Genomic DNA, 56,066 nt, shown 5'->3' on the forward strand with positions numbered 1-56,066 from the left:
ATCAGCCAGGGCTCTTCCGAATACGACTACGAACTGGAGACAGAATTTCTGGGGCAGTCCTTCCGTATTATCCGGCTGGGCGCGGACAGTGATCTGTCCCGCGCCGAATCATTGCTGGAATCGATTCACGAACAGGCGGACGCTATCGGCTTGAGTATGGTTCATGACCACTACCAGGTCGGCAGGGAACAGCTACAGCACCCGGATACTGCCCGACTTGAAGCCTGCGTACCGGACAAACCGGTCACCACGGGGGCGGGACTCAGAGGCATTCTTCAGGAATGGGCGGTTCGCCACACACAATCCGAACTGGGCCATTTCTTTGATAATGCCCGGGTATTGTTCATGAATGGTCAGGCCAGTTACCGAATCGCCAAGTCCCTCTCGGAGCATACAGAAAACCTGTTTTTTGCCGATCCCTACACCGATTTTGGTGTTCCCCGAATGCTGACCTCGCTCCAGCAGCTTGAAACCTATACGTCCATCACGGCACCGCTGATGTTTCGGCCTGTCGCCGTCAAGGCCGTGGAAACGCTCCTGCGCAATCCACTTTATCGTCTGGGGGAGGGGCTGGTGAAAGGTTCGCTTCACCATGCCGTAGAAAACGCGCACGTTATCGTCGCGGCGATTGGCGATCTCGAACATTTCACCCAGAAACAGCTGGATGGCAAAACCATCATTACATCGAGGGTGACCGAATCGGCCCTCGATTGGATGCGCGCCCGTCGGGTGGCAATGGTCGTCGATTACAGCCCCTGGCTTGAGGGGCGGCCGGTTGGCATGAACGTTATGGAAGCGATGATCAGTGCAGCGTTGGCGCGAACGCCAGAGCAACTAGGACCCGATGACTACCTGGATGTCATCCAGCGCCTGGGGATCGAGCCCAGGATTCTTTACCCCAATGGCTATCGCCGGATAAACCGGTTCGCGTTTGTTATCCACCCTCTGTCGCAGCAGTATCTGACCAAGACTCCGCCGCTGGACTGGATCGCCAACGTGTCGCCACCGGTGGTGATGAATCTGGTGGAAAAAGCCGTAGCCTATACGCCACCGTTCCTTTACTCCAGGGTTTCGGGGATCCAGTCACCGACCGGCGACGAAGTCGAGGGATGGTTGATCACAGTTGGCGGGACGCCTCGGGAGATCATGGCTCATGGTCCCGAGTTTACCTACAGTCGACTGCTCGCCGCGGCCAAGCTTGCGAAAAAGCTGGGGGCCCAGGTGATGGGGCTGGGGGCGTTCACCAAGGTGGTGGGGGATGCCGGCATTACCGTCGCCAAGCGTGCTCCGTTGCCAATAACCACCGGTAACAGTTACAGCGCGTCAGGTGCCCTTTGGGCGGCCCACGATGCGGTCAAACGCATTGGCCGGGTGCACATCGGGTCGAGTGGCAAGATGGAGGGTAAGGCCATGGTGGTGGGCGCAACGGGCGCCATTGGCTCTGTGTGTGCCCGTCTGCTGGCCAAGGCCGTGGATGAGATTTTCCTGGCGGCACCGGAACCGGCCAAGTTGCTTGCGCTGAAAGAAAGCATTGAACAGGAAACCCCGGGGGCAGTGGTGCACGTGGCGGGCTCCGCTGATCGGGATGTGGCGGATATGGACATGATTGTTACCGCCACCTCCGGAGCCGGAAAGCGGATTCTGGACATCACGAAAGTGAAGCCCGGTTGTGTCATTACGGATGTGGCGCGCCCGTTGGACATCCCGGCCGAGGACGTTGCGAAACGTCCGGATGTCCTGGTGATCGAGTCTGGTGAGATCCAGCTCCCGGGCGACGTTCATATGAAAGATATTGGATTACCGAGAGGCATAGCGTACGCCTGTCTGGCGGAAACGATCGTACTCGCCCTGGAAGGACGGTTCGAGAACTTTACTCTGGGCCGGAACATCGAATGGGAAAAGGTGCGGGAAATCTACCAGCTGGGGCTACGCCACGGAATGAAGCTCGCGGCCATCTCCGGGGTGAACGGCGTGTTCAGTGACGAGGATTTCGAGCGGGTGAGGGCTCTTGCGGCCGAAGCCGAAGAGCCCACCAGCAAGTCAGCAACGGCTCAGGATGACAAATCACTGAAGCCGGCGTAGCGGACCCCGCTGAGCAAGGCCATCTCGCGATGCCAGGTCGCCAGGTCCTCCTTGTTGAACTGGTTCAGGTGGCCGTGGCCGCAGGCACGGGCCATCACTTGCATGAGCGACACCGAGGCTTCGAGAAAATTCTTCAGCTGTTGGGCGGATTTGTCCACGTTCAGACGCTGTCGCAAGTCCGCGTTCTGGGTGGCAATGCCGGCTGGGCAGTTGTTGGTATTGCATATCCGGGCTGCGACACAGCCGATGGATTGAATGGCGCTGTTGGCGATGGCCACGCCATCGGCACCCAGCGCCATGGCTTTGACAAAATCGATCGGTACTCTGAGCCCTCCGGTCACGATCAGAGTGACCCGGCCACTGGCACCGTGTTCATCGAGGTATCGCCTGGCTCTGGCGAGCGCAGGGATGGTCGGCACACTGATGTGGTCGCGGAAAATTTCAGGCGCTGCGCCAGTACCACCCCCTCGGCCGTCCAGAATGAGGTAGTCGGTGCCGGCATCCAGTGCGAACTGGATATCCCGCTCGATGTGATTGGCACTCAGCTTGAATCCAATGGGGATGCCGCCGGTAATTTCACGGACCTTATCAGCGAAGTTCCGGAAGTCTTTGACGGTGTGCATGTCTTCAAAGGTTGGCGGTGAGATGGCAGGCTCTCCCTCGGGAATATCCCTGACTTCGGAAATTCTGGCGGTATTCTTGTTTCCGGGGAGGTGCCCTCCGGTCCCGGTTTTGGCGCCCTGGCCACCTTTAAAGTGAAATGCCTGTATTTTTTTCAAAAGCTCTTCCCGATAACCAAACTTGGCGCTGGCCAGCTCATAGAAATACCGCGAGCTTTCCGCCTGCTCTTCCGGCAACATGCCGCCTTCCCCGGAACAGATACCGGTGCCCGCCAGTTCGGCACCACGAGCCAGCGCAACCTTGGCTTCTTCGGAGAGAGCGCCAAAGCTCATGTCCGAGACAAATAACGGCATACTCAGGGTAAGCGGTTTCCTCGCCTCCGGACCAATGACCAGTTCGGTACCCACGTCTGCGTCTTCCATAAGAGGCTGTGTTGCCAGTTGTGCCACCATGAGTTGCAAGTCGTCCCAGTGGGGCAGGGTGTGGCGGGGCACGCCCATGGCGGTGGTTGGGCCATGATGCCCCATTTTCTCAAGCCCATCCCGGGCAAGTTCGTGAATAAAGGCAACTGTCGGCTCTTCCCGTGTGGCTTTGGCTTCAGGCGCGTCGCCTGACTTGTGTTCGCTGGCCCCGGGGCCTTCCTGACCGACCTGCTCGTCATTGAACTGTTTGTGGCTGCCATCGCAATAGGGCGGATTTTGCGTGTGCTTGCACTGGCACAGATAGGCATCTTCGCTTTTTCGCGAGGTGAAGTTTCTGGGGGTGAGGTCCGTATCGGCGCTGGCGTGGGTTCCGTCGCAAAAGGGCTGGTCGTCTGATTGTCCGCAGGCGCAGAAGAGGTATTCTTCCCCCTTTTCCAGTCTGACCCTTTTGGGTTTGTTGTCGGCGATCACTGGCTTGCTCATAGATTGGCTCCATCGGATTGCGACCATGGCATGATATGCAAGTTGTACGGCAACGCACTGGAAATGGGTTTCAGCCGATCCATGACGTGTCAGGCTTCGTCCAGGGCCTGGCTGACAGCGGCACGCGCGTGTATGTCGGTGGTGTCGTACAGCGGCACCGGCGTATCAGGCTGTTGGATTAACAGGCCGATTTCGGTACAGCCAAGGATAATTCCCTGCGCACCCCGCGCCGACAGGGAGTCGACAACAGTGAGGTAGGTATCTTTCGACCTCGGTTGGATATTACCGTGGCAGAGTTCCTCGTAAATCACCCGGTGAATTTCGCGTCGGTCGGTCTGGGTCGGAATGATGACTTGGATTCCGGTCTGCTCCAGGCGGGCGCGGTAGAATTCCTGCTCCATGGTAAACCGTGTTCCCAGCAGGCCCACGGTGGCAATGCCGTCCTGTTGCAACGCACTGGCGGTGGCGTCGGCAATGTGGAGCAGGGGAATGCCGATCGCCTCTTCGATCTGTGGAGCCACCTTGTGCATGGTGTTGGTACCGATCATCAGGAAATCGGCGCCTGCGGTTTCAAGGGTCTGCGCCGCCGAGGCAAGCACCTCGGCGGTCAATTCCCAGTCCCCCTGGTGTTGCAGTTTTTCGATCTCGGCAAAATCGACGCTGTACAGAATGAGGCGGGCAGAGTGGAGGCCGCCAAGGCGGGCTTTGACCCCTTCATTGATCAAGCGGTAGTAACTCTGGGTAGATTCCCAACTCATGCCGCCCAGCAGGCCGATGGTTTTCATCCAGACACCTTTCCCTCTGTCTGTGTTGTTTCGGTGGGACCCGACGCCTGTTCATCGCAGCTGACTGTCTTTGCTGCCTCGCCGGTTAATGCCACCTGACGCCGTTTGCTTTTTTTCCAGCTCAGACTGGCACGTTACGCACAGGCGGACACCGGGGATGGCTTTTCGCCGCGCCTCGGGAATGGGTTGGTCGCATTCCTCGCAGAAAGCGGCGCTTTCACCTATGCCCAACCGACTGCGGGCCTCTGCGACGGCGTCTTCCACGCTTGCATCGATCTGATCCTGAACGGCCCCATCACGGTTCCAGCCACCAGCCATAATGTCGCTCCTGCCAGAAAGGCTTCACGTAGTGCGTTTTCCCAGCATATCAAAGCTTCGTCCCATATTTCTTGCCCTGGAGGGAGGCCCTTTCCGAGAGGCAGTCGTAGCCGCCCAGTTCAAACTCACGACAGATCAGTGGGCGTTTCTCATAGATACTGCAGAGCATCGTAGAGCGATCCAGCGCGGCACACCATCCGTCGTCCAGGCGCGCCATGGTCATTCCGCCCCACTTATCGAAGTCGACATACTTTTCAGGCACCCCCGTATCCGTAATCAGCATGACCTCCAGGCGGCAACAATTTGCTTTGCAGGTGGAGCATGTCACATCACTGTCGGGGAGGTTCTTCGCGTCAATCTTCATCGTGTATCACGCACTGATAATTAAACGGCTAAAAACAAAAAGGCCCGAAGCTTTCACTTCAGGCCTTTTCGTCATTCACCAGCCAGTCACCTTAACCGCACTTGCTGTCGCCGCAAGAAAGGCAGGTGGCACAACCGTCCATCACGATCACCGCCTTGGTGCTGCACTTGCCGCACATGGTGGCGTTCGCCGGGTAGTCGCTGGCCTTGTCGTCGTTTGTTGCCGTGGTGTGGCTGGCTTCGAACTCGGCGCGCTTTTCGGCGAGAATGCGCTTGGTCGTCTCGCTCATTTCTTCACTTTCCAGCAGGCCGATGGCTTTCAGGTGCTTCTCGATCACGGCACCGATTTCGGCCACCAGAGAAGGCATGAACACGCCACCTTTCTTGAAGTAGCCACCATTCGGGTCGTAAACGGAACGCAGCTCTTCCACCAGGAAGGTCACATCACCGCCTTTGCGGAAGACCGCGGAAATAACGCGGGTGAGGGCGATTACCCACTGGAAGTGCTCCATGGACTTGGAGTTGATGAACACTTCGTAGGGCTGCCGGCTCTCGTGGTCCGTGTCCTCGTTGAGCAGGATGTCGTTGATGGTGATGTACATCGCATGCTCACCAATCGGCGGCTTGATCTTGTAGGTCGTTCCCAGCAGGAAGTCCGGCCGTTCGATATGCTCGTTCATCTGCACGGGTTTGGTTTCAGCCTGCACCGGTGCCTGGTGTTCGGCGGCTGCTTCTGGATCGGCTTTCTTAACGCGGTAGCCGACGATTTTGTTGCTGATTTTAACTGTCATGTTCGTTGTCCTGTGTCGGGTTCCCGGATCAGTACTTGCCGTAAGTGCCTTCTTTGAGTGCGTCGAACAGGTTGGCGGCGTTGTGAATTTCGCCGTCGTACTCGACCTGCTCGTTGCCTCTCAGCGTGACCTTGCTGCCATCATCCAGAGTGAACTCGTACAGCGTGTTTTCAAGGTCTTTTTCCTTCACCAGTACGCCCTGGAACGCTTCCGGGTTGAAGCGGAACGTGGTGCACCCCTTCAGGCCCTTGTCGTAGGCGTACAGGTAGATATCTTTGAAATCACGGTAATCAAAGTCTGTCGGAACATTGGCCGTCTTGGAAATCGAGGAATCTACCCATTTCTGAGCCGCCGCCTGGATGTCTACGTGCTGGGCCGGGCTCACATCGTCGGATGTTGTGAAGTAGGCCGGCAGTTTCTTGTCGTCATCTTCGGAGAACGGCATTGCACCCGGATTGACCAGATGGCGGTAGGCCAGCAGTTCGAACGAGAAGACGTCGACTTTTTCCTTGGTCTTCCGGCCTTCACGGATGATGTTCCGGGCATAGTGGTGCGAGAAGCTCGGCTCGATACCATTGCTGGCGTTATTGGCCAGCGACAGGCTGATCGTTCCTGTTGGTGCGATGGAGGTGTGGTGGGTGAAACGCCCACCTTTCTCCGCCAGTTCCTCCACCAGTTTCGGCTCCACGTTGGCAATCTGCTGCATGTACTTGCTGTACTTGGCGTGCAATACCCGCCCTTTGAGCTTGTCGCCCAGCTTGTAGCCGTCTTCGGAGAGCTGGGGGCACTTGCTCAGCATCTTCGGTGTGATCTCGAACTCATCGTCCATGATCGGGGCTACGCCTTTTTCTTCAGCCAGGGTCAGGGACTGACGCCAGCCTTCGACGGCCATTTCCCGGACCACGTCTTCGGTAAACTGCACCGATTCTTCAGAACCGTAGGGCATGCGCAGCATCGCGAGGGTAGAGCCGAGGCCAAGAATGCCCATGCCGTGACGGCGCTTGTAAGTGATTTCGTGGCGCTGTTCTTCCAATGGCAGGCCGTTGATTTCAACCACGTTATCCAGCATGCGGGTGAAGATGCCGACGACCTTGCGGTATTTCTCATAGTTGAAGCTGGCTTTGTCCGTGAACGGATAGTCGACGAACTTGGTCAGGTTCACCGAACCCAGCAGGCAGCTGCCGTAGGGAGGCAGGGGTTGCTCGCCACAGGGGTTGGTGGCGCGGATGTCCTCACAGAACCAGTTGTTGTTCATCTGATTGACCTTGTCGATCAGAATGAAGCCTGGCTCGGCGTAATCGTAGGTTGAGGTCATGATGGTATCCCAGATGAACTGGGCTTTCAGGGTTCGGTAGATGCGGCATGCAACTTTGCCTTCATCGTTGACCACATAGCCATCAAGGATCGGGAAATCACGGTACACGAACTGGCTGGCATCGCTCAGATCCAGCTCTTCGTCTTCAACTTCCTTCTGGGTAACGGGGAAGGACAGGTGCCAGTCGTCACCATTCCGAACGGCTTCGATGAAGTCTTCGGTGATCAGCAGGGACAGGTTGAACTGGCGCAGGCGGCCATCCTCACGCTTGGCCTGGATGAAATCGATCACGTCGGGGTGGTGGACATCGAACGTCGCCATCTGGGCGCCGCGGCGGCCACCGGCGGACGACACGGTGAAGCACATACGGTCGAAGATATCCATGAACGACAGGGGGCCAGAGGTGGTCGCACCGGCGCCGGCCACATAGGCACCTTTGGGGCGCAGAGTGGAGAATTCATACCCAATGCCGCAGCCGGCTTTGAGGGTCAGACCAGCTTCGTGGTTCTTCTCCAGGATGTCGTTCATGGAATCCTGGACGGAGCCGGATACCGTGCAGTTGATGGTGGACGTTGCCGGCTTGTGGGCTTCTGCGCCTGCGTTGGACGTGATGCGTCCGGCGGGAATGGCACCATTCTGCAGTGCCCAGATAAAGTCCTTCATGTGCTTTGTGCGCACGGACTTGTTTTCGACTTCAGACAGGGCCTTGGCTACACGTTCGTACGTAGCGTTGATGTCCTTGTCGACGGGCTCGCCAGTCTTGGTTTTCAGCTGGTATTTGCTGTTCCAGATGTCGAGCGAAGCTTCCTGCATCGGAATTGTAGTAACCACTGCCTGTGCCTTAGCGTTCATTGCCACCCTCGGTATTCTCAGTATGTCTTCTTTTGACAGCGCCATCTCCTGTGACAGCGCTGTACCCCTTGAATTTCCTAAAGTCCGGTCTAGGCCCCCTGCGCGCGAGCAACCACTACATGTGGTGGTTGCTGATTAAGCGTTAACGCGCCGGGACACTCCGGTTTCTGCTTTGGATCGTTGTTGCCGGCTTGGCTGAAGCCGTTTTTGGGGCCGCCTGGCGGCGGGTTACCCCGGAAGTCCTTGCCCCTATATATGGGCTTATTTTTACGAAAGTATAACAGGATATAGTGTTGTGTGAACAAGAACGCAACTATTGATTGGTGTGATGGCGCAAAGAAAATCAATCGACCGATGGTTGCAACGCTGAAAATCTCCGAAAAACGAGAGCTTGGCTTCGAATCTTCATTAACACTACATGTTGTGGTCAAAAAATGTGCGAGTTGGGCATCGTATGGTTGTGAATAGCAACCAATTTGTGACCCCTGCACGTACCCCGGGACAACGTGTCGCTAGAGTATGGGGGTGGCGTCGTACAAAGCAGTGGCCCACAGGAAGTGATAACTACTATAAAAGGAACGAACAATGAAAGGCCTGAAACCTACCTTGCTAGCGCTGTGCGTTGCAGGTGTTCCACCTGCGGCCATGGCGGAGATCCAGATGCTGGATGATTCCGTGATGGGGAATATCACCGGTCAGGCCGGTGTCACCATCGAGCTTGAAACCAAGCTGAACATCGATCGCTTCATCTACACCGATGAAGGCTCGTTGGAAGTGAACGATATCTTCGTGGGCGGTACCAATCGTACCGATCTGTTTTCCGAAATGCGTCTGAATCTGACAGGGCGTGCGGCGAACACCCTGTTAGATAATATCCGCATTGATATTGACGTCCTGTCTGATGGGGATGCAATTATCAACTTCCAGCCACAAGATCTGGCGTTTATTGATCTGGGCGTTAGAACGGGATCCTGGAATCTGATCGGTCAGACGGATAGCACCACCATCATGGACAACTTCAGGATGGATGCGCTTATCGGTTCGGGGACGATTTCGGTGGATACCGCAACTGATGAGCTCAATTTCATCACCGACATTGCTATCGATGATATGGATTTCGACGTGCCATTTCTGGCGCTTGGAATCCGTGACTTTGAGCTTACCGGTTCTGGGTACGATCTGAATGCGCCTCGGGCGTTGGATCTCTTTGCCAGAGTGGATATGGACATCTACAAGGCGCCTAACAGCGCTGGCGTGGACAGTCTTGCGGTCGATCTCAATACCTTCGAGGCGGATATCCGCATTGGTGGTGTGATTGTGGGCGGCACATCGATTGGCTCGCTTGCACTGGATGACCTGGCGATTAGCAACACCGCGATGCGAATCTACGGTCACTGATCGGGCTTCAGTCAAGTGCAATAAAAAGCGGGGCCAGGCCCCGCTTTTTATTGGGTATTGCTGGCTTAGCCTAACAGCAGGCTGTCGTCATCCACTGACAACCCCCGCTGCTTCTCGAACAGGCCAAGAAGGTCTTTCACTTCCAGGCCTTCGCGCTCACTACCGGCTATGTCGAACACCACCTGGCCCTGGTGGAGCATGACTGTTCTGTCGCCCACTTCCAGAGCCTGTTTCATGCTGTGAGTGACCATCAGGGCAGTCAGCTTTTGCTCTTCGATGATCTTTGTGGTGAGTTCCAGCACGAACGCCGCGGTTTTGGGATCCAGAGCCGCAGTGTGTTCGTCCAGCAGCAGGATGCTGGACGGTGTCAGGCTGGCCATCAGAAGGCTGACGGCCTGGCGTTGGCCGCCAGAGAGCAGCCCCATTTTGTCACCGAGCCGATTTTCCAGGCCAAGCTTCAGCGAAGACAGGCTCTCCCGAAACTGCTCAAGGTACTGCCTCTTGACCGCCGCGCTCAGGCCGCGACGTTGGCCACGCTTGATGGCCAATGCGAGGTTTTCCTCAATGGAAAGAGCTTCACAGGTTCCCGCCAGGGGGTCCTGGAAAACCCTGGCAACGCGTCCTGCGCGTTTGTGTGTCGGCAGTTTGGTGACATCGACGTTGTCGACGATGATCTCGCCACTGTCCACGAGAACTTCTCCGGAAAGGGCGTTCAGAAACGTGGATTTACCGGCGCCGTTGCTGCCAATGACGGTCACGAATTCACCCTGGTTGACCGTCAGGCTCATCCCCCGGAGGGCGGGGTTTTCCAGGGGCGTTCCCTTGCCAAAGGTCAGTCGGAGATCGCTTGCACTGATCATGTCGCCTCCTCAGGCCTTGTTACGGGTGAATTTGCCGATCACGGAACTGCGAACGCCGGGCAGAACGATTGCCAGGGTTACCAGGACTGCTGTGATCAGGTTCAGGTCCTGGGCCTGAAGCCCAAGTACGTCGGCGTTCAGTGCGAACGCAATGGCCAGCCGGTAAATGATGGCGCCAAACACGCAGGCGAGCAGGGCGCGCACTACGGTCGAGGGTGTGATCACAGCCTCGCCCCCGATCAGCGAGGCCAGGCCGATCACGATGACGCCAACGCCCATGGTCACGTCTGCGGCACCCTGGCTCTGGGCAAACAGTGCGCCAGCCAGGCCAACGAGGCCGTTGGACAGGGCGACACCCAGTACGATCATAGCCCCCGTCGCAATGCCCTGGGCCCGGGCCATCCGGGGATTGGCGCCGGTGGCGCGCATGGCCAGACCGGTTTCCGACTTCATAAAGCGCCAGAGCAGAATCAGCGCCACGATCACCACAATGATAAACAGCAACACGGGTACCTGATGGTAGGCCAGGTCGAGGTTATACCAGGGAGTGAGGACAGTCTGTTCGGTGAGAAGCGCAACATTTGGCCGGCCCATGATGCGCAGATTCACGGAATAAAGCGCAATCATGGTGAGGATCGAAGCCAGCAAATTCAGAATCTTGAGTTTCACGTTGAGTAATGCTGTGACCGCCCCTGCGGCCATCCCGGCAAGCACAGCCGCGCCTGTGGCGATCCAGGGATTCCAGCCGCCAATGATGAGGACGGCGGCGACAGCCGCACCCAGCGGGAAGCTACCGTCGACGGTGAGGTCCGGGAAGTCCAGTACCCGGAACGAGATGTAAATGCCAAAGGCGACCAGGCCGTAAATGAGGCCGGTCTCAATGGCGCCATAGAATGCGATTTCACTGAGCATGGGTAATATTCACTGTGAAAGAAAACGGGCGGGCCCTTGTGGGGTCCGCCCGTTTTGGTCAGGCGTTACTTGTCGCTTTTGACGACTTCTTTGGCGTCCCGGATCAGGTCCTCAGACAGGGTGATGCCCATACGCTTACCCGCGGCAGGGTTCACAAACAGATCCAGTGTATCCATGGTTTCCACTGGCATATCGCCGGGATTGGCGCCGTTCAGGACTTTGGCGACCATCGCGCCGGTTTGGCGGCCGTGGTTGTAGTAGTCGAAGCCGAGCGCCGCGACGGCCCCGCGAGCGACCGTTGCGGTATCCGCCGCAAACACAGGGATCCCGGCGCGTTCACCGACCGAGATGACGGCCTCTGCGGCACTGATCACCGTATTGTCTGTGGTCAGATAGATAGCGTCGACTTCGCCCACCAGAGAGCGGGAGGCACCAAGTACTTCGGATGTCTTGGTTGCTGCCGCCTTGACCAGTTTCAGATCACGGGCGGCCAGACGTTCCTCAAGAAGTTCTACGAGTGATACGGCATTGGCTTCACCGGGGTTGTAGACCGTACCAATGCGCTTGGCATCGGGCATGACGCGCTGAAGCATGTCCAGGTGTTTGTCGATCGGCAGCATGTCGCTGACGCCCGAAATATTTTTGCCCGGCGCCTCAAGACTGGAGACCAACTTGGCGCCAACCGGGTCGGTCACGGCCGAGAAGATCACTGGAATATTGCGGGCTGCGGCTGCGACCGTCTGGGCAGACGGCGTTGCGATGGCTACGATCACGTCGGGGCTCTCGCCGACAAATTTACGGGCAATCTGAGAGGCAATGGCCGAATTTCCCTGCGCGCTTTCGTGCATGACGGTCAGGTTGTCACCCTCCGTGTAGCCCTGCTCGGCAAGTTCGTCTTTTACGCCCTGGTAAACGGCATCCAGTGCCGGATGCTCGACGATCTGCGTAATGGCAACCGTGCGTACTTCCTGAGCCTGTCCCAGGCTCGCCGCTGCCAGCAGTGTTGCACCAATCAGGGTGCGCAGAGTTCTCTTGGCCATGTGCCTGTCTCCGAGTCAGTGTCTGGTTTTGATGAGTGTTCGACGTTCAGAAATACGAAGGGGCGCAAGTTTACCACAGGCCTGAGGGATTCGGGGGAGCATTGTTGGCCGGAAGGCGGTTGTCACGAGGAAAGTTGAGAAGTGGAATAGTTTTGCTTGTGTCACATTTTGACTGGCGATAGTGTGTTGAAATACCCTACGAAAGTCTAATAACAAGACCGAATAATTCGAATAACGAATGCAAGGAAGATTCATGGACACAACTAACAAACTCCCGCTGGATATGGTTTACCACTGGGAAACCACCAAGGCGAACTCCCTTTACATGACTCAGCCCATCGGTGATGGCAAGGTCGTTGAATACACCTGGGGCAGAGCGGTTGATGAGGCACGGCGCGTGGCGGCCTACCTCAAGTCGCTCAACCTCCCGGAAAAGAGCCGGATTGGCCTGATCTCCAAGAACTGTGCGCAATGGATCATGACCGATTGGGCCATCTGGATGGCTGGTCATATTTCCGTTCCGCTTTATCCAACCCTGAATTCCGATACCGTCAACTACATCCTTAATCACGCCGAGTGCGATGTCCTGTTCGTCGGCAAGCTCGACGATTGGGACATGATGAAAGCAGGCGTGCCGGAATCGGTTCGCTGCATTTCCTATCCGCTGAGTCCACCCAATGATTTTGAAACCTGGGACGACATCGTGGCCAAGTACCCACCGCTGGAAGGCCAGGTTCAGCGAGAGCCGGACGAGCTGGCGACTATCGTGTATACCTCCGGGAGTACCGGTCGTCCCAAGGGTGTGATGCTGAGTTTCCGCAATATGGCGTTTGCCGCCGCTGGTGGGACCCAGGTCCTGGGTGTCGGTTCGGAAGAGCGCATGCTCTCTTACCTGCCGCTGGCCCACGTGTTTGAGCGGACGTTTGTCGAGTTGGGCTCGCTCTACACCGGTTTCGAGCTGTACTTTGCAGAGTCTCTGGATACCTTTGTCCAGGATCTGCAGCGGGCACAGCCGACCCTGTTTCTGTCTGTGCCACGCCTGTGGGTGAAGTTCCAGCATGGGGTGCTTCAGAAGCTGCCGAAGCAGAAGCTGGAACGGCTACTTAAGATTCCCGTGGTCAGCACGCTGATCAAGAAGAAGATCCTGAAAGGTCTGGGCCTAAGCAAGGTCAAGCTGGCTGGCAGTGGCTCTGCGCCGCTCTCAAGTGATGTGCTTGACTGGTATCGCAACCTCGGGCTGGAGCTGCTGGAGGGGTATGGCATGTCGGAAAACTTTGCCTATTCCCACATGAACAAGCCGGGGCGTTCACGTACCGGGTATGTGGGTGAAGCGCTGCCGGGTGTTGAGGTCAGGATCAGCGAGCAGGGTGAAGTGCTGGTCAAGAGCCCGGCCACCATGATGGGCTACTACAAGGATGAAGAGAAAACCCGGGAGGCCTTTACCGACGACGGTTTCCTGAAAACCGGTGACAAGGGCGAAATCGATGAGATGGGACGTCTCAAGCTGACAGGCCGGATCAAGGAGATCTTCAAGACCAGCAAGGGCAAATACATCGCGCCGGCACCGATCGAGAACCGTCTGATGTCCCACGACGCCATCGAAATGGTCTGTGTGTCAGGTGCCAATCAGACCCAGCCCCATGCGTTGGTGATGCTCGGTGAGGAGATTCGCCCGAAGACTGCCGATGAAAGCTTCCGCAAGGAACTTGAAGCCAGCTTCAAGAACCTCATTCAGGAGGTCAACAAGACGGTAGATCCCCACGAACAGCTGGCGTTCATCACGGTGGTAAGCGATGAGTGGTCCATCGAGAACAGCTTCCTGACGCCCACCCTCAAGCTCAAGCGTAATGTGGTGGAGGATGCCTATCAGGAGAAGGTGGACAACTGGTACGCGCAGCGTCAGGCCGTTATCTGGCAGTAACGCGAGTCGGAGATTAACCGAAGCAAAAGAGGCCCGGCAACGCCGGGCCTCTTGCCATCTGGAGCCGACATAAGTCGCATAGGGAATCTCCGGGAAGAGGCATAAACTGGAGCAAGATCAGGAGGATGTTATGACCCAGTTGGCGCTTTTCCAGAAACGCATCAATGAAGAAATTCCGCTGTCCAGAGCGTTGGGAATCCGTTTGATATCCTGGGATGGTCATGCGCTACTTCTCAGCGCTCCCTTGGACCAAAACCGAAATCATCAAGGTACGGGTTTCGGGGGCAGTGTTTACTCTGCGGCCGTTACCGCGGCCTGGGGGCTCACGGAGCTTGCACTGGCGGATCTCGGTCTCAGGGGCGCCGTGGTTGTCCAGAGCGGCAATATCGATTATCTGGAGCCCGTTGACCGGGACTTCTATGTGATCTGCCGCTTGCCGGCCGGCGAAATTCCCGCCAAGTTCCGAAAAAGCCTGGCGCGGCATGGCAAGGGCCGGCTGGATCTCACTGCCGAAGTGTTTTGCGGCGTTCCTACCGCCGAGCCTCAGAATCAACCCGTGGCCGTCTTTGAGGGGCGTTTTGTCGTCAAGGATGCCCACTCACGGGTCACCCTGTAGTCCGCAAGATCGACGTCTGTTCAGCCAATCGTCCGGGTGTTGGAGATGGATCGACTCATCAGAATGATTGGAACGATTCCCGCCAGGACAATGATCAGCGCCGGCAGGGCGCTGTGATAGAGACGCTCGTCCGACGCAAACTGGTAGACATAGGTCGCCAGGGTTTCAAAATTGAAGGGGCGGAGGATCAGGGTTGCCGGAAGTTCCTTCATGCAGTCCACGAACACCACCAGGGCAGCCGTCAGGAGCGTTCCCCTGAGCATCGGAAGGTGGACGCGGACCAGGGTTTTGCCCGGCGTGTGCCCCAGTGAACGCGATGCCATATCCATGCTGGGTGTGATCTTCTGAAGCGCGCTCTCCACGCTGCCCGCGGAAACGGCAAGGAACCGCACCGTGTAGGCAAACACCAGGGCAAAGGCGGAGCCGCTCAGAAGCAGGCCGGTACTGACACCGAAAAATTCTCGCATCAGGCTATCGAGCCAGTTATCAAAACCGGCGAGGGGGACGATTACTCCCACGGCCAACACCGCCCCGGGCATTGCATACCCAAGGCTTGAGAGCCGCATCAGAATCTGCATCCCGCGGGTGTTGTGCAGTCTGCGGCTATAAGCCAGGGTAATCCCGATCAGCAGGGTAGTCAGTGCCGCTGTGCCAGACAGGAAGAGACTGTTGAAGGTGTTGCGGATGAAGTCCGGGTTCCAGCTTTCACCAAAGTATTCCCAGGCATAGAGGCCGAGCGTGAATCCGGGAATGAGGAAGCCGAAGGTCACAGGCACGGCACAAACGGTCACGCAAACCAGCTGCCGAGGAAATGACATGGTGAACCGACGGATCGGATCACGGTTGTCGCGGGCGGCAAACTGTTGTTGCCGGCGCCGGGAATACCGTTCAAGGGTAACCAGGATAACCACGAAGATGAGCATGGTGGTCGCAATCTGTGCAGCCCCGCCCAGGTTGCCCAGGTTCATCCAGGTGTCGAACAGGCCGGCCGTGAGGGTCTGAACCGCAAAGAAGTCGACGGTGCCGAAGTCGTTCAGGGTTTCCATCAGCACCAGCGAGAGGCCAACTGCCACGGCTGGTCGCGCAATGGGTAAGACCACACGAAAGAAGGTGCTCAGGGCGGAGTGGCCCAGGCTGCGGCTAACAGCGAACAACGACGGCGATTGTTCCAGAAAAGCGGCTCTCGCCAGCAGGTAGACGTAAGGGTAGAGCACCAGGCCGATCATCAGCGTGGCACCTTCAAGGCTGCGGATTTCAGGAAACCAGTAATCGCTGGCATTCTCCCAGCCGAACCATTCCCTCAGGGCTCGTTGCACCGGTCCTGCGTAGTCGAGGAGGCTGGTGTAAACGTAGGCAATGACGTAGGCAGGAACCGCGAACGGAAGCAGCATCGCCCACTCGAAAAAACGCCGTCCGGGGAATTCACACATGGTGACCGCCCAGGCCGTCGAGAGGCCGATGACGAGGGTCAGCGCGCCCACGCCGAGCATCAGCTGGAGCGTCGTCGTCAGGTACCGCGGGAGCGTCGTATCGAGCAGGTGCGGCCAGATGTTTTCTTCCGGAAAAAAGGCGAGAAAGATAACGGAGAGCACCGGCAGCACCACAATGGCAGTGGTGAGGGCGGCGGTTACCAGCCACCGGCGTGAGGTTCGTTTCGCCAGCAAGGGCTCGGCAAGCCCTGGATCAATGCTGGTGACGGCCTCAGTCATAGGTTTCCTGTTGTTGAATCGAAATGAGAAAGGCTGTCGATTGTAGACAGCTGACTGGCTGCCTGCAATCACTCGGGTCATCTGCAACAGGCTTTTGTTCAGGAAGAAAGCGGGCCGAAGGTCGCGCAGTGTCGCTTCGGCCCCCTGGTGTTACTCGCCGTCGTAATCGACGCGGTCAACCAGTTTCACTGCCGCATTCCGGTTATCTGCGATTTCCTGGAGGGACAGTTGGTCCGGATTTATTTCGCCCCATTCTGCAACGAGACCGGATGGTGCAACGTTGGGGTTTGCCGGATACTCGGTGTTTGCTTCGGCGTAGATACGCTGAGCTTCTGCCGAGGACAGGAACTCCATCAGTTTGATCGCATTGTCGCGGTTCGGGGCACTCTTGGTCAGGGAGATGCCGCTGATGTTGATGTGAGTGCCACGGCCTTCCGCATTGGGGAATACCAGGCGAACCTGCTCGGCAATGTCGCGCTGGTTTTCGTCCTGGAGCATGTTGCCGTAGTAGTAGCTGTTGCCGATGGAAACGTCACACACGCCCTCGGCAATGGCCTTGATCTGGTCACGGTCACCACCTTGGGGCTTGCGGGCCAGGTTGTCCTTGACGCCTTCAAGCCAATCTTGCGTTTCAGCCTCCCCGTGGTGAGCGATCATGGAAGAGATGAGGGCAATGTTGTAGGGATGTTTGCCGCTGCGTGTGCAGATGCGGTTGTTCCATTTGTCGTCCGCCAGCTCTTCATAAGTCGTGATTTCGCCTTCCTCGACCCGTTCTTTCGACGTGAAGATCAGACGGCCTCGAGTGGTCAGTGCAAACCACTTACCTTCCGGATGGCGGAGGTTTTCCGGAATGTTGTTGTTCAGCGTTTCGCTGTCGACGCCCTGGACCAGATCACGTTCGACCAGTTCGTTGATCCGGGAAATGTCGACGGTCATGACGAGGTCGGCCGGGCTGTTGCGTCCTTCCCGTTCAAGTCGCTCAGCGAGACCTTTCTTGGCAAAAACAACGTTGGTGTCAATGCCGGTTTCTTGCTCAAACGCATTGAGCAGGGGTTCTAGCAAGTAGGCCTGACGGTATGAGTAGATATTGACCTCGCCCTCGGCCGATGCGCTCAGTGGAAGCAGGGTCATTGCAATGGTTGCGGTTGCGGCCAGTTTCAGTCGCATGTCGTTGTCCTTTTCAAAGAATGCTGGAGTCACGTCCCGCGATGTTAGTCGCAGGCATTTAAAAACGCCAACCATTCTCATTTGTATTAATCGGTTAGTCAATATCACCTTTGGCCTTTTTGGGTGAAAATGGTGGTATGCTTCGGAAGACTATAAAAACTATGTAAAAAGTAGTGGAAGCGCGCGATGGCAGGGAACGATCGAAGAGAACATATACGCACCGCAATGAGTGCCAAGGTAAAGGTTAGACACCCGCTTCTCGGGGAGTTTGTCTTCTCAACCCGGGATATATCCGACGGCGGGGTGTTCATTGTTGTCGATACGGAACCCTTTGAGCCGTCGCTTGGCGACAGGGTGACAGTCCAGGTTCAGGGGTTGCCAGTGCCGGCGCCGATTCTTGATATGTTGGTCGTTCGCAAGACCAATGACGGATTCGGGCTTCAATTCGAGCATAACGGCGACTGACATGAAACGCTTTTTTCTCCTTTTTCTGCCCCTGATCTTGCCCGGTTGCGCATCCTATTATTCCCACTACGCCATGTTCCCGGCTGAAAACTCCGCGGGGGAGTCCCGCCAGATACGCGTTTCCTGGCAGACGGCCGAATATCCTGATTGGTGGCTGGCCAATAATAAGGCAACCCCTATTCGTGTGGAGACCCAGTGCAGTGACCGTGTGTGGCGGCTGAGGGACGAAGCCGACGAGGATGCGGCTGGCTGCGGTGTCGGTATCCGGGCTTGTGGTGAGCCGGGAGTGGACGTGCAGGCTCCCGGGGGAAATCCGGTGTTGGATGAGGCTCCCTGCATGGTGGTGGATCCATCGAATCCCGACGCTCGTATTGCCGGGCTCGGTGGAAAACTTGAGCTGCTCGTTTCCTGCAGGCCGGTTTCTCCAACCCGGGGCCAGGGTGACGAAAAACGTAACCTGGATTATTTGAGGGCGTCTCCGGTGCCCTACACGGTATATGCTCGGAAGGCGCCCCGTGGCTCGCTTCGAGCAAAAATGCCGGAATTCGACGAGTCTGCATGTGACGCAGAGTGACACGTTTTGACATTTTCGTGTGATCGCTATCACATTGCTACACTTTGTTTCCTCCTGAACATTAGCGTTACCTTTTGTCGCCTTCAGGTTACTTTGCGCTACCAAACTGTTATGGACTCTGTTGGCCACTCGGTCAGAATGGTAGCCATCGAAAAGTTTATGCATAGAGGTGGCTTGTGGGCGTCCAGCAGAGAAAAATTGCGGTGCACGATCTGGAAGTGGGCATGTTTGTGTCCGATCTGGACCGGCCCTGGCACCAGACTCCGTTTCCCATCCAGGGTTTTCCTATCCGGTCCCAGGACGATCTGCGCGCACTGACATCCCATTGCAAGTGGGTGATGATTGATGTCGCGGAAGTTCGGGTTTCCGGAGAACTGGCTGAAAGCGTTAAGCCGACCTTTGGTCGAACCACCAGTCGGCGCGGAAATGGGCGGGATGTGTTGCAGCTGCCGCCGATCAGCATTCGTGAGCCGGTCACCTATGAAACGGTGACCACGCTCAAAAAGGAAATGAAGGCGTCCCGTCATCTGTTGGACGATGCGGAAATGGCACTTCATCGCCTGTTCGAAACGGTTCGCCACGATGGCGTTACGGATCTGAAGCCCATCGCCGAGATCACCAGCAGAATGGTCAGCAGCGTTATTCGTCAACCAGATGCCTTGCTCTGGCTGAGCCGAACTCGCCAGCACGACGATTACATTTACCGGCATGCCCTGAACACGTCTGTGTGGGCCCTGGTTTGCGGTCGCCATCTTGGGTTGAATGAAGGCCTGATGAATCATCTTGGGCTGGGCTGCCTGCTCTCCCAGGTTGGTAAGTGTGCATTGCCCAGAGAATTGCTGAACCGGGAAGGGCAACTGAATGCCGAGGAATATACCCGTTACCGGGGGTATGTTGGCAAAGGCGTGGAAATGCTGTCTGACAGCGGACTTTCCCGGGCCGTCCTGAGCGTCGTGCAAGGACATCGTGAGCGCCATAATGGCTCCGGTTTTCCGGAGGGAGTCCGGGGTGACCGGATTCCATTGCTGGCCAAGGTCGCGGGTATTGCCGAGTTTTTTGAGTCGCTGATTGGGCCCAGAGACGCGTCATTGCCGATGACTCCTGACAAGGCAGTGGCGTTGCTCTACGACATGAGAAACATCGAGTTTCAGGAAGACCTTGTCGAAAGCTTTATCCAGTCGATCGGAATCTATCCCACCGGCAGTCTGGTCGAGCTGACGGACGGCCAGCGAGGCATGGTTGTATCTCACTCACCCGAGCGTCGGCTGTGGCCGCGAGTCATGGTGATGACCGACAGCAATCGCAAACCACTGAAGTCGGCCAAGGTGATTGATCTCGCCCGATTCAACGAAAGCCGGAGTACGGACGAGGCTGTTTCCATCAGGGAGTGCCTGCCCCACGGCACAGAAGGATTGGATCCTTCGGGCTACGATGTGACCGGGGGGGAATCGCGCTGGAATCTGTCACGGCTGATCAGCGGATAATTACCCGCAATTGTTTGCGGACCCAGCGGTAGGTGTCGTCCGGGCGAATGCTCATGACCAGCTCGGCTTCACCTCCGGTTTCGCCCGCCACAAAATATTCAACTTCGGCTTCCTGCCAACTGGTGGCATTGATTACAACATCGCCCGGACGGGTGCTGATGGCTTCGATGTCGGCCAGCTCCGGGGCGCCTCCTATCCTCCGGATGCTCACTGTTTTTATGCTGGTATCGTTGGCAGGGTGGCTGGCCACGTCCTCATTCAGATAGAACCGGTTCGAAATCGCCGTCGTGATGGCCTTGAGCTCCCGAGTCAGATACGTTTGGGCGTCGTTTGCGTCAATGTCCTCAAGGGAGCGAACCGACCCAAGAATGCGATCTCTATTGGCCTGCAGGTCTTCCCGATACTCGGTGTCCGGGTCCCTGTCAATCTCGTTGTCTGGTCGTGCCGGTGCCGCCGCAATTTCTTCCGGTGTAGGCGGCTCCTTGCATAATTCGTCGTCTTCCGGATAGAAGCAAATGGCCGCGAGGAGCTGGTTGGCGGGCGATGGCGTCGTTCCCAGCGCGGTAAATTCTGCCTCACTGACGGAGAAATCAATGGGGCCCGTGAGGTCGGGTAGGGCTGCATTCAGCTGCTCGACCACCCGGTCCCGAATCTCGATACCTTCTCCTTCCCGGACGTTCTCGGTCCAATTAAGGGCCATCAGGAACCGGGTTATGTTGTTCAGCGACACGTCGTCGATCAGCAGCTGTTCTGTGATGGTATGGGTGCTGAGCCCCTCGTCATCGAACGCGGGGTTGGTCAGTTCCGACCGAATCTCCGGGAAGAATTCCAGGGGCGTCACGTATTTTCTGGCGGGAACGTCCTCGATAATCGCCAGGTCACCCACGCGCAGGCTCAGTGTCTCGCCAGGGTAGTAGCGGAATTCACCCTGTTCGTTGGTGGTCCCGGTCTGACTGGCGGTCTGGTAGGTCAGGCCGCTGAAGCCGTTGTAGTTGAGCCGGCCCACGCTGGTGTCGTTGCCCCCGGAGCTGCTGTCATCCAGGCAGCCGGTAATGGCGATTGTGGATATCAGGGTGAGTGACAGGCGGATCGGTTGAGCGGATCTCATGGTTTGTCGTACGTTCCCTTTTCTTCAGCCGCCCCCTGAACAGGAAGCCGGCTGTTCGTTTGTAAGTTGTTGTAACCGCATTATAGGGGTGGGCACGGCCTGTTATCGGGATACCTGTCGCAGTTTCTGTCTTTGACCGCGGTTTCCAATTCCCCGTTCGCACCTTGAAAAACCGACAGTTGCCACAATCAATAGCATTCTAAATTTCAGCCCTGGCGAGGCTTCCGATCAGGCCAGGCGTGCTCAAGGTATCAGGATCGTTTATGACCCATGCTCTGGAAATCGAAGGTCTGGTTAAAACCTATGGCGATGGCTTCGAGGCGCTCAAGGGGATAGACCTTCACGTTGCGGAAGGGGATTTTTTCGCGCTCTTGGGGCCCAATGGTGCCGGCAAGTCAACGACTCTTGGTATTGTTTGCTCTTTGGTCAATAAGACCTCTGGCAAGGTCAGGGTGTTTGGGAATGACATTGATACCCAGCTCTCTGACGCCAAGCTCAACCTCGGCGTGGTTCCGCAGGAATTCAATTTCAACCAGTTTGAAAAAGTTTTCGACATCGTGACGACGCAGGCCGGCTACTACGGCATTCCCCTGAAACAGGCGTCGGTGTCGGCGGAGAAATACCTCAAGAAGCTGGGGCTGTGGGACAAGCGTGACACGCCGGCAAGAATGCTGTCCGGGGGTATGAAGCGCCGGCTCATGATCGCCCGTGCGCTGGTTCATGAGCCCCGGCTCCTGATTCTCGATGAGCCGACGGCGGGAGTGGATATTGAGCTCCGGCGCTCAATGTGGACCTTTCTTGAGGAAATGAACCGGCAGGGCACGACCATTATCCTGACGACCCATTACCTGGAGGAAGCGGAAGCGCTTTGCCGGAACATCGCCATCATCGACCATGGCAAGATCCTTAAAAACACCAGCAAGCGCGACCTGCTCCAGGAGTTGAGTGTGGAGACGTTTGTGCTGGATACCGAGCTGCCACTATCGACGGCGCCACAGTTGGATGGGTTTTCGACCCGGCTGGACGGGGAGGGCGCCCTGGAAGTAGACGTTGAGAAAGGTCAGGGCCTGAATCAGGTCTTCGTGCAGCTGGAGCAGCGTGGTATCAAAGTCGTCAGTATGAGAACCAAAGCCAACCGCCTCGAGGAGCTGTTTATTCGTATGGTGGAAGAGAATGCCTCGGAGTCCCGTGACGGACTGGAGGGCGTGGCATGAGGACACAGGCCCTGATCACCGCCTTCAACACCATTGTGGTTCGGGAGATCCGGAGATTCACGCGGATCTGGGCGCAGACCCTGCTTCCGCCCGCAGTCACCATGACGCTCTATTTTATTATCTTCGGGAATCTGATCGGCTCACGCATTGGCCAGATGGGTGGCTTTGACTACATGGCGTTTATTGTCCCCGGCCTGATCATGATGGCGGTCATCACCAATTCATACGCCAACGTGGTCTCTTCATTCTTTTCCATGAAGTTCCAGCGCAGTATCGAGGAATTGCTGGTGTCGCCGGTCCCGAACTGGGTCATCCTGGCGGGCTACGTCTGTGGCGGCATGGCGCGTGGTTTGGGAATCGGTCTGATTGTCACTCTGCTGTCGCTGGCCTTTACCAATCTGTCGATTCACAGTCTGCCCATGATGGTCGTGACCGTGTTCCTGACCTCGGCGCTTTTCGCATTAGGTGGCTTCATCAATGCCATGCTGGCGACCAAGTTTGATGATATTTCCATCGTGCCGACGTTCGTGCTGACGCCGCTGACCTATCTCGGCGGAGTATTCTACAGCATCGATCTCTTGCCGGAGTTCTGGCAAGGGGTGTCTATGGCAAACCCGATTCTGTACATGGTAAACGGCTTCCGTTTCGGTATTCTCGGGGTTTCCGACGTTAATCCGTTTGTTTCTCTTGGTATGATTCTGTTTTTCATTTCCGTGCTTGCCATCATTGCCCTGAAAATGCTGGCGCGCGGGAAGGGCATCCGTCACTGATTCCAGGACTCCTTATGGCGCTACATGACGCACCGCTGGGAAAATCCAGCGAGTACCCCGACCACTACGATCCGGCCCTACTGTTCCCGGTGGCCCGCGAGGAGAACCGTCGCAGGCTGGGCTTGAACGATGGCCGCTGGCCGTGGTTTGGAGAGGATCTCTGGCAGGCCTGGGAGGTGTCCTGGTTGCGCCATAGCGGGGTGCCAGCGGTGGCGTGGGCCGAAATCCGGTTTCCCGCAGCGTCCCCATCGATCATCGAGTCCAAGTCCCTGAAGCTGTACCTGAATTCGTTCAACCAGACGGTGTTCTCCTCGATGGAGCAGGTCGCCGAGACCATGGCCGAGGACCTGTCCAGCGCCTGCGGTGCTGCTGTTCAGGTTGATATAAAGAGCGTGGACGAATCAGGTGAGGCCGTCGGACGTCCACCGGGCCATGAACTGATTGATGACGAGCCAGTCACGGAGCCGACCTACGAGTATTCGCCCGAGGTGCTTGCAGCCAGTGGTGAGGTTGTCACAGAGAGTCTGTGCTCGCATTTGCTGAAAAGTAACTGCCCGGTGACCGGCCAGCCTGACTGGGCCACGCTGATGGTGACTTACACGGGGCCGAAGATCGTTCGCAGCGCGTTGCTGAAGTACGTGGTGGGGTTCCGCCAGAAACAGGATTTCCATGAACATTGCGTGGAGACCGTGTTTACCGACCTGATGGCACGGTGTCAGCCGGAACGGCTAACCGTGTGCGCGCGCTACACCCGCCGGGGCGGGCTCGACATTAATCCGTGGCGGGGTACCGAACCTGATCAAACGCCCACGCCGAGATTGGTCCGACAGTAAGTGATCCTCTCGAGGTCGCCCCTGGTTCAGGAGGCGTCCTCTTCTTGCCGAAGGCGGTCTGCGGCATCTTCCAGGGCCGCCAGGATGGACTCACGTTCTTTCTCGGTGATCTTGTCAGAATCCAGGTACATGGCAAAGCCACTGTGTTCGTGCTCGAGGAAGCTTCGATTGGGGCCCATGTCCCGGCGGAAATCGACCACTTCGTAAATAGGAACCGGCTTGCCGAAACCCTTTACCGTTATTTCGCCTTTGTCCCGGCACATGATCCTGTCTTTGATCAGAGAGAAGGTCTCGTAGGACACGAGAATTTCCCCCGCTTCCGCCAGCGACTCCAGCCGACTGGCCAGGTTCACTTCCTTGCCGATAATCGTGTAATCCATACGGTTCTCAGCCCCGAAGTTACCAACGGTTGTGTAACCGGTACTGATGCCCATGCGGATTTCCAGGGGCGTTTTAATGCCCTGGCTGCGCCATTTCTGACGCATGATCTTCATGTGCTTTCGCATCTCGATTGCCATGGAGACACAGGCAAAGGCATCTTCGCGCTGGCCCCGGCTGGTGGGGTCGCCAAAGAACACCATGATGGAATCGCCCACAAACTTGTCGATGGTTCCGCCGTACTTGAGGGCGACTTCAGACATTTCGTTGAAGTAGTGGTTAAGCAGTTCGGTCAGGGCTTCTGGTTCCATTTCCTCCGACAGCTCGGTGAAGCCCTTGATATCGGAAAAGAACACCGCCAGTTTCTTGCGTTGTGTCTCCAGGCGGACATCCCGTTCGCCGGTAAAGATCGATTGCCAAACCTGAGGTGAAAGGTATTTGGAGAGCTTGTGGGACAGCGCAATGGACTGTTCCCGCTGGTTCTGGATCTGCGATTTCGCGAGCATGAGCGCCCGAGCCTGCTGGTGGGAATAGTAAGCGGTGACACAGATGTAGAGTCCGGTCGCGGAGATTGACAGAATGCTGGTCAACAGAGGCGAGCGGAGTGTTTCAGCGGGGCCAACGACAGCCACGGACGCGGCGACCGCGGCGGCCATGAATATCGTTCCGAATAGCCATTGCCTGATTCCGCCAACGATCAGGCAGCTGAACATCAACATCAGGACAACCGAGACTGACGGAATCGCGACCAGGCCAATACAGCCGATAAAACCGCCACCAACCATGCAGTCAAAAGTCAGCATCTTCTGACGGATTCGGGGAGAGTGTCGGAGCAGCGTGCGCCGGGTCAACATGTGAGCGACATGAGGCCAGGTGAGCGCGCCCGCCACCAGCCATAGCAGCCATTGATGGAAGGCGCCCTGCAACACCCCCGTCACAATAATGGCAGCCGTAGTGGTATAGGCAAGAATGCGGCCGTTGTAATCCGGCATCGGTGGAATGGCAACGGGATTATTGGGATGATCAAGGGTCAATGCTTTGCCAGCGCTGTTGCTGGCATTACGCAGATCTGCCGGTGCACTCATCATGTTAGAAACGGATCCGGCCAATGAGCATATCTCTGAACATGACCCAGTCGCCCATCAGGCTGTAGACGGGGTATTTGAAGGTTGCCGGCCGGTTCTTCTCGAATTTGAAATGACCAACCCATGCGAAACCGTAGCCGATGACAGGGAGTAGCAATAGCCAGGTCAGCTTTCCGGAGGTGATGGCCCATACCGCCACAATCAGCACCAGCAAACTGCCCGCGAAATGCAGCCGACGGCAGGTCGCATCGCTGTGCTCTTCGAGGTAGTAGGGATAGAATTCTGCAAAGTTGCTAAAAGTTCGTTGGTCACTCATGGTGCTGCTACCAAGTCGTTTATAATTTTTAGGTAGACCGGACTACGACTAAAGGTTAACAGTATTACGTATAACCCACAATTAACCGAATCGACGTAAACGGTCTCAAATCCTCCCGTCGATCATCCATCCGATAGTGAGACGATATGACTGCAGTCAGCGAATTTCTGCTCAACCGGACGTCCGAACCCAGGCTTGAGGCACCGGCGCCGGATTCCGATTCTCTCGCCCGTGCCTTCGCCTGCGCTGCCCGGGCCCCCGACCATGCCCTGTTGCGGCCGTGGCGCTACCTCGTCATTGAGGGTGAGGGCCTGAAAGCGTTGGGGGACCTCTTCGCATCAACCTGTGCCAACAACAGCGACGAGCAGGAGATCGAGAAGTTGCGTCGGGCGCCGCTCCGGGCTCCGATGATCATCGTTGGGATCGCGTCGCCAACAGCCCATCCCAAGGTTCCGGAAGTCGAGCAGGTTATGTCGGCTGCAGCTGGCATGAGCTTCCTGGAGCTGGCACTGCAGGAGGCCGGATTCGGTGTTATGTGGCGTACTGGCAGTGTCGCTTATCACTCGGCCGTCCATCAGGGGCTTGGATTGAAAGAAGGCGAATCGATCGTTGGCTTTCTCTACGCCGGGACGGTGTCTTCGGAAAAACCCCGGGTTCCCCGGCCAGAGATGCACGACTATGTCCAGCACTGGCCTTCCTGAATGACATGACGTTCTCCCTCCCTGCAGGCCCGATCCTTGGTCTGGGGGAGGGGAAACCGCTTGCCGCTTTTCCCCGGTTTCATTGAATTTCCGCCCCGTCCCTTCCCCCATCAATTGACCCCAGGGCCCGCGCAGACAGCGATTCAGAGGGGTTTTCAAACTTTGGCATTGGCCTTGCTTTAATCCCATCAGAGAGCAAATTCGGCAAAGCAGGCCGGCATGCGGGGGCAGTTTTGGGAGGCAGTATGGCGATTTCGTTTGATAATGCGCTTGGTATCCACCAGCAAGCACTGGAGGCCCGGGTCAAACGGGCGGAAGTCCTGGCGAACAACATGGCAAACGCCGATACCCCGGGATTCAAGGCCCGTGATATGGATTTCCAGGCAGTGATGCAGCGGGCACGGCAGGCTGCCTCTGGCTTTGAAATGGCCAAGACTGACGCTGGGCATATGGATACTTCCAGTGGTTCCGCCGACAGCGAGTTGCTCTATCGAACACCACACCAGCCGTCAGTGGACGGCAACACGGTGGATGCACAGCAGGAACAAACCCGGTTCATGCGCAATGCCATGGATTACCAGGCCAGTTTCCAGTTTCTGAGCAGTAAATTTTCCGGTCTGACCAAGGCCATCAAGGGCGAGTAAGCCGCAGCGACGCGAGTAGCAAAGGAGAGTTTTCATGTCATTAGGCAGCATTTTTGACATCGCCGGTTCCGGCATGACTGCGCAATCACTGCGGCTGAATACGACGGCATCCAACATTGCCAATGCGGAGACGGCCAGCTCCAGCACCGAGACAACCTATCGGGCCCGAAAGCCCGTGTTTGCGGCCATCCACCAGTCGATGCTCAATCCCGACAATCAGGGCCTGGCCTTTTCCAGCGAGCAGGGTCCCGGGGCAGGGGTTCGCGTTGAGGGGGTTGTCGAGAGTCAGGCAGATCTCCAGATGCGGTATCAGCCTGAGCATCCGGCAGCGAATGAAGACGGTTACGTGTTCTATCCGAACGTCAATGTGGTGGAGGAGATGGCCGACATGATGTCGTCATCCCGCAGTTACCAGATGAACGTGGACATCATGAACACCGCCAAATCCATGATGCAGCGAATCCTGACCCTCGGTCAGCAGTAATCCGGAGAGGAGTAAGCAATGAGCGCAATTAACGCAACAGACGCTTCGGATGTTCTGAGCCAGTACCAGCTGAAACAGCAGGGTGGCGCCGATGGCAACAGCGAGCTGGGCAGAAACGAGTTCATGGAGCTGATGCTGGCCCAGTTGAAGAATCAGAATCCGCTGGAGCCCCAGGATAACGGCGAGTTTATCTCACAGCTTGCCCAGTTCAGCTCGCTGGAAGAGATGCAGAAACTGTCGGGTACCGTCGATGACGTGGTTGGGCAATTCCGGTCGACCCAGGCTCTGCAAGCGTCAGCTATGGTCGGCAAGACCGTGTTGGCGCCGTCCAGTGTCGGCATTCTTGGTGCGGACGGTGAAATCAGCGGCACGATCGCCGTGCCGGCCTCGACCGGTGGCATGCGTTTGTCAGTGCAGAATCAGGCCGGCGAACTGGTTCGTCAGATTGATCTGGGCAGCAGCCCGGCCGGCATGAAGTCGTTCAGCTGGGATGGCCAGGACGGCAACGGCAATCCATTGCCGCCAGGCCCCTACCGGATTGTGGCGGAAGCTTCCTACCCGGGCGGGACGCAACAGCTGGGGACCATGGTGAGCGCCAATGTGGACAGCGTTTCGCTGGGCCAGAACGGCTCCATTACATTGAATCTGGCAGGCATGGGTTCAATTGCCCTGTCCGACGTAAAACAAATCAACTGATACCGGTGTCAGACCAAGGGGTGATTTATGGCATTTAACACAGGGCTTAGCGGCCTTCGGGCTGCATCGGTGGATCTGGATGTCACCGGTAACAACATTGCCAACGCAAGTACCGTTGGTTTCAAGGGCAGCAGCGTTCAGTTCGGTGACCTCTACGCTAGCGGCTTTCTGAGTGGGGGTTCCAACCCGATTGGCGACGGTGTTCGCGTTCAGGACGTCAAGCAATCGTTCGGGCAGGGCAACATCAGCTTCACCGACAATGGCCTGGACATGGCCATCAGTGGCGATGGCTTCTTCATCCTCAACAATGGCGGTGAGATTCGCTACTCACGGGCGGGCCAGTTCGGTATCGACAAGGACGGTTTCGTTACCAACAACCAGAACATGCGGGTTCAGGGTTACACCGCAGATGGTGACGGCAATCTGTCCGGTATCCGAGGCGATCTCCAGATTGAAACGGACAACCTGGCGCCACGCCGCACCACGAACCTGACGACGGATCTGAACCTGGATTCCCGAGAGCCGGTTCTGGAGAACCGGGTAAGGGACATCGGCCCCCTTGGTGTCGCGGGTATTCGGGGCGAAAGCTTCTCGGTGCAATATACTGATGGTTCGCCGGATTACGCGGTATCGATCGATCCGACCGCATCAGCCAGGGAGGCGGCAGCCACTCTCAACGGTGTGCCTGGATTCAATGCTTCGGCGACCACCACCGCCCAGCTCAATGGCCTGACCGATGCCTTCATCTCCGGCGGAACCTTTTCGTTCAATCTGAACATCAACGGCAGCCCGCTGACCCTGGATACCAGCAGTATCTCCTCCCTGCAGGATCTTGCCGATGCCATCAATAATTCCAGTGAGACGGCCATTTCCGCCTCGGTCGTGGACGACGGCTCCGGCACCGGTACCAACGTATTGCGGGTAATCCACAATCAGGGTGAGACCCTTGATTACACCTACAGCGACGGCACCACGACCGTGGGGCCAACCCAGGTCCTCGGGGATGTGAATGTGACGGCGGACCGCGTTGTTGCCGGCCTTGATGACCCGGCTGACGGCAATTTCGAGACCGCCTTCAACGGATCACCGATCCGGATCACCAACGAATTCAACCCGTTGGATCAGCGCACCTACAACCATGCGACGTCGGCGACCATCTATGACAGCCTCGGCAACTCTCACGAGATTACCCAGTTCTTTGTGAAAGAGCCGTCACCGGGTAACGGCGTGGGGATTAGTGAGTGGTCCGTCTACTTGCAGATTGACGGTGAAATGGTTGCAGGCACGGATACCACGCCCTACACAGCCCGTTTTGATCAGGATGGCAATCTGCAATCCGTGAATGGCGACCCGGCTGGTGAAATCGTGGTGAGTGATTGGATCCCGAAAGATCAGAACGGCCAGCCCAATGGCGCTGACGGTCCTCCGGCACCAGGCACTCAGGTTGTCACGCCCATTCCGGAGCCACCGACCTCGTCCGCGTTTGTGATTGATGTCGGAGGCACTACCCAGTATGGCGCGGCCTTCGGGGTGAATGACCAGCAGCAGAATGGTTACACTACCGGCCGCTTGTCGGGGCTGGATGTTTCGGATCAGGGGGTTCTTTTTGCCCGCTATACCAACGGCCAATCCCAGGCGCTGGGGCAGGTAGCGCTTGCATCATTCAATAACACCAACGGGTTGTCCCCGGTCGGGGAAACCACCTGGGTAGAGACGTTCGAATCGGGACAGCCGATCATCGGTGCGCCGGATACCGGAACCCTGGGTTCCATCACGGCAAGCTCGGTGGAGGAATCGAACGTGGATCTGTCGGCGGAACTGGTTAACCTGATCATCGCCCAGCGTAATTATCAGGCCAACGCCAAGACGATCGAAACCTCCGATGCGGTCACCCAGACCATCATCAACCTTCGCTAATCCCAAGTAAGATAAACATGGCACAACTCCTGCAGGAAGACTGGAAACAGTCAAAATTCCGGCAGGAGTTTTCCTATGGACAAAGCCCTCTACATCGGTATGTCAGGTGCCAAGCAGAATATGCTGGCCCAGCGTGCCCATGCCAACAACCTGGCTAACGTCAGCACCACCGGCTTCAAGAAGGACTTCGCCCAGGCCCGCAGCATGGCGGTGTTCGGCGAACATCATCCTACCCGGGCCTATGCCATGACCGAGCGCCCCGGTACTGATCTGTCCGCTGGCGCGCTCATGGAAACCGGCCGGAAACTCGATGTAGCCCTGGAAGGGGAAGGCTGGCTGGCGATTCAGAATGATCGTGGCGAAGAGGTCTTCACCCGAACCGGAAGTCTTCAGATCGATGTCAACGGTCTTATGCGTCTGCCGGGCGGTGAACTTGTCCTGGGTAATGGTGGCCCGGTGGCGCTGCCTCCTTTCGATAATGTTCAGATCGGTGCTGATGGCACGGTGTCGGTGGTGCCGGTTGGTGGCGCTCCGGATGAGCTGGTGGAAGTGGACCGGCTGAAGCTGGTGAATCCGCCCTCTGATGCCCTGGAAAAGGGACTTGATGGTTTCATGCGGCGCAAGCCTGATCAGGCCATTGGTGGCGTGGAACCGCCGGATGCCAATCTCCGGGTGGCCACCGGCTTCCTGGAAAGCTCAAACGTGAACGCCGTTGAGGAAATGATTTCCAACCTTCAACTCTCCCGGCAATACGAGATGCAGGTGAAGGTAATGACCACGGCCAATGAAAATTCCGAAGCGGCGGCACGGCTGTTGCAGAACCTCTGATAACAACTGAATACATTGGCCTGACGGGCTGAAAGCGGCAAAAAATGGCCGCACAGTCAGCCCCCGGCAAGGAGTAAGAATCATGCATCCAGCACTTTGGGTCAGCAAAACCGGGTTGAGCGCGCAGGACACCAACATGTCCACCATTTCCAACAACCTGGCGAACGTGAACACCACTGGCTTCAAGCGGGACCGGGCGGTATTCCAGGATCTGCTGTATCAGATCAACCGGCAACCCGGTGGCCTGAGCACCCAGAACTCCGAGCTGCCTTCGGGGCTGCAGTTGGGCACGGGTGTCCGGGTGGTTGGTACGGCAAAACAGTTTTCCCAAGGCAACCTTCAGGTTACCGAACAGCCCCTGGATATGGCGGTGAATGGTCGGGGCTTCTTCCAGGTCCAGCTGCCGGACGGGCAGGTGGCTTACACCCGGGACGGCCAGTTCCAGCTTAACGCCGATGGCGATGTCGTGAATCCGGACGGGTACGCGCTGGAGCCTGCTATTACGGTTCCGGAGAACGCCACCACCATTACCATTGGCAAGGACGGGACGGTGACGGCCGTGACCGATGACCAGGCCGCTCCGGTGAATCTGGGTCAGGTTACGCTGGTGGACTTCGTCAACCCGCAGGGCCTGCAGGCGATCGGTAACAACCTGTTCAAGGCAACCAATGCCAGCGGTGATCCCGCGGAGGGCGAGCCCGGGCTCGCCGGACTGGGCACCGTTGAGCAGGGCTCCGTGGAAGCCTCCAACGTGGAAGTGGTGGAAGAGCTGGTCAACATGATCACGACCCAACGCGCCTACGAGATGAATTCGAAGGTCGTATCCACCACCGACCAGATGCTGCAGTTCATCACCAACAATATCGGTTAAGCCATGAAACGCATCATTCCAACCCGCATGTTCAAAGGGGCACCGACACTGATTCTGGTTGGTGTGCTGATTGTGCTGCAGGGGTGCACGGCCATGAGCCGGCCCCAGGCAGTGCCGGACGATCCCGAGTTCGCGCCGGTTCGTGCTCAGGCAATGATGCAGCGGGACCCGGAGTCCGGAGCGATTTTCCAGAACTCCCGGAACTACAATTTCTACGGCGACACCACGGCCTTGAACGTAGGCGATGTGCTGACCATTACCCTTGAAGAGTCAACGCGTGCGAGCAAGAACGCGGAAACCAGCATTAGCAAGGATAACGAGGTCAGCCTGCCCGAGCCGACCATCTTCGGAAAGAGCAATATCGGACTGGATACCGCACTGAATCATGAGCGGGATTTCGAGGGCGCGGCGGAAGCGGATCAGAGCAACAGCCTGGCCGGTAACATCACGGTCACGGTGACCGAGGTTCTGCCCAACGGTGTGCTGCGTATTCGCGGTGAGAAATGGTTGTCCCTGACCAACGGGGATGAGTACATCCGGCTGACCGGATTGGTCCGGCCTGAGGACATCCAGCCCGACAATACCGTCGCTTCCAACCGTATCGCGGATGCCAGGATTGCCTATGGCGGTACCGGTGATTTCGACCAGGCGAATCAGATGGGCTGGCTGGCCCGCTTCTTCAACAGTGAGTGGTGGCCATTATGAGTCTGAAAAAATTCCTGGCCGCAACGCTGATGCTGTCGCTCTTTGCCGCGCCGGTGCTGGCGGATCGTCTCAAGGACCTGGCCCGAATCAAGGGCGTGCGTAACAACCAGCTGGTGGGTTATGGCCTGGTAGTGGGACTTGATGGTACCGGTGACAAAGCGCCGTTCACCAACCAGACCTTCCGCAACATGATGAATCAGTTCGGCGTGACCTTGCCGGAGGGTGTAAATCCCAACCTCAAGAATGTGGCTGCCGTTACCGTCAGCGCGACCTTGCCGCCGTTTGCCAAGCCGGGGCAGGAGCTGGACATCACGGTATCGTCGATTGGCAACGCCGAAAGTCTGCGGGGCGGCACCTTGTTGATGACGCCGCTGAAGGGCGCGGATGACAACATCTATGCCATGGCCCAGGGCAGCCTCGTGGTTGGTGGTTTCGGGGCTCAGGGACAGGACGGTTCACGTATCACCGTTAATATTCCGAGTGTGGGCCGCATTCCGAACGGGGCGACCATTGAACGGGAGGTGATCTCGCCGTTTTCCAAGGGCGACACCATTACTTTCCATCTGTTGCGCCCGGACTTCACCACGGCGCGCCGGGTGGTGGAAGCCGTCAACGGTCATCTGGGGCCGGACATGGCCTATGCCCATGACGCCACGTCCATTTCGGTTCGTGCACCGAGGGATCCGTCCCAGCGAGTGAGCTTCCTGTCCATCCTCGAGAACATCAACGTGGATCCCGCTCAGGATGCCGCCAAGGTGGTCATTAACAGCCGGACCGGAACCATTGTGGTCGGCCAGAATGTTCAGGTCAGCCCTGCGGCGGTGACCCACGGCAACCTGACCGTCACAATTCAGGAAAACCCGAATGTGGTCCAGCCAAACCCCTTTGCCGGTGGCGAAACCGCACTTGAGCAGGACAGCCAGATCGCCATCACCGAGGAACCGGCCCGGATGTTCAAGTTCGGACCGGCGGTCACGCTGAACGACATCGTCCAGGCCGTGAATCAGGTCGGTGCGGCACCGGGTGACGTCATGGCGGTACTGGAAGCGCTCAAACAGGCCGGTGCCCTTCGCGCCGAGCTGATCGTGATCTAGGTGGCGTGATGCAGGACTATCAGGTTAAACAGGCCCAGGTTTATACCGATTTCAGCGGATTGAATGCCCTGAAATCCCAGGCGCGTACCGACAAGCAGGCGGCTTTGGAAGAAGTGGCGCGCCAGTTCGAGAGCCTGTTTCTGTCTGAGATGCTGAAATCGATGCGCAAGGCCGGAGACGTCTTTGCCGAGGGTAATTACCTTAACAGCAGCCAGTCCGAATTCTATCGGGACATGTTCGACAGCCAGTTGAGTCTGACCATGGCGAAGGGTCAGGGAACGGGACTTGCCGAGGCGCTGGTTCGCCAGCTGGGGCAGCAAGCGCCGGGGCTGGATAGCCAGGGCGGCAGGCTGGCCGGACACAAGGCGAGCCTCGCCGATTACGATCGCAGTCTGCCGGCCTTGTCTGCTCGACTCCCGGAGCAGCTCGAAAAGGTGGAGACGGTGGCCCAAGAGGCGTTGCCGGCACCGGTGCCTGATAAACGGGCGTTGCCCGAGCAATTCGATTCCCCGGAACACTTCGTACGCGAACTGCTGCCGGTGGCTGAACGCATCGCCCGTGATTCCGGCATCGATCCGAAGCTGATGGTGGCTCAGGCCGCACTCGAAACCGGATGGGGCCGCCACATGATTAAAGGGGACGACAGCAAGCCGAGTTTCAACCTGTTCGGTATCAAGGCCGATACTCGCTGGCAGGGTGATGCGGTAACCATCACCACCACAGAGTACCGGGAAGGATTGCCGCTCAAAGAGCAGGCGGATTTCCGGGCCTACCCGGATTACGAATCGAGCTTTCGGGACTACGTCTCTTTCCTGGAGTCTAATCCGCGCTACCGCGACGTTCTCTCCGTTGCCGACGAACCGGAGGTTTTCGCTGACAAGCTCCAGGAAGCCGGTTACGCAACCGACCCCAACTACGGTGAAAAGATCCGCCGGATCATGAACCGTGATTCACTGATGACGCTGTCCATGGGCAGTGAAGGGATGAAGGAGTAACTGCAATGGCGGGACTGATCGGTATTGGTCTGAGCGGTATCCTGAGTCATCAGTCGGCTCTGAATACCACTGGCAACAACATCACCAACGCAAACACGCCGGGGTACAGCCGCCAGGAAGTGCTTTTTGAGACCCAGGAAGGTCAGCGCACCGGCGCCGGAACCGTTGGCAGCGGCGTCAGTATCTCCGATATCCGTCGTCTGGCGGATGAATACCTGGTTCAGCAGGTTCGTGAAGACAGCACCCTGTTTAGCGAGCAGGAAACCCTGAACTCGGAACTCACGCGGTTGGATAACCTGCTCGGTGGCGAGTCCACCGGGCTGAGCAATGCTCTGAACAATTTCTTTGCGGCCCTTCAGAACGCTGCGGAAGATCCGACGTCATTGCCGCAGCGCCAGCTGGTGCTGAGCGAGGCTCAGCAAATCGTCAATCGATTCCAGGCCCTGAACCAGGAATTTATTCAGCAGCGCGAATCGGTCAAAACCCAGATGGAGCAGGGGGTCAAGGATGCCAACACCCTGCTCAAGAGTATTGCGGAACTGAACCTCGCCATTTCCGAATCACCGGGTATCGCCCAGGGCCAGATGCCCAACGAACTGCTGGATAAACGCGACGAAAAGCTCAGGCAGCTTTCGGAGCTGGTCAACATCAAGGTCACCGAAGGTGAGGGCAGTCAGGTCAACGTTTCACTGACCAACGGCCTTTCTCTGGTGGTTGGCAGCAATGCGGCCCAGCTCGGGACCGAGGAAAGTGCCGAGGACCCGACCCGGCTGTCCTTCACGCTGTCCAATGGCGGTCGCACGCTCAATATTGATGAGCAGATTACCGGCGGTAAGCTTGGGGGATTGCGTCGTTTTGATAACGAAGCGCTGAAACCGGCGTTCGACGAACTCGGGCGTATCGCGATCGCCCTGTCGGCGGCGATGAATCACCAGCATGAGATCGGGATGGACCTCGAAGGCGATCTCGGCGGTCTGTTCTTCACTGACATCAATTCGCTGGAAGCCCAGCGCAGCCGGGTTGTTGCCAATGCCAACAACCAGTCACCCCAGACGGGCCAGCTGGCGGTAGAGATCACCGACAGTTCGGCGCTGGCAGCGGGCACCTATACCCTCCAGTTCAGTGGCGATGGTCGCAGTTATGAGTTGATCGACAAGGCAACCGGCGAGACCGTGAACCAGGGCCGTCTGCCGGATCCTGTTCAATCTGAAATCTCCATGCCCGGATTCAATATCCGGGTGGAAGGCGGCACCTTCAATCCGGGTGATAAATACCTCATCCAGCCCACCAGGAACGCTGCGGAGAGCATTGGCCTTGAGGTCGACCGCGAAGAGGATCTGGCCTTCGCGAGCCCGATCCGGGCCGAGGCTGGCGACGAGAACATCGGTACCGGTGCGATTGATCAGGGCACTATGCTCAATGTGCGGAACCCGTTCACCAATTCGGTGTTGCCAGAGTTCTCCCAGCAGGGGCAATTGTCGCCCCCGCTGGAAATACGTTTTCGGGACGACGCCGGAACCCTGGTTTATGACGTCTACGATGCGTCCAGTGGTGCCATCCTGGAGGCGGGCGATGCCGCCGCCGTCCCTCCGGTGAACACCTTTACACCGGGCGTATCCAACAAACTCTTCCCGGAAGACCCGTCAGATCCGGACTATCGGGGATTTCAGTTCGAGGTGAACGGCGAACCGGCACCCGGTGACAGCTTCGTGATCGGGTATAACAGCAACGGCGTTTCCGATAACCGGAATGCGGAATTCCTGGCGGCCCTTGGCACAGCGAACACCATGAACAATGGCAGTCAGAGCTTTGCCGAGGGGTATGCTGGCCTGGTGGAGGATGTGGGCGTCAAGACGCGCCAAAGTCAGCTTGATATGGACGCGGGCAAGACCCTTCTGGAGCAATCTACCAATCAGCGGGAATCCGTTTCCGGCGTTAATCTCGACGAAGAAGCCGGCAAACTGATTCAGTATCAGGCCGCCTACAATGCCTCTGCCCAGGTGATGTCGGTGGCGCAGGATTTGTTCAATACGCTGTTACAGAGTTTCCGGTAATGGAACTGGTAACGGTCACAATGGCAGCGTGAGGTGATAAGAGATGATGCGGATTTCATCGCAGCAGATTTTTTCCGGCGGGATCAGCCGTCTTCAGGAGCTGAACAGCAGCCTGAACAACACCCAGCAGCAGATCTCCACCGGTAAGCGGGTCAACATGCCGTCGGATGATCCCGTAGCGGCCGCCCGGATTCTGAAGCTGGATCAGGAGCTGTCCCGGGTGGAGACCTATCAGCGCAACGTAAACCTGGCGGATAACCGCCTGAACCAGGAAGAAAGCGCGCTGGAAAGTTCCATCGATATCATTCAGCGGGTCAGGGAGCTGGCTGTCCAGGCGGGCAACGGTTCCCTCTCGGCCAATGATCGCCAATCCATTTCGTCCGAACTCAAGGAGCGTCTGGACCAGTTAGCCGACGTGGCAAACACCCGCGATCCCTCCGGCGAGTATATTTTCAGTGGTTTCCAGGGAACCAGGCAGGCGTTCGTTCAGGGCGCAGACGGCAGTTGGCAGTATCAGGGTGATGAGGGCCAGCGGGTCCTGGAGATTGACGACGGCGTCACGGTGCCAATCAGCGATCACGGTAAGGGTATTTTCGTGACCGTACCCAAGGCCATTACCGGGGTTGAAGCCGCAGGTAACAGTCCGGGTTCCTATATCTCGGGCGTTGAGCTGGCGGACGAAGATGCCTTGCAGAGCGCGTTTGGTGGAGCGGTTCCCAACGATATCCAACTGACGGTGAATGCGGCCGGCGAAGTGGTTGCCGAAAACCGGAATACCGTGCCGGCGACCGCACTGGCGACAAACCCGTCTCCTGCCGTACTCGGAGAGGAGTTCGAGGTGGCCGGCATCCGCGCGACGGTTAATGATGCGGTAACCGGCGATGAGTTCACCCTGGCTATCAGTGACAAACAGTCTGTCTTCAAGACCATCGAGAACCTGATCGCCGGCCTGGACTCGCTGGGCAAGGATACGGCCAAGAGTACCGCTCAGTACGATACCCTGATTGCCGATTCCCTGAACAACCTCGACAACGCCCAGGAAAGTATCGTTCTCAAGCAGACGGAATTGGGTGGGCGGATGAATGCGGTGGAGTCCACCAAGAATTTTCTCGAAGATTCATCGGTGTATACCAACGAGATCCGGTCGGAATTGCAGGATGTGGACTACGCCGAGGCCATCAGTAATCTGAGCTTCCAGAGTTTTGTCCTGCAGGCGGCGCAACAGTCCTTTGCGCAGGTGTCGCAGTTGTCCTTGTTCGACAGACTCTAAATAATTGAACCAGCGGGCAGATCTGCCTGCTGGTCTTGTTGATTTCGCGGGCGAGCTCAGTATAATCGCCTCTCTCTCCAATGGCGGCGTGGTGAAATTGGTAGACACGACGGATTCAAAATCCGTTGGGGTAAAACCCGTGGCGGTTCGAGTCCGCCCGCCGCTACCATCTCCCGGGAACCTTCCCGAATCTTCTGAATCTTTCTTGCAGGCTCTCTGCCGACCGATTGTCCCTCCGTACCCATAAACCCTGCGACGAACCTCTGTGACCGTCAGAAAGCCTGGCAGGCCGTCTGGCCGTATACTTTAGGTCGTAAAATCAATTGCGTGGGTTCTGAATTGATCTATCTTTAGATGACACCTGTTGTAGGGATAACAGCAAGCACATGAGAGGGATCGAGATGTTGAGAATTGCTTATCTTTGTATCATCGCACTCTTGGCAGGGTGTGCTGGCCCCGGCACCGAGGTCCAGCGCATTGAGGCAGTTCCGGAAGTCGATAAAACCTACAAGCGCATTCTCGTGTTTGCTGTCACCCGGAAAGAACAGGTTCGCATTGCTGTTGAAAGCGAGCTTGTGGCGGAACTGAACAAAAGCGAGTTTGAAGCCAGTCGCTTTGAGCAGCCCAATGCAGAGATTCCCTGGGAAGATCCCGGTGAGTTGCAGGCGCTGATTGCGGAGGATGCGAGAAGCGGAGAGTATGATGGCGTGCTGGTGGTGTCATTGATCCGCAAGAATCGCGAATCCCGGTATGTGCCGGAGCAAGTGGTCTACCAACCTATCGTCACATCGATGGGCCCTCTGGCATCAACCACCTACATGGACACCACGGTGATTCCGCCATCCTACGAAGAAAACGTTAACTACGTCCTCAAATCCACGCTGTTTGATACCGTCTCCAGCAATCCCATCTGGCAGCTTTATTCGAATACGGTTAATCCGGATTCCCTCGATGTCGCGGCCAGGGATTTTGGTGAGGTTGTCGTCAAAGCGCTCAGAAAAACGCTGCCTCACGCGGCGGAGGAAAAATGAACTTGATGGACTCGAAATGGATTTACATTGGTCTGGTTGCCGGACTGAGCGGCTGCGCGAGCGACTCGCGTTTATCTCTGGGCGTTTCCGATCCCTGTGAAAGCTTGCAGGCAATCATTGCGGACTTTGATACCGGCTTTTCCAGCTACCGGGGGGCGCGCAATGATTTCGACTCGTTCACCCTGTTCAGGGCCAAGGAAGAGCTGGTAAAAGGCCATTGTGAGGTCTGGTTGTGGGCCGGTGGTGACAGTGCCTACGTCTGTTCTGCCAATACCCCGGTGGAGGAGGTTGCCGAGCAAAGGTATCAGAACAGCCTTGCCTTCGTTGAGGAGTGCGTGGGAAGTGCCTGGCAGCAGGAAACCGTGACTCGGGAGCGTGATGGTAATTACCTTGGACTGGCGACCCGGTTTACTTCGCCGAACGAGCCACGTCTTGTGATATCAGTTCAGAACATCACGCCACCGGGGTCTTACCGGAATTTGCGCAGCAATTACCTGTTTATCGGCGCGGCTGGAAGGAGTCCGGCACCAGAATAAATGCGCTTGGTGTTCAGGCGAGGCGCATTCCGTGGTAAATTCCGCATTCTTTTTCACAACTGCTGTCGCGTCTCGACATTCCTTTCTATGAACGTCTCTGATTTCCACTTTGATTTGCCGGACGAGCTGATCGCCCGATATCCACTCAGGGAGCGCACAGCGTCGCGCCTGCTGTGTCTCGATGGAATGTCCGGGGAAACGGCGCACCGACAATTCGCCGACCTTCCTGACCTGCTCCAGCCGGGCGACCTTCTGGTATTTAACGACACCCGGGTGATTCCGGCTCGCCTGTTCGGGAAAAAAGAGACCGGAGGCCAGGTTGAGATTCTCGTCGAACGGGTCACCGGCGATCACGAGATTATCGCTCATGTGCGCGCCTCGAAGGCCCCGAAGGAGGGCCAGGCAATCATCCTTGAGGATGGCAGCACCATGCGTATGGTGGGCCGGAACGAGGCCTTGTTCCGGCTCGTCTGCGAAACCGCTGAATCCGTGCTCGAGGTCCTTGAACGCATCGGTCACATGCCGTTGCCGCCTTATGTCGATCGTCCCGATGAATCCACTGATCGGGAGCGTTACCAGACGGTGTACGCCCGGGAAGCGGGTGCCGTTGCGGCGCCCACGGCAGGCCTGCATTTCGATGAAGCGCTGCTTGAAACAATCCGTGCAAAAGGGGTTGAAACCGGGTTCGTGACCCTTCATGTTGGCGCGGGAACCTTTCAGCCGGTCCGTGTCGACCGGATCGATGATCATGTGATGCACAGCGAGGTGGTCCAGGTACCCCAGGCAACGGTAGAGGCCGTGGACCGTACCAGGGCCCGCGGAGGACGCGTCATTGCAGTCGGAACAACGTCGGTCCGGTCACTCGAGTCGGCCAGTCGTGGAGGGCGTTTGCGGGCGTTCCAGGGTGAAACCGATATCTTCATCAGCCCGGGCTACCGATTCGAGACCGTGGATGCACTGGTGACCAATTTCCATCTGCCGGAATCCACCCTGATCATGCTGGTCAGTGCCTTTGCCGGTTACCGCAATGTGATGGATGCCTACGATGAGGCGGTCGGGGATCGGTACCGTTTCTTCAGTTATGGCGATGCCATGTTTATTACCTGTCAGGAGCCCAGCCGGGGAATGCTGCTCGGTCCTGCAGATACCACTCACGATACAACCTCAGATACGATCGGGGAGTCACTTTGAGTCAGACCTGCTTCATGTCCTTTGAAAAGCTTGGCGAGGACGGTCGCGCCCGTCGCGGCAGACTTACGTTCCCCCGTGGCACGGTCGAGACACCGGCCTTCATGCCAGTAGGAACCTATGGCACCGTCAAGGGCATGCTGCCCCGTGATATTCACGAGATTGGCGCCGAGATCATCCTGGGTAACACGTTCCACCTGATGCTTCGCCCCGGAACCGAGGTGATCAAGGCCCACGGTGATTTGCACGATTTTACCCAGTGGAAAGGGCCTATCCTCACGGATTCCGGTGGTTTTCAGGTGTTCAGTCTGGGCGAGATGCGCAAAATCACCGAGGAGGGGGTCACCTTCCGGTCCCCGGTTGATGGTTCGCCGGTCAAGTTGTCCCCGGAAATCGCCATTCAGGTTCAGCGTGATCTCGGCTCGGACATCGTGATGATTTTTGACGAGTGCACCCCTTATCCGGCGACAGAGCAGCAGGCGAAGGACTCCATGGAGCTTTCCCTGCGTTGGGCCGAGCGCAGCAAGCAGGCGCACGAGGGTAATCCTGCCGCTCTATTTGGCATTGTTCAGGGTGGCATGTATGAGGGGCTGCGTGACCAGTCCCTGAAGGGACTGACCGATATAGGCTTTGACGGTTACGCCATTGGCGGTCTGTCCGTCGGGGAGCCCAAAGAGGATATGATCCGGATACTGGATCATCTTCCGCCGAAAATGCCGGAGGATAAACCCCGCTACCTGATGGGTGTTGGTCGACCGGAAGACCTGGTGGAAGCGGTTCGTCGAGGCGTAGACATGTTCGACTGCGTCATGCCGACCCGCAATGCCCGCAACGGTTACCTGTTCACGTCCACCGGAATCGTCAAAATCCGGAATGCCCGGCATCGACACGACACCGCGCCGCTGGACGAGCGCTGTGACTGCTATACCTGCAAGAACTTTTCGAGAAGTTACCTCTATCATCTCGATAAGTGTGGAGAAATGCTCGGCTCACAACTGAATACCATTCACAACCTGAGGTTCTATCAGAACCTCATGGCTGGATTGCGTGGCGCCATTGAAGCAGGTACATTGTCCGACTTTGTAACCGACTTCTACGCTCTGCGCGGGGAAACAGTTCCGCCGCTGAGCGACGCCTGACTTTTTTTGCAAAACCAACGGAGATGCTTAATGAAATCAATCAAATTGCTCGTAGCCGGCCTTTTGGCAATGATGCCCGCATTGGCCATGGCCCAGGATCCGGCCGCGCAGGGAATGGGTGTCATGGGACAGGTGATCTTCTTCGCCGGCTTCATCCTGATTTTCTACTTCCTGATCTGGCGTCCGCAGTCCAAGCGTGCCAAAGAGCACAAAGCACTGATGTCCGGCCTGAACAAGGGTGATGAAATTGTGACGTCCGGTGGTGTTGCCGGCAAAATCACCAAAGTAACGGACGATTTCATCGTGGTAGAGATCGCCGACAACGTAGAAATCAAGGTGCAGAAAGTGGCCGTTGCAGCTGCCCTGCCAAAAGGCACTTTGAAGGACATCTGAGCCGGAGTCCGGAACCTGACGGACTGATCTTTCTGGCTGAAACACCAAGGCCGGCCCTCGGGTCGGCTATAAAGGGATCCCATGCTGAACAAGTATCCGCTTTGGAAAAACCTGGTCATCCTGGTCGCGCTCGTGATCGGGTTTATCTACGCCTTGCCCAACCTTTTTCCTGACGATTACGCCATCCAGATCACCGGTGCTCGCAGCAGTACTGAGGTCAACTCAACCGTTCTCGACCGCGCAGTCAAAGCGCTGGAATCGGAGGGCATTGAGGTAAAAAGCAGCACGCTTCAGGATCGGGATGCCCTGATTCGTCTTACCAGTGGCGAGGATCAGCTTCAGGGTCGACCCATTGTTCAGTCTGCTCTGAGCAATGATTACCTGGTGGCACTGAACATGGCACCCTCCACGCCCGAGTGGCTGAAAAGCCTCGGAGCTGGCCCGATGAAACTGGGCCTTGATTTGCGTGGTGGTGTCCACTTCCTGCTCGAAGTGGACATGGAAACCGCCCTGCACACTCGACTGGAAGCCCTGTCGAGTCAGATCAAAGGTGATCTTCGGGAAGAGCGGATCCGGTATCGCGGTGGCGATGTTGAAGGTGAGCGACAGATCGTTCTCACGTTCCGCGATGAGCAGGCTCGTGCCGAAGCGTTCGATTTGATTCGCGCCCAGTACAACCAGTTCCTGTTGGACGAGAGAACGGTGGATGAGGAACGACAGATCGTCCTGTCGCTGTCCGAAGCCGAGGTGAAATCCATTCAGGAGTACGCCCTCGAGCAGAACCTCACCACGATCCGGAACCGTGTCAACGAGCTTGGCGTTGCCGAGCCGCTGGTTCAGCGCCAGGGTGCGGACAGGATTATCGTGGAATTGCCGGGTGTTCAGGATACGGCCCAGGCCAAGCGGGTACTTGGGGCAACCGCAAACCTCGAATTCCGCCTGGAGGCTCGTCAGGACGCGTCTGCCAGTGAAATAGAGGAGTTCAGCTTCCGCGATACTCCCCAGCGCACCGCGCGTCTCGAGCGTGACGTGATCACCACTGGTAATAATGTGGCCAACGCCCAGCAGGCGTTTGACGAGAACGGGCAGCCTCAGGTCAACATTACGATGGATTCCGTCGGTGGTGACCAGATGAATCGTGCAACCCGGAATGCCATTGGTCGTCGGATGGCGGTGCTGTTTATCGAATTCCGCACCGAGACGGAAACCCGCTTGGTCGACGGAGAAATGACGTCCGTCGATGAGCGAGTGGTGGAGAAGGGCATTATCAGTCTGGCCACGATTCAGTCGGCTCTGGGCAGCAGTTTCCGGATAACCGGGCTCGACTCCATTCCGGAAGCCGCAGAGTTGGCTTTGCTGCTCCGCGCGGGCGCGCTGGCCGCGCCGATGTATTTCGTACAGGAGCGGACCATCGGGCCAAGCCTTGGTCAGAAGAACATCGATGCCGGTGTCATGTCGGTGGCGCTTGGCTTCGGTCTGGTGCTGCTGTACATGCTGGTTTACTACCGGGGTTTCGGTCTGGTCGCCAACGTTGCGCTGACCCTCAACCTGATGCTGCTCATTGCCTGCATGTCCATTCTCTCGGCAACGCTGACGCTTCCGGGTATCGCCGGTATCGTGTTGACGGTGGGTATGGCGGTTGACGCCAACGTGCTGATATTCGAGAGGATACGTGAGGAGCTTAAGGCCGGTGTGCCGCCCCAGTCGGCGATCAATTCGGGTTACTCCCGGGCCTTCGTGTCCATTTTCGATGCCAACATCACGACCCTGCTGGTCGCGGTCATACTGTTTGCCATGGGCTCGGGCCCGGTTAAGGGGTTCGCGGTAACTCTCTGCCTGGGTATCCTGACCTCGATGTTCTCGGGCCTGATGGTGAGTCGCAGCATCGTGAATTTCGTATATGGCGGTCGCAAGATCGAGAAATTGTCGATCGGAGGAAAGCTGGCAAATGTCTGAACACGAGAAGAAACCATTCGATTTCATGGGTTTGCGGAAGCCTGCTTCCGTTCTCTCGATTGCGTTGCTGGTTGCCTCCGTGGTGTTGCTGGCGGTTCGGGGCTTGAACCTGGGAATGGATTTTACCGGCGGCACGTCGGTCGAATTCGAGTACGCCGAAGCGCCGGCGCTGGACCAGATCCGTTCCACCCTGGACGAGGCCGGCTACGAGCAGTTCGTGGTGCAGAACTTCGGTGCTGATACGACGGTGCTGGTACGACTCGCCGAAGCAGGTAATGATGAACTGGCGGTCGAGGTTACGGACGCGCTGACCGCCGGGGGCGAGCAACTCGAGCTGATCAGCTCAGAGTTCATCGGCTCCCAGGTTGGGGAGGAGTTGAGGGAAGATAGTGGCCTTGGTTTGCTGCTTGCCCTGGCCGTTGTATTGATTTACGTCGGCATGCGTTTCCAGTTCAAGTTCGGTATCGCCTCCGTTCTGCCCCTGGCCCACGATGTGATCATTGTCCTGGGGGTGTTTGCGCTGTTCCAGTGGACCTTCGATTTGACCGTGTTGGCCGCGTTGCTGGCGGTAATCGGTTACTCCCTGAACGATACCATCGTGGTGGCGGACCGGATCCGGGAAAACTTTCGCAAGATGCGCGTAGGGGACTCCTGGCACGTCATCAATACCTCCATCCACCAGACCATCAGTCGGACCATCAACACGTCGGGCACCACCCTTGTGGTTCTGTTTGCGCTGTATCTGTTCGGTGGCGAGGCGATCAATAACTTCGCCCTGGCGCTGATTATCGGTGTGGTCGTCGGTACCTACTCCTCCATCTACGTGTCTGCAAACCTGTTGATTGCGTTCGGCGTATCGAGAGAGGACCTGGCGCTCCCGACAAAAGAGGGAGCCGCCGATGCCGAGGAAGAGGAGGAGCCACCGGAGTGGCTGAACCGGATGTAACCGGTTCCCTGGAAACAAAAAAACCGCCGTTCCCTCGGGAAGGCGGTTTTTTTTGTGCCTGCTCGCTGGTTGTTAGCGGGGCAGACGACCCCGGAAGGGGTGAAGTGCTTTCAGGACTTCCCGGAACAGCTTGGGGTTCGCCACTACCAGTTGACGGGCGTTACCAGTGGAAGGATTGCCGGAGAAGTCGCCGGTCAGAGCGCCTGATTCCATGGCCAGGGTCACGCCGAGATCCAGATCCACCGTCTCCGGGCGGAAGATAACGGCAGCGTCCAGATTGCCGGCAGACACCCGGGCAATATCCAGAACCACGCAGCCGGATGTGCGGAACATGGCGGATTCACGGGCCAGGACGGAAGCCATCTCGCCCCACAGCTGGGTGTCTTCGCTTTTGCGGGTCTGGTCCAGCAGGTTGGTGGCAATGGCCGCCTTTTGAGCATGTTTGACGTCGGATGCCCGAACCCGTCGGCTGTTAAGTGCAGCACCGTGACCGCGACTGGCGGAATACTCTTCGCCGGTAATCGGGTTGATGACCAGGAGGTTTTCGGTGCGGTTGTTTTTCTTCTGGGCCAGGGCCAGGGCAAATTCCGGGATGCCTCTCAGAAAGTTTTCGCGACCAAGGACCGGGAAAACGTGCCAGCTTCGTTCGCTGGTACCCGCATTCGCTTCGTTCAGAGGGGCGATGCTGTGGTCCTTGTAGGCCTTTTCGAGTTGCTCCGCAAAGTTGTCGTAGATCGACTGCTCGACCCGGTCCAGTTGGCGACGGCGTTCTTCGTCGTCTTTGCCGGTGGGTTCCTGGCGCTCGAAATGGGCTTTCAGATAGTCGGACCCCTGACGCGCGACGCGCAGGGCCATTTTAATAGCTGGTTGCATCTGAGTGTTCATTATCCGGGTGTGTGAAGGCCGGCCATGATAGCAAAAGATCAGGTCGCTTGTATGTTTTTTGACTTAGCAATAGCACGGATACCAGTGGATTACGGCATCTCCGGACGGGCGGGATGCGTTCCTTTTCTGGTATCATCCCCATCTTTATCAATCTAGCCTGGACCCGTAACCAATGCACAAACCGGCACTCCCCCTGGAGGGTACTGACACTTTTCAGGACCAGATTCGAATTGTTCTGGTCGAGACCTCCCATTCCGGCAATATTGGCGCGGTGGCCCGGGCCATGAAGAATATGGGGCTCGAGAACCTATGGCTGGTGAATCCGAATTCGTTTCCAGATGAGACGTCTTACGCTCGTTCCTCGGGTGCATCCGATATCCTGGATCGAGCCCATGTCGTTTCTTCCCTGGACGAGGCCCTGGCGGACTGCGTGCTGGTGATGGGCACCAGTGCTCGGGGGCGTAAGGTGCCATGGCCTGTCATTGCGCCTCCGGAAGCGGCTGTGGCGGCTTCGGAAAACGCACTGAACGGCCCGGTGGCGCTGGTGTTTGGTCGTGAAAACCACGGGCTGAGTAACGAAGAGCTGCAACGTTGTCACTACCATATTCACATCCCCTCCAATCCGGATTACAGCTCCCTTAACCTGGCGATGGCCGTTCAGGTGATGTGCTATGAATTGAGGATGCATTTTCTGCGCGGCCTTGAAGGTGGAGAGGGCAGCCCATACCTAAAGCCGATGACGGCGCCGGGTGATCCGGGTTGGGACGTTCCTCCTGCTCCGGTCAATGACGTTGAAGGCTTTTTCGGACACCTTGAGCAGGTATTGGTGGATGTAGACTTTCACCGCAGGGAGAATCCGCGCCAGCTCATGACGCGCTTGCGGCGACTGTTTCAGCGCGCGAGACTGGACCAGATGGAAATCAATATACTCAGGGGCATACTGACGTCGGTGCAAAAAGCCGCCGGCGCCCGGAGCGACAATAAATTAACCGAGGCCGATACGAAGGCGGCGGGGCAGGATAATGGCCATGTTTGAGCGTTTAAGGGAAGACATCAACAGCGTTTTTCACCGGGATCCGGCGGCCAGGAATACCTTCGAGGTCCTGACCAACTACCCGGGCCTGCACGCGCTGCTATTCCATCGACTGGCTCATCGGCTCTGGCGCTTGGGGCTCAAGTGGATTGCTCGTACGATCTCCACCATTGCCCGCTGGCTGACCGGCGTCGAGATCCACCCCGGTGCAACCATCGGCAGGCGGTTCTTCATTGACCATGGTATGGGTGTGGTTATCGGCGAAACCACTGTGATCGGAGACGATGTCACGCTCTACCAGGGCGTTACGCTGGGCGGAACGAGCTGGAACAAAGGGAAGCGGCACCCAACGATCGGAGACGGTGTGGTTGTGGGCGCCGGTGCCAAGATACTGGGGCCTTTTGAAGTGGGTGCCGGGGCCAAGGTCGGTTCAAATTCGGTGGTTACCAAGGCAGTTCCGGCCGGTGCAACGGTTGTCGGTATTCCCGGGCGAATCATCATCAAGCGACAGAGCGAAGACGACGTACGTCGCAAGGAGATGGAAGAGCGGATGGGATTCGATGCCTACGGCGTGACCGAGGAAATGCCCGACCCGGTGGCGCGGGCTGTTCGCTCGTTGCTGGATCACATGCATGCGGTAGATGATCGGATCGAAAACATGTGCAAGGCCCTGCGCAAGGTAAACAGCGAATACCAGAATGGTGAGTTGCCGCCACTGCAGGAAGAGGACTTTGACTGCGTTCGTGACGAGAGCGAAGAGACCCGGGGGTGAATACTTGACTGAATTACTGGGTCAATTCATACTCGCTGCTGTAATTCGAGATTCATTCCCATCACGGGGCTGATGCTATGAAGCTGACCACCAAAGGCCGCTATGCCGTCACGGCAATGCTGGACCTGGCTCTGCATGGAGACCAGGGGCCGGTGAGTCTTGCTGACATTTCAGCCCGTCAGGAAATCTCACTTTCCTACCTGGAGCAGCTCTTTTCCCGTCTGCGCCGACAGAACCTGGTGATCAGTATTCGCGGCCCGGGAGGTGGCTATCGCCTCAGCCGTGATGCTGGACAGGTATTTATTGCCGAAGTCGTGGATGCCGTCAGCGAATCCCTGGATACCACGCGGTGTGGTAACAAGGGGGATTGCCAGAAAGGCGAGAAGTGTCTGACCCATCATCTATGGTCTGATCTGAGTGACCAGATTCATCAGTTCCTGAGTGAAATCAGCCTTGGCGACCTGATGAAAAAGCATGAAATCCGCCAGGTTGCGGATCGGCAGAACCGCCGTCAATCTGACAGCGGTTCTGAAACGATTAATACCGAACGCCTGTCTGATCAGGCGCCGGCCTGAACCAATACTCCTTGATACCATGAAAAAGCCCGTATACCTGGATTATGCGGCGACGACGCCCGTTGATCCGTCTGTTGCCGAAGAAATGGTCAAGTACCTGACGCCTGATGGCGTTTTCGGGAACCCGGCCTCACGTTCACACGCCTTTGGCTGGCAGGCCGAAGCGGCGGTAGAGGCAGCCCGCCGGCAGGTCGCGCAGTTGATTCACGCGGACCCCAGAGAAATTGTCTGGACCTCTGGCGCCACCGAGTCGGACAACCTCGCCATCAAAGGTGCGGTTGCAGGTCGGGCGGGTGCTCACATTGTGACCTCGGCCATTGAGCACAAAGCCGTACTTGATACCTGTCAGTGGCTTGAGCAGCATGGCGTGGAAGTGACCTGGCTGGCGCCGGATCGTGACGGCCGGATCCGTGCGGAGCAGGTGACTGATGCCCTGCGCGACAATACGGTTCTGGTCAGCCTGATGCTGGTCAATAACGAGCTGGGAACTGTCACCGATATTGCGGCGATTGGTCGCGAACTCCGTGACCGGGGCGTTCTCTTTCATGTTGATGCTGCGCAGGCGGCCGGCAAAATGCCGGTTGATGTTTCGGCTATGCCGGTAGATCTGATGTCGTTGTCGGGGCACAAGGTATACGGGCCCAAAGGGGTGGGCGCCCTTTACGTAAGGCGTTCGCCCGATGTGCGGATTGAGGCCCAGATTCATGGTGGTGGTCACGAGCGCGGCATGCGCTCCGGAACACTCCCGACGCATCAGATTGTGGGGATGGGCGCGGCGTTCGCCATTGCCCAAGAGCGTCTCGGGTCGGAGGCCGAGGAGCTGGAACGGCTGCGAGCAACCTTCCTTGGTGGTCTTGAGGGTCTCGATGGCGTCAGTCTCAACGGAAGCAGCGAATTCCGCGTGCCGGGCATTGTCAATTTGTCGTTTGACGGCGTGGAGGCCGAGTCGCTGATGCTTGGTTTGCGGGATCTGGCGGTTTCGTCAGGTTCAGCCTGTGCTTCGGCGACGATTGAACCGTCGTTTGTCCTGCGCGGTATTGGTTTGAGTGATGAGCAGGCTCACCGTGCGCTTCGATTTTCGTTCGGCCGATTTACCACGGCCGAAGAAGTGGCCTTTGCCAGTTCGCAAATAGTTGATGTTGTTAGCCGCCTGCGAGCAGTGCGGTAGGCAGTCGCCCTTGGACTGCGTATAATCGCAGGCCGGAATTTTAACCCGAACCCTAGTGGAGAAAGATCATGGCAAATGAGCGCACGCTCTCTATTATCAAGCCCGATGCAGTTGCGAAGAACGTGATCGGCGAAATTTACAGCCGTTTTGAGAAAGCTGGACTGAAGATCGTTGCCGCCAAAATGATGCACCTGACCCAGGAGCAGGCGGAAGGTTTCTATGCCGAGCACAAAGAGCGCCCGTTCTTTAACGATCTGGTGGCCTTCATGACCTCCGGTCCCGTTGTTGTTCAGGTTCTGGAAGGTGAGGGAGCAATCCTCAAGAACCGTGATCTGATGGGTGCAACCAACCCGAAGGAAGCGGACGCGGGCACTATCCGTGCTGATTTCGCATCTTCCATTGACGCAAACGCCGTTCACGGCTCTGACTCTGCTGCTTCAGCAGAGCGTGAAATCGCGTACTTTTTTAACGACAACGAGATCTGTCCGCGCGGCTGATCCTGTTGATCGGGGGCGGTCGGTGGCCGCCCCCGAATTGGTTATCTGATCGAGGTTATGAAATGACAGCGGCCGCTGAAAAAACCAATCTTCTGGGGATGCCGAAAGCCAAACTTGAAGCTTTCTTTGATTCCCTGGGGGAGAAGCGTTTTCGTGCCACCCAGGTTCTGCAGTGGATTCATCAGCGGGGCGCTGATGACTTCGATCAAATGACCAATATGAGCAAGGCGCTCCGGGAAAAGCTCAAGCAAGTGGCAGAGATTCGTGGGCCGGAAGTGGTCTACGACGAAACGTCCAAAGACGGCACCCGCAAGTGGGTGATGCGCATGGACAACGGCAACAATGTCGAAACGGTGCTGATTCCCGATGGCGAGCGTGGAACGCTCTGCGTTTCCTCCCAGATCGGTTGCAGCCTGGACTGCACGTTCTGCTCGACGGGAAAGCGGGGCTTTAACCGTAATCTCACGGCTGCTGAGGTAATCGGTCAGGTATGGGTGGCCCGTAAGGCCTTCATGCCCTTTGAGCCCGGTCCAGACCGGCCCATTACCAACGTCGTCATGATGGGCATGGGGGAGCCCCTGCTGAACTTCGACAACGTGGTCGATGCCATGAATCTCATGATGGAGGATCTGGCTTACGGCATATCGAAGCGCAGGGTGACCCTGAGTACATCCGGTGTTGTCCCGGCTCTTGATCGCCTTTCGGAAGTTACCGATGTTTCACTGGCTATTTCCCTGCACGCCCCGAATGATGAACTTCGTAACAAGTTGGTGCCGCTCAATAAAAAGTATCCGATCTCGGAACTGCTTGCGGCCACCAAACGGTACTTCGCCCGCTTACCTGACAAGCGCAAAGCCACGATTGAATACACCGTGATTGAGGGAATGAACGATCAGCCGGAACACGCCCGTGAACTTGCGGTGCTGCTGCGGGATCTCCCCTGTAAGATCAACCTGATACCCTTCAATCCATTCCCGGAAAGTGATTTCCGCCGGCCGAGTATGAATGCAACCCGCCGGTTCCAGACCGTGCTTAATGAGGCCGGACACATTGCCACCATAAGAACGACCCGTGGCGATGACATTGATGCGGCATGTGGGCAATTGGTCGGCAAGGTCGAGGACCGTACCCGCCGGAGTAAGCGATACATCGAGGTCCAGCAGGTTAATCCCTGACGCGGTACCGACAACAAGTCCAAGCGAGGAATGCGAAACTGTGACATATAGATCGACGAACTGGCGTTTTTCTGTCGTGGCCCTGATGGTCGCCGCGTTGTTTGTCACAGGTTGCGTTACCACAACGGACAGTCGTTTCTCCCGCGAGGCGGATCGCCAGGAAGCTATCGATGATTACGTTCAGTTGGCCACTGCCTATATAGGCCAAGGTAATCTTGATCGTGCGCGTCACCATCTTGAAAGGGCACTGGATCTCGACTCCGACAGTTCCGCCGCGCGGGCTGCGATGGGGCTTGTTTACAATGCCGAAGGTGAAGCTGAGCTTGCGGAATCCAGTTTCAAACAGGCGATAGCGGCAGATGAAGGCTATACCCGTGCCCGCGTCTATTATGGCGCCTTTCTTTATGGCCAGGGGCGCATGGACGATGCCCGGGATCAGTTTCGCGCGGCGTCAAGGGACACCGAATACAAGGACCGGGGTTCCGTCTTCTTCAACCTCGGAATGACGCAGGAGCGTCTGGATGAGCTCGACAATGCAGCGACGTCATATCGCCGCGCAGTGGAATTATCCCGGGGCGATGCCCGCTCCTTGCTGGCGCTTTCCCGTGTGTTGGCAGATCAGGGGGACTACGACGCGGCAGCGCGCTATTACGCTCGTCTTTCTTCAATGATGCAGAGAAACGATCGTCTGCGTCACTCACCTGAAAGTCTGTTGACCGGAATTCGCATTGCCCGGCACCTGGAAAATCGCAATCAGGAAGCAAGCCTGGCATTGCAGCTAAAGAATAATTTCCCGGAGTCAGTCGAATACCAACAATATAAGGTGCTGATTTCTAATGACCAGTGAAGAGACCTCCCAGCCAACGAGCAGTGATCCTGTAGGGCAGCAGCTGCAGCGTGCGCGTGAACTGAAAGGCCTGAGTGCCGGAGACGTTGCCAAGGCCCAGCATCTGAGACCCGCGGTGATTCAGGCTATCGAGGCAGGGGATTACCACCAGATTGACAGTGAACTCTTTCTGAAAGGGTATGTCAGGGCCTATGCGAAGCAGGTGGGCCTGGATGCCAATGAAATCATTGCTGATCTCGACCGCGAACTCGAACCGATGCGTCAGAAGCGGGAACAGGAGTTTGAAGCCAATCCCCTGGTCGATATCGAACGCCGACGTCGGAGAAAGCGTCGTGCTGCCAAGTCAACCCTTTTGCTGGGTGTCGTAGCGCTTGCTGGCTATCTGGTGTTCACCTTCGTATTACCCCGGTCTGAGTCACTGATACCTTCTGCGGTCGTGGATGAGGCGGAGCAAGAACAAGACCAAAACCTGGAGCAAGTGCAAGAACAGGAGGAGCCTGTGAGCAACGGGCTCCAAAGCCAACCGGAATCCGCCGCCTCCGAGGCTGATGAGGCTGTCAGCCCGAGTGCCGATGCCCCGGCAACATCGGATTCCAATATGGAATCTGAGGGCGTGGCGGTTGACCCGGTTGAAGAGGCATCAGTTCCTGAGCAGCCGGTCGACAGTCAGCCAACCTTAACGGCTGACTCGGTAATGGATGAGCCAGTCGCCGGGGAAAGTGTAGCGGATTCGATAGAAACACCGGCCGTGGTTAGCCAGTCAACGGATCCGGTAATGGAGGATCCGGCAGAGCCGGTGGTGGTGACGGATACCGGTAGGTTACAGATCACCTTTACCGATGACTGCTGGGTTCAGGTCAGCGATGCTGCCGGAAACCGGCTGGTCAATTCGCTGCAACGTAGTGGAGACCGGATAGATGTATCCGGTGACTTGCCACTCAGGGTAGTGATTGGCGCGGTTGACGCTGTTGGTTCGATCCGTTTCCAGGATGAGCCAGTGGATATGGGCGATTTTCGCGTCGTAAACAATCGTTCAGAGTTCACCCTGACGATCTGAAACTTGATGAACTTATTGAAATCGGTCAGTAACCCATGAAACATGAATCTCCGATCGTTAGACGCAAATCCCGCCAGATCATGGTGGGCAATGTACCTGTGGGTGGTGATGCGCCGATTGCGGTGCAGAGTATGACCAACACCAGTACTTGTGATGTGGATGCCACCGTCGGACAGATTCGGGCGCTTCAGGATGCCGGCGCGGATATCGTGCGGGTGTCGGTTCCGACCATGGATGCTGCAGAAGCGTTCGGGAAAATCAGGGCGCAGGTCTCCGTTCCGCTGGTAGCGGACATTCATTTCGACTATAAGATTGCGCTGCGAGTGGCGGAATTGGGCGTTGATTGCCTTCGGATAAATCCCGGCAATATAGGCCGTGAAGACCGGGTCAGTGCGGTTATCAGTTCCGCCAGGGATAAAAACATCCCGATTCGCATTGGTGTGAATGCTGGGTCCCTGGAAAAGGAGCTGCAGAGGAAATACGGGGAGCCAACACCGGAGGCGTTGGTCGAGTCCGCGATGCGGCACATTGACATTCTCGACCGCCACGATTTCCAGGACTTCAAGGTAAGCCTCAAGGCCTCCGAAGTGTTTATGACCGTGGCGGCCTACCGCAACATTGCGGCTCAAATTGAGCAGCCGTTGCACCTTGGCATCACCGAGGCGGGCGGCTTCCGCTCTGGAACCGTGAAGTCGTCCATCGGTCTGGGCATGCTGCTGATGGATGGTATCGGTGACACAATCCGAGTCTCCCTGGCTGCTGATCCTGTTCAGGAGATCAAGGTTGGGTATGACATCCTGAAGAGCCTCCGCCTGCGCAGCCGAGGAATCAATTTCATTGCCTGTCCGAGCTGCTCCCGCCAGAATTTCGATGTCATTCAGACTATGAACGACCTTGAGGCCCGCCTGGAAGATGTAAACACAGCTATGGATGTTGCCATCATAGGCTGCGTGGTAAATGGTCCGGGCGAAGCCAAAGAGGCGGACATCGGTTTGACCGGGGGAAGTCCCAAAAACCTGTTCTATATGGCGGGGAAGCCGAACCAGAAACTTGATAACACAACGCTGACCGACGACCTCGAGCGCCTGATTCGCGAAGAAGTCGCCCGGCGCAAAGACGAGGAAGACGCAATCATCGCCCGCTCGGGTAGCTGATTCCGTCTGTTTCCCGTCACTATTATCCAGAGATACGTTTAAGGGTTTAACTTGGCTAAGATTCAGGCAATTCGCGGGATGAACGATATCCTGCCGGAGCAGACGCCCGTTTGGCAGTTTGTTGAAGACACGGTGCGGAAGGTACTGGGCCAATACGGGTATCAGGAAATCCGGATGCCCATTGTTGAACAGACCGAACTGTTCAAACGCTCCATCGGCGAGGTCACCGACATCGTCGAGAAGGAGATGTACACCTTCGACGATCGTAATGGCGACAGCCTGACATTGAGGCCCGAGGGAACGGCCGGCTGTGTACGTGCCGCCGAAGAGCATGGTCTGTTATTCAATCAGACCCGACGGTTGTGGTACACGGGCCCGATGTTCCGTCATGAACGCCCGCAGAAGGGGCGCTATCGCCAGTTCCACCAGATCGGTGTGGAGTGCTTTGGGATGGCGGGCCCCGATATCGATGCGGAGTTGTTGGTCCTCACAGCCAGGCTCTGGAAAGAGCTTGGCCTGGCCGGACACACCCGCCTGGAAATCAACTCCATCGGCACCTCGGAAGCCCGCAAGGTCTATCGAGAGGCACTGGTCGGGTACCTGAGCCAGTACAAGGCTGATCTCGATGCCGATAGCCAGCGTCGGCTGGATACGAATCCGTTGCGAATCCTGGACAGCAAGGATCCGTCGACCCGAAAAATTCTGGAAGATGCACCGAAACTTGATAGCTACCTGGACGAGGAGTCCCTGGCCCATTTCGACCGGCTGCGGGAATTGTTGGATGCGGGCGGAATCACCTATTCGGTGAACCCGGCGCTGGTCCGTGGCCTTGATTACTACGGCAAAACGGTTTTTGAATGGATCACCGACAGCCTGGGCGCACAGGGCACTGTCTGCGCGGGTGGACGTTATGATGGATTGGTGGAGCAGCTGGGCGGGAAGCCGACGCGGGCGGTTGGTTTCGCGCTGGGCCTTGAGCGGCTGATTCTGTTGCTGGAGACTCTGGGTCTCATTCCAGAGCATGTAAACAACAATGCAGATGTATATGTGACTGCAATGGGCGATAGCGCCATGGCACCCGCACTGGCACTTGCGGAAGAACTCCGTGCCGCGTTGCCGGGCGCCGTGGTCGTGTCCCATTGTGGCGGCGGAAGCTTTAAAAGCCAGATGAAAAAGGCCGATAAGAGCGGGGCCCGCTACGCCGTTATCCTCGGTGAGAACGAGGTGGCAAACGGCACCGCCGGACTCAAACCCCTGCGGTCAGATGAGCCCCAGCGAGAGGTTGCCCGGAATGACCTTGCTCCGGCCCTGGCTGAAGCGCTCAAGAACTGAACCAAACTTAAACAAAAGCAAAGCATTCGACTACAGGAGTCACCATGGCTGAACTGCGCACCGAAGAAGAACAGGTCCAGGCAATAAAGGACTGGTGGAAGAAAAATGGCAGCTCGCTGCTGATCGGTATCGGTGCCGCCCTGGCCATCGTTTTTGGCTGGCAGGCCTGGCAGAACCATCAGGCACAGCAACGCACGGAAGCCGCCAACCAGTTCGCCAACCTTCTGAATGCCTTCAGTGA

Annotated in this window: 55 protein-coding genes and 1 tRNA gene (2 of these 56 cut by a window edge); 41 read left to right on the forward strand and 15 right to left on the reverse strand. The window is 57.2% G+C overall.

Going from position 1 to position 56,066, the window contains the following annotated elements; genetic code table 11:
- A protein-coding gene (locus KZO34_RS16500) for a dehydrogenase (RefSeq protein ID WP_219477952.1) crosses the window boundary here: on the forward strand, nt 1-2,082 show its 3' portion. It extends 18 nt beyond the left edge of the window; only the last 2,082 of its 2,100 coding nucleotides appear in the window; its start codon lies beyond the left edge, outside the window; its stop codon occupies nt 2,080-2,082.
- Here KZO34_RS16500 and KZO34_RS16505 read toward each other — a convergent pair.
- From KZO34_RS16505 to KZO34_RS16530, 6 genes are all read right to left on the reverse strand, one after another.
- On the reverse strand, nt 2,052-3,608 hold the full coding sequence (locus KZO34_RS16505; protein WP_219477953.1) for a glutamate synthase-related protein: 1,557 nt from the start codon (nt 3,606-3,608) through the stop codon (nt 2,052-2,054). The genes KZO34_RS16500 and KZO34_RS16505 overlap by 31 nt on opposite strands.
- Nucleotides 3,609-3,697: 89 nt before the next feature.
- Complete coding sequence (locus KZO34_RS16510; RefSeq protein WP_219477954.1) at nt 3,698-4,393, reverse strand: aspartate/glutamate racemase family protein; 696 nt, start codon at nt 4,391-4,393, stop codon at nt 3,698-3,700.
- A gap of 51 nt (nt 4,394-4,444) precedes the next feature.
- Nucleotides 4,445-4,711 (reverse strand): DksA/TraR family C4-type zinc finger protein, encoded by a 267-nt coding sequence (locus KZO34_RS16515; RefSeq protein WP_219477955.1) that lies wholly within the window; start codon nt 4,709-4,711, stop codon nt 4,445-4,447.
- 49 nt (nt 4,712-4,760) lie between these two features.
- The gene (locus tag KZO34_RS16520) at nt 4,761-5,075 is read right to left on the reverse strand and encodes a YkgJ family cysteine cluster protein (RefSeq protein WP_219477956.1); all 315 of its coding nucleotides are present in this window, start codon (nt 5,073-5,075) and stop codon (nt 4,761-4,763) included.
- Between the two features lie 91 nt (nt 5,076-5,166).
- Nucleotides 5,167-5,865, reverse strand: coding sequence for a TSCPD domain-containing protein (locus KZO34_RS16525; RefSeq protein WP_219477957.1), 699 nt, complete (start codon nt 5,863-5,865; stop codon nt 5,167-5,169).
- 28 nt (nt 5,866-5,893) lie between these two features.
- Nucleotides 5,894-8,032 (reverse strand): adenosylcobalamin-dependent ribonucleoside-diphosphate reductase, encoded by a 2,139-nt coding sequence (locus KZO34_RS16530; protein WP_219477958.1) that lies wholly within the window; start codon nt 8,030-8,032, stop codon nt 5,894-5,896.
- A gap of 585 nt (nt 8,033-8,617) precedes the next feature.
- On the opposite strand from KZO34_RS16530, the gene KZO34_RS16535 reads away from it, so the two are divergent.
- Nucleotides 8,618-9,430 (forward strand): DUF6160 family protein, encoded by an 813-nt coding sequence (locus KZO34_RS16535; RefSeq protein WP_219477959.1) that lies wholly within the window; start codon nt 8,618-8,620, stop codon nt 9,428-9,430.
- 65 nt (nt 9,431-9,495) lie between these two features.
- On the opposite strand, the gene KZO34_RS16540 is transcribed toward KZO34_RS16535, so the two are convergent.
- The 3 genes from KZO34_RS16540 to KZO34_RS16550 all read right to left on the reverse strand — a co-directional run bounded on the left by KZO34_RS16540 (nt 9,496) and on the right by KZO34_RS16550 (nt 12,242).
- Nucleotides 9,496-10,290, reverse strand: coding sequence for an ABC transporter ATP-binding protein (locus tag KZO34_RS16540; protein WP_219477960.1), 795 nt, complete (start codon nt 10,288-10,290; stop codon nt 9,496-9,498).
- Between the two features lie 9 nt (nt 10,291-10,299).
- A complete protein-coding gene (locus KZO34_RS16545) occupies nt 10,300-11,202 on the reverse strand; it encodes an ABC transporter permease (protein WP_219477961.1) in 903 nt (300 codons plus the stop codon).
- Between the two features lie 65 nt (nt 11,203-11,267).
- Nucleotides 11,268-12,242, reverse strand: a complete 975-nt coding sequence (locus KZO34_RS16550; RefSeq protein ID WP_219477962.1) for an ABC transporter substrate-binding protein — start codon at nt 12,240-12,242, stop codon at nt 11,268-11,270.
- 253 nt (nt 12,243-12,495) lie between these two features.
- Between KZO34_RS16550 and KZO34_RS16555 the strand changes: the two genes are divergently transcribed.
- Nucleotides 12,496-14,163 carry an AMP-binding protein gene (locus KZO34_RS16555; protein ID WP_219477963.1) on the forward strand — a complete coding sequence of 556 codons (1,668 nt, stop codon included), beginning with the start codon at nt 12,496-12,498 and terminating at the stop codon, nt 14,161-14,163.
- 130 nt (nt 14,164-14,293) lie between these two features.
- A complete protein-coding gene (locus KZO34_RS16560; RefSeq protein WP_219477964.1) occupies nt 14,294-14,779 on the forward strand; it encodes a thioesterase domain-containing protein in 486 nt (161 codons plus the stop codon).
- Nucleotides 14,780-14,799: 20 nt separating this feature from the next.
- Here the strand turns inward: KZO34_RS16560 and KZO34_RS16565 are convergent, their stop codons facing one another.
- Together KZO34_RS16565 and KZO34_RS16570 are read right to left on the reverse strand one after the other, a co-directional pair.
- On the reverse strand, nt 14,800-16,488 hold the full coding sequence (locus KZO34_RS16565) for an ABC transporter permease (RefSeq protein WP_219477965.1): 1,689 nt from the start codon (nt 16,486-16,488) through the stop codon (nt 14,800-14,802).
- A gap of 150 nt (nt 16,489-16,638) precedes the next feature.
- Nucleotides 16,639-17,655 carry a Fe(3+) ABC transporter substrate-binding protein gene (locus tag KZO34_RS16570; protein ID WP_219477966.1) on the reverse strand — a complete coding sequence of 339 codons (1,017 nt, stop codon included), beginning with the start codon at nt 17,653-17,655 and terminating at the stop codon, nt 16,639-16,641.
- Between the two features lie 186 nt (nt 17,656-17,841).
- Here KZO34_RS16570 and KZO34_RS16575 point away from each other — a divergent pair, with 186 nt between their 5' ends.
- The 3 genes from KZO34_RS16575 to KZO34_RS18815 all read left to right on the forward strand — a co-directional run bounded on the left by KZO34_RS16575 (nt 17,842) and on the right by KZO34_RS18815 (nt 20,178).
- Nucleotides 17,842-18,120 (forward strand): PilZ domain-containing protein, encoded by a 279-nt coding sequence (locus tag KZO34_RS16575; RefSeq protein ID WP_219477967.1) that lies wholly within the window; start codon nt 17,842-17,844, stop codon nt 18,118-18,120.
- A 1-nt stretch (nt 18,121) separates the two neighbouring features.
- The gene (locus KZO34_RS16580; RefSeq protein ID WP_219477968.1) at nt 18,122-18,694 is read left to right on the forward strand and encodes a hypothetical protein; all 573 of its coding nucleotides are present in this window, start codon (nt 18,122-18,124) and stop codon (nt 18,692-18,694) included.
- 176 nt (nt 18,695-18,870) lie between these two features.
- Complete coding sequence (locus tag KZO34_RS18815; protein WP_219477969.1) at nt 18,871-20,178, forward strand: HD-GYP domain-containing protein; 1,308 nt, start codon at nt 18,871-18,873, stop codon at nt 20,176-20,178.
- On the opposite strand, the gene KZO34_RS16590 is transcribed toward KZO34_RS18815, so the two are convergent.
- Complete coding sequence (locus tag KZO34_RS16590) at nt 20,168-21,286, reverse strand: organic solvent ABC transporter permease (RefSeq protein ID WP_219477970.1); 1,119 nt, start codon at nt 21,284-21,286, stop codon at nt 20,168-20,170. The two genes, KZO34_RS18815 and KZO34_RS16590, sit on opposite strands and share 11 nt — an antisense overlap.
- A 263-nt stretch (nt 21,287-21,549) precedes the next feature.
- Between KZO34_RS16590 and KZO34_RS16595 the strand changes: the two genes are divergently transcribed.
- The 3 genes from KZO34_RS16595 to queF are packed head-to-tail and all read left to right on the forward strand — an operon-like array spanning nt 21,550 to nt 24,103.
- A complete protein-coding gene (locus KZO34_RS16595; protein ID WP_219477971.1) occupies nt 21,550-22,500 on the forward strand; it encodes an ABC transporter ATP-binding protein in 951 nt (316 codons plus the stop codon).
- Nucleotides 22,497-23,270: an ABC transporter permease gene (locus tag KZO34_RS16600; RefSeq protein ID WP_219477972.1), complete on the forward strand. Its 774-nt coding sequence runs from the start codon at nt 22,497-22,499 to the stop codon at nt 23,268-23,270. Before KZO34_RS16595 ends, KZO34_RS16600 begins: the two co-directional genes overlap by 4 nt.
- Before the next feature lie 14 nt (nt 23,271-23,284).
- A complete protein-coding gene (gene queF, locus KZO34_RS16605) occupies nt 23,285-24,103 on the forward strand; it encodes an NADPH-dependent 7-cyano-7-deazaguanine reductase QueF (protein WP_219477973.1) in 819 nt (272 codons plus the stop codon).
- A gap of 26 nt (nt 24,104-24,129) precedes the next feature.
- On the opposite strand, the gene KZO34_RS16610 is transcribed toward queF, so the two are convergent.
- Both KZO34_RS16610 and KZO34_RS16615 read right to left on the reverse strand, forming a co-directional pair.
- Nucleotides 24,130-25,569: an adenylate/guanylate cyclase domain-containing protein gene (locus tag KZO34_RS16610; RefSeq protein ID WP_219477974.1), complete on the reverse strand. Its 1,440-nt coding sequence runs from the start codon at nt 25,567-25,569 to the stop codon at nt 24,130-24,132.
- Nucleotide 25,570: 1 nt separating this feature from the next.
- Nucleotides 25,571-25,882: an Mpo1-like protein gene (locus KZO34_RS16615; RefSeq protein WP_219477975.1), complete on the reverse strand. Its 312-nt coding sequence runs from the start codon at nt 25,880-25,882 to the stop codon at nt 25,571-25,573.
- A 146-nt stretch (nt 25,883-26,028) separates the two neighbouring features.
- On the opposite strand from KZO34_RS16615, the gene KZO34_RS16620 reads away from it, so the two are divergent.
- The 20 genes from KZO34_RS16620 to secF all read left to right on the forward strand — a co-directional run bounded on the left by KZO34_RS16620 (nt 26,029) and on the right by secF (nt 45,330).
- Nucleotides 26,029-26,583, forward strand: a complete 555-nt coding sequence (locus KZO34_RS16620) for a nitroreductase family protein (RefSeq protein ID WP_219477976.1) — start codon at nt 26,029-26,031, stop codon at nt 26,581-26,583.
- 245 nt (nt 26,584-26,828) lie between these two features.
- Complete coding sequence (gene flgB / locus KZO34_RS16625; RefSeq protein WP_219477977.1) at nt 26,829-27,227, forward strand: flagellar basal body rod protein FlgB; 399 nt, start codon at nt 26,829-26,831, stop codon at nt 27,225-27,227.
- A 34-nt stretch (nt 27,228-27,261) separates the two neighbouring features.
- Nucleotides 27,262-27,711, forward strand: a complete 450-nt coding sequence (flgC, locus tag KZO34_RS16630; protein WP_219477978.1) for a flagellar basal body rod protein FlgC — start codon at nt 27,262-27,264, stop codon at nt 27,709-27,711.
- Nucleotides 27,712-27,729: 18 nt separating this feature from the next.
- Nucleotides 27,730-28,407, forward strand: a complete 678-nt coding sequence (locus KZO34_RS16635) for a flagellar hook assembly protein FlgD (RefSeq protein ID WP_219477979.1) — start codon at nt 27,730-27,732, stop codon at nt 28,405-28,407.
- 27 nt (nt 28,408-28,434) lie between these two features.
- A complete protein-coding gene (locus KZO34_RS16640; protein WP_219477980.1) occupies nt 28,435-30,324 on the forward strand; it encodes a flagellar hook protein FlgE in 1,890 nt (629 codons plus the stop codon).
- 75 nt (nt 30,325-30,399) lie between these two features.
- Nucleotides 30,400-31,152 carry a flagellar basal body rod protein FlgF gene (locus KZO34_RS16645; protein WP_219477981.1) on the forward strand — a complete coding sequence of 251 codons (753 nt, stop codon included), beginning with the start codon at nt 30,400-30,402 and terminating at the stop codon, nt 31,150-31,152.
- A gap of 82 nt (nt 31,153-31,234) precedes the next feature.
- The gene (gene flgG, locus KZO34_RS16650; protein ID WP_219477982.1) at nt 31,235-32,023 is read left to right on the forward strand and encodes a flagellar basal-body rod protein FlgG; all 789 of its coding nucleotides are present in this window, start codon (nt 31,235-31,237) and stop codon (nt 32,021-32,023) included.
- A 3-nt stretch (nt 32,024-32,026) separates the two neighbouring features.
- A complete protein-coding gene (gene flgH / locus KZO34_RS16655) occupies nt 32,027-32,728 on the forward strand; it encodes a flagellar basal body L-ring protein FlgH (RefSeq protein WP_219477983.1) in 702 nt (233 codons plus the stop codon).
- A complete protein-coding gene (locus KZO34_RS16660; protein WP_219477984.1) occupies nt 32,725-33,822 on the forward strand; it encodes a flagellar basal body P-ring protein FlgI in 1,098 nt (365 codons plus the stop codon). The genes flgH and KZO34_RS16660 overlap by 4 nt, the downstream gene beginning before the upstream one ends.
- Before the next feature lie 8 nt (nt 33,823-33,830).
- The gene (flgJ, locus tag KZO34_RS16665) at nt 33,831-34,817 is read left to right on the forward strand and encodes a flagellar assembly peptidoglycan hydrolase FlgJ (RefSeq protein WP_219477985.1); all 987 of its coding nucleotides are present in this window, start codon (nt 33,831-33,833) and stop codon (nt 34,815-34,817) included.
- 5 nt (nt 34,818-34,822) lie between these two features.
- Nucleotides 34,823-36,871, forward strand: a complete 2,049-nt coding sequence (flgK, locus tag KZO34_RS16670) for a flagellar hook-associated protein FlgK (RefSeq protein ID WP_219477986.1) — start codon at nt 34,823-34,825, stop codon at nt 36,869-36,871.
- A gap of 43 nt (nt 36,872-36,914) precedes the next feature.
- Complete coding sequence (gene flgL / locus KZO34_RS16675) at nt 36,915-38,141, forward strand: flagellar hook-associated protein FlgL (protein WP_219477987.1); 1,227 nt, start codon at nt 36,915-36,917, stop codon at nt 38,139-38,141.
- Nucleotides 38,142-38,223: 82 nt separating this feature from the next.
- A tRNA-Leu gene (locus tag KZO34_RS16680) sits at nt 38,224-38,310 on the forward strand.
- Between the two features lie 232 nt (nt 38,311-38,542).
- Nucleotides 38,543-39,172, forward strand: a complete 630-nt coding sequence (locus KZO34_RS16685; RefSeq protein WP_219477988.1) for a hypothetical protein — start codon at nt 38,543-38,545, stop codon at nt 39,170-39,172.
- Nucleotides 39,169-39,708: a hypothetical protein gene (locus tag KZO34_RS16690; protein ID WP_219477989.1), complete on the forward strand. Its 540-nt coding sequence runs from the start codon at nt 39,169-39,171 to the stop codon at nt 39,706-39,708. The genes KZO34_RS16685 and KZO34_RS16690 overlap by 4 nt, the downstream gene beginning before the upstream one ends.
- An 87-nt stretch (nt 39,709-39,795) precedes the next feature.
- Nucleotides 39,796-40,899 (forward strand): tRNA preQ1(34) S-adenosylmethionine ribosyltransferase-isomerase QueA, encoded by a 1,104-nt coding sequence (gene queA, locus KZO34_RS16695; protein WP_219477990.1) that lies wholly within the window; start codon nt 39,796-39,798, stop codon nt 40,897-40,899.
- A gap of 14 nt (nt 40,900-40,913) precedes the next feature.
- Nucleotides 40,914-42,035, forward strand: coding sequence for a tRNA guanosine(34) transglycosylase Tgt (tgt, locus tag KZO34_RS16700; protein ID WP_219478075.1), 1,122 nt, complete (start codon nt 40,914-40,916; stop codon nt 42,033-42,035).
- Nucleotides 42,036-42,065: 30 nt separating this feature from the next.
- Nucleotides 42,066-42,428 (forward strand): preprotein translocase subunit YajC, encoded by a 363-nt coding sequence (gene yajC / locus KZO34_RS16705; RefSeq protein WP_257900493.1) that lies wholly within the window; start codon nt 42,066-42,068, stop codon nt 42,426-42,428.
- An 81-nt stretch (nt 42,429-42,509) separates the two neighbouring features.
- Nucleotides 42,510-44,384: a protein translocase subunit SecD gene (gene secD / locus KZO34_RS16710; RefSeq protein ID WP_219477991.1), complete on the forward strand. Its 1,875-nt coding sequence runs from the start codon at nt 42,510-42,512 to the stop codon at nt 44,382-44,384.
- Nucleotides 44,377-45,330, forward strand: coding sequence for a protein translocase subunit SecF (secF, locus tag KZO34_RS16715; RefSeq protein WP_219477992.1), 954 nt, complete (start codon nt 44,377-44,379; stop codon nt 45,328-45,330). The genes secD and secF overlap by 8 nt, the downstream gene beginning before the upstream one ends.
- A 72-nt stretch (nt 45,331-45,402) precedes the next feature.
- On the opposite strand, the gene KZO34_RS16720 is transcribed toward secF, so the two are convergent.
- The gene (locus KZO34_RS16720; RefSeq protein WP_219477993.1) at nt 45,403-46,203 is read right to left on the reverse strand and encodes an inositol monophosphatase family protein; all 801 of its coding nucleotides are present in this window, start codon (nt 46,201-46,203) and stop codon (nt 45,403-45,405) included.
- Between the two features lie 184 nt (nt 46,204-46,387).
- Here KZO34_RS16720 and trmJ point away from each other — a divergent pair, with 184 nt between their 5' ends.
- The 11 genes from trmJ to KZO34_RS16775 form a co-directional block, all read left to right on the forward strand.
- Nucleotides 46,388-47,251: a tRNA (cytosine(32)/uridine(32)-2'-O)-methyltransferase TrmJ gene (trmJ, locus tag KZO34_RS16725; protein WP_219477994.1), complete on the forward strand. Its 864-nt coding sequence runs from the start codon at nt 46,388-46,390 to the stop codon at nt 47,249-47,251.
- Entirely contained in the window at nt 47,244-48,020 is a 777-nt protein-coding gene (gene cysE / locus KZO34_RS16730; protein WP_219477995.1) for a serine O-acetyltransferase, read from the forward strand. The genes trmJ and cysE overlap by 8 nt, the downstream gene beginning before the upstream one ends.
- 77 nt (nt 48,021-48,097) lie before the next feature.
- The gene (gene iscR / locus KZO34_RS16735; RefSeq protein ID WP_219477996.1) at nt 48,098-48,595 is read left to right on the forward strand and encodes a Fe-S cluster assembly transcriptional regulator IscR; all 498 of its coding nucleotides are present in this window, start codon (nt 48,098-48,100) and stop codon (nt 48,593-48,595) included.
- Nucleotides 48,596-48,614: 19 nt separating this feature from the next.
- Entirely contained in the window at nt 48,615-49,763 is a 1,149-nt protein-coding gene (locus KZO34_RS16740) for an IscS subfamily cysteine desulfurase (RefSeq protein WP_219477997.1), read from the forward strand.
- 68 nt (nt 49,764-49,831) lie between these two features.
- Complete coding sequence (gene ndk, locus KZO34_RS16745; RefSeq protein WP_219477998.1) at nt 49,832-50,260, forward strand: nucleoside-diphosphate kinase; 429 nt, start codon at nt 49,832-49,834, stop codon at nt 50,258-50,260.
- 62 nt (nt 50,261-50,322) lie between these two features.
- Nucleotides 50,323-51,435: a dual-specificity RNA methyltransferase RlmN gene (gene rlmN, locus KZO34_RS16750; RefSeq protein WP_219477999.1), complete on the forward strand. Its 1,113-nt coding sequence runs from the start codon at nt 50,323-50,325 to the stop codon at nt 51,433-51,435.
- An 85-nt stretch (nt 51,436-51,520) separates the two neighbouring features.
- Nucleotides 51,521-52,282, forward strand: coding sequence for a type IV pilus biogenesis/stability protein PilW (gene pilW / locus KZO34_RS16755; protein ID WP_219478077.1), 762 nt, complete (start codon nt 51,521-51,523; stop codon nt 52,280-52,282).
- The gene (locus KZO34_RS16760) at nt 52,272-53,339 is read left to right on the forward strand and encodes a RodZ domain-containing protein (RefSeq protein WP_219478000.1); all 1,068 of its coding nucleotides are present in this window, start codon (nt 52,272-52,274) and stop codon (nt 53,337-53,339) included. The genes pilW and KZO34_RS16760 overlap by 11 nt, the downstream gene beginning before the upstream one ends.
- A 35-nt stretch (nt 53,340-53,374) precedes the next feature.
- The gene (ispG, locus tag KZO34_RS16765) at nt 53,375-54,493 is read left to right on the forward strand and encodes a flavodoxin-dependent (E)-4-hydroxy-3-methylbut-2-enyl-diphosphate synthase (RefSeq protein ID WP_219478001.1); all 1,119 of its coding nucleotides are present in this window, start codon (nt 53,375-53,377) and stop codon (nt 54,491-54,493) included.
- A gap of 51 nt (nt 54,494-54,544) precedes the next feature.
- A complete protein-coding gene (gene hisS / locus KZO34_RS16770; RefSeq protein ID WP_219478002.1) occupies nt 54,545-55,825 on the forward strand; it encodes a histidine--tRNA ligase in 1,281 nt (426 codons plus the stop codon).
- Nucleotides 55,826-55,869: 44 nt separating this feature from the next.
- Nucleotides 55,870-56,066, forward strand: the 5' end (the start) of a protein-coding gene (locus KZO34_RS16775) for a YfgM family protein (RefSeq protein WP_219478003.1). Its footprint extends 457 nt past the window's final position; only the first 197 of its 654 coding nucleotides appear in the window; its start codon is at nt 55,870-55,872; its stop codon lies beyond the right edge, outside the window.

Source organism: Marinobacter sp. F4206, from assembly GCF_019392195.1.
Taxonomy (GTDB): domain Bacteria; phylum Pseudomonadota; class Gammaproteobacteria; order Pseudomonadales; family Oleiphilaceae; genus Marinobacter.

Excerpts from the sequence above, each read along its gene's own strand:
- KZO34_RS16580 (WP_219477968.1), top strand. The coding sequence starts at position 18,122 with ATGAAACGCTTTTTTCTCCTTTTTCTGCCCCTGATCTTGCCCGGTTGC.
- KZO34_RS16615 (WP_219477975.1), bottom strand. The coding sequence starts at position 25,882 with ATGAGTGACCAACGAACTTTTAGCAACTTTGCAGAATTCTATCCCTAC.
- KZO34_RS16515 (WP_219477955.1), bottom strand. The coding sequence starts at position 4,711 with ATGGCTGGTGGCTGGAACCGTGATGGGGCCGTTCAGGATCAGATCGAT.
- KZO34_RS16595 (WP_219477971.1), top strand. The coding sequence starts at position 21,550 with ATGACCCATGCTCTGGAAATCGAAGGTCTGGTTAAAACCTATGGCGAT.
- KZO34_RS16555 (WP_219477963.1), top strand. The coding sequence starts at position 12,496 with ATGGACACAACTAACAAACTCCCGCTGGATATGGTTTACCACTGGGAA.
- rlmN (WP_219477999.1), top strand. The coding sequence starts at position 50,323 with ATGACAGCGGCCGCTGAAAAAACCAATCTTCTGGGGATGCCGAAAGCC.
- secD (WP_219477991.1), top strand. The coding sequence starts at position 42,510 with ATGCTGAACAAGTATCCGCTTTGGAAAAACCTGGTCATCCTGGTCGCG.
- secF (WP_219477992.1), top strand. The coding sequence starts at position 44,377 with ATGTCTGAACACGAGAAGAAACCATTCGATTTCATGGGTTTGCGGAAG.
- queF (WP_219477973.1), top strand. The coding sequence starts at position 23,285 with ATGGCGCTACATGACGCACCGCTGGGAAAATCCAGCGAGTACCCCGAC.
- cysE (WP_219477995.1), top strand. The coding sequence starts at position 47,244 with ATGTTTGAGCGTTTAAGGGAAGACATCAACAGCGTTTTTCACCGGGAT.
- KZO34_RS16505 (WP_219477953.1), bottom strand. The coding sequence starts at position 3,608 with ATGAGCAAGCCAGTGATCGCCGACAACAAACCCAAAAGGGTCAGACTG.
- pilW (WP_219478077.1), top strand. The coding sequence starts at position 51,521 with ATGGTCGCCGCGTTGTTTGTCACAGGTTGCGTTACCACAACGGACAGT.
- flgH (WP_219477983.1), top strand. The coding sequence starts at position 32,027 with ATGAAACGCATCATTCCAACCCGCATGTTCAAAGGGGCACCGACACTG.
- KZO34_RS16570 (WP_219477966.1), bottom strand. The coding sequence starts at position 17,655 with ATGCGACTGAAACTGGCCGCAACCGCAACCATTGCAATGACCCTGCTT.
- KZO34_RS16645 (WP_219477981.1), top strand. The coding sequence starts at position 30,400 with ATGGACAAAGCCCTCTACATCGGTATGTCAGGTGCCAAGCAGAATATG.
- yajC (WP_257900493.1), top strand. The coding sequence starts at position 42,066 with ATGAAATCAATCAAATTGCTCGTAGCCGGCCTTTTGGCAATGATGCCC.
- KZO34_RS16720 (WP_219477993.1), bottom strand. The coding sequence starts at position 46,203 with ATGCAACCAGCTATTAAAATGGCCCTGCGCGTCGCGCGTCAGGGGTCC.
- flgG (WP_219477982.1), top strand. The coding sequence starts at position 31,235 with ATGCATCCAGCACTTTGGGTCAGCAAAACCGGGTTGAGCGCGCAGGAC.
- KZO34_RS16760 (WP_219478000.1), top strand. The coding sequence starts at position 52,272 with ATGACCAGTGAAGAGACCTCCCAGCCAACGAGCAGTGATCCTGTAGGG.
- KZO34_RS16545 (WP_219477961.1), bottom strand. The coding sequence starts at position 11,202 with ATGCTCAGTGAAATCGCATTCTATGGCGCCATTGAGACCGGCCTCATT.
- KZO34_RS16560 (WP_219477964.1), top strand. The coding sequence starts at position 14,294 with ATGACCCAGTTGGCGCTTTTCCAGAAACGCATCAATGAAGAAATTCCG.
- KZO34_RS16550 (WP_219477962.1), bottom strand. The coding sequence starts at position 12,242 with ATGGCCAAGAGAACTCTGCGCACCCTGATTGGTGCAACACTGCTGGCA.
- trmJ (WP_219477994.1), top strand. The coding sequence starts at position 46,388 with ATGCACAAACCGGCACTCCCCCTGGAGGGTACTGACACTTTTCAGGAC.
- flgK (WP_219477986.1), top strand. The coding sequence starts at position 34,823 with ATGGCGGGACTGATCGGTATTGGTCTGAGCGGTATCCTGAGTCATCAG.
- KZO34_RS16740 (WP_219477997.1), top strand. The coding sequence starts at position 48,615 with ATGAAAAAGCCCGTATACCTGGATTATGCGGCGACGACGCCCGTTGAT.
- KZO34_RS16525 (WP_219477957.1), bottom strand. The coding sequence starts at position 5,865 with ATGACAGTTAAAATCAGCAACAAAATCGTCGGCTACCGCGTTAAGAAA.
- flgL (WP_219477987.1), top strand. The coding sequence starts at position 36,915 with ATGATGCGGATTTCATCGCAGCAGATTTTTTCCGGCGGGATCAGCCGT.
- KZO34_RS16575 (WP_219477967.1), top strand. The coding sequence starts at position 17,842 with ATGGCAGGGAACGATCGAAGAGAACATATACGCACCGCAATGAGTGCC.
- KZO34_RS16590 (WP_219477970.1), bottom strand. The coding sequence starts at position 21,286 with ATGAGATCCGCTCAACCGATCCGCCTGTCACTCACCCTGATATCCACA.
- KZO34_RS16610 (WP_219477974.1), bottom strand. The coding sequence starts at position 25,569 with ATGATGAGTGCACCGGCAGATCTGCGTAATGCCAGCAACAGCGCTGGC.
- flgJ (WP_219477985.1), top strand. The coding sequence starts at position 33,831 with ATGCAGGACTATCAGGTTAAACAGGCCCAGGTTTATACCGATTTCAGC.
- KZO34_RS16510 (WP_219477954.1), bottom strand. The coding sequence starts at position 4,393 with ATGAAAACCATCGGCCTGCTGGGCGGCATGAGTTGGGAATCTACCCAG.
- KZO34_RS16635 (WP_219477979.1), top strand. The coding sequence starts at position 27,730 with ATGAGCGCAATTAACGCAACAGACGCTTCGGATGTTCTGAGCCAGTAC.
- KZO34_RS16520 (WP_219477956.1), bottom strand. The coding sequence starts at position 5,075 with ATGAAGATTGACGCGAAGAACCTCCCCGACAGTGATGTGACATGCTCC.
- KZO34_RS16660 (WP_219477984.1), top strand. The coding sequence starts at position 32,725 with ATGAGTCTGAAAAAATTCCTGGCCGCAACGCTGATGCTGTCGCTCTTT.
- tgt (WP_219478075.1), top strand. The coding sequence starts at position 40,914 with ATGTCCTTTGAAAAGCTTGGCGAGGACGGTCGCGCCCGTCGCGGCAGA.
- KZO34_RS16600 (WP_219477972.1), top strand. The coding sequence starts at position 22,497 with ATGAGGACACAGGCCCTGATCACCGCCTTCAACACCATTGTGGTTCGG.
- KZO34_RS16690 (WP_219477989.1), top strand. The coding sequence starts at position 39,169 with ATGAACTTGATGGACTCGAAATGGATTTACATTGGTCTGGTTGCCGGA.
- queA (WP_219477990.1), top strand. The coding sequence starts at position 39,796 with ATGAACGTCTCTGATTTCCACTTTGATTTGCCGGACGAGCTGATCGCC.
- flgC (WP_219477978.1), top strand. The coding sequence starts at position 27,262 with ATGTCATTAGGCAGCATTTTTGACATCGCCGGTTCCGGCATGACTGCG.
- KZO34_RS16540 (WP_219477960.1), bottom strand. The coding sequence starts at position 10,290 with ATGATCAGTGCAAGCGATCTCCGACTGACCTTTGGCAAGGGAACGCCC.
- ndk (WP_219477998.1), top strand. The coding sequence starts at position 49,832 with ATGGCAAATGAGCGCACGCTCTCTATTATCAAGCCCGATGCAGTTGCG.
- KZO34_RS16565 (WP_219477965.1), bottom strand. The coding sequence starts at position 16,488 with ATGACTGAGGCCGTCACCAGCATTGATCCAGGGCTTGCCGAGCCCTTG.
- KZO34_RS16530 (WP_219477958.1), bottom strand. The coding sequence starts at position 8,032 with ATGAACGCTAAGGCACAGGCAGTGGTTACTACAATTCCGATGCAGGAA.
- flgB (WP_219477977.1), top strand. The coding sequence starts at position 26,829 with ATGGCGATTTCGTTTGATAATGCGCTTGGTATCCACCAGCAAGCACTG.
- KZO34_RS16620 (WP_219477976.1), top strand. The coding sequence starts at position 26,029 with ATGACTGCAGTCAGCGAATTTCTGCTCAACCGGACGTCCGAACCCAGG.
- KZO34_RS16685 (WP_219477988.1), top strand. The coding sequence starts at position 38,543 with ATGTTGAGAATTGCTTATCTTTGTATCATCGCACTCTTGGCAGGGTGT.
- iscR (WP_219477996.1), top strand. The coding sequence starts at position 48,098 with ATGAAGCTGACCACCAAAGGCCGCTATGCCGTCACGGCAATGCTGGAC.
- KZO34_RS16640 (WP_219477980.1), top strand. The coding sequence starts at position 28,435 with ATGGCATTTAACACAGGGCTTAGCGGCCTTCGGGCTGCATCGGTGGAT.
- ispG (WP_219478001.1), top strand. The coding sequence starts at position 53,375 with ATGAAACATGAATCTCCGATCGTTAGACGCAAATCCCGCCAGATCATG.
- KZO34_RS16535 (WP_219477959.1), top strand. The coding sequence starts at position 8,618 with ATGAAAGGCCTGAAACCTACCTTGCTAGCGCTGTGCGTTGCAGGTGTT.